This is a genomic window from Massilia hydrophila, assembly GCF_020208145.1.
GTDB classification, from domain to species: domain Bacteria; phylum Pseudomonadota; class Gammaproteobacteria; order Burkholderiales; family Burkholderiaceae_D; genus Telluria; species Telluria hydrophila.
In genome coordinates, this window is the sequence record NZ_JAHYBX010000002.1 from 1 (window position 1) to 55,508 (window position 55,508).

Annotated in this window: 55 protein-coding genes and 1 tRNA gene (1 of these 56 running past the window's edge); 25 read left to right on the forward strand and 31 right to left on the reverse strand. The window is 68.2% G+C overall.

What is annotated here, in order from left to right; translation table 11 throughout:
* From LE190_RS07075 to LE190_RS07085, 3 genes are all read right to left on the reverse strand, one after another.
* The coding region (locus tag LE190_RS07075) for an electron transfer flavoprotein subunit beta/FixA family protein (RefSeq protein ID WP_225238077.1) at positions 1-604 on the reverse strand (604 nt) is incomplete at its 3' end.
* Complete coding sequence (locus LE190_RS07080; protein WP_225238078.1) at positions 601-1,839, reverse strand: CaiB/BaiF CoA transferase family protein; 1,239 nt, start codon at positions 1,837-1,839, stop codon at positions 601-603. The genes LE190_RS07075 and LE190_RS07080, both read right to left, overlap by 4 nt.
* The gene (locus tag LE190_RS07085; protein ID WP_225238079.1) at positions 1,839-3,026 is read right to left on the reverse strand and encodes an acyl-CoA dehydrogenase; all 1,188 of its coding nucleotides are present in this window, start codon (positions 3,024-3,026) and stop codon (positions 1,839-1,841) included. Before LE190_RS07085 ends, LE190_RS07080 begins: the two co-directional genes overlap by 1 nt.
* Positions 3,027-3,143: 117 nt before the next feature.
* Here LE190_RS07085 and LE190_RS07090 point away from each other — a divergent pair, with 117 nt between their 5' ends.
* From LE190_RS07090 to LE190_RS07140, 11 genes are all read left to right on the forward strand, one after another.
* The gene (locus LE190_RS07090) at positions 3,144-4,034 is read left to right on the forward strand and encodes a LysR substrate-binding domain-containing protein (protein ID WP_225238080.1); all 891 of its coding nucleotides are present in this window, start codon (positions 3,144-3,146) and stop codon (positions 4,032-4,034) included.
* A gap of 67 nt (positions 4,035-4,101) precedes the next feature.
* Positions 4,102-4,542: a YchJ family protein gene (locus LE190_RS07095; protein ID WP_225238081.1), complete on the forward strand. Its 441-nt coding sequence runs from the start codon at positions 4,102-4,104 to the stop codon at positions 4,540-4,542.
* Between the two features lie 30 nt (positions 4,543-4,572).
* Entirely contained in the window at positions 4,573-6,195 is a 1,623-nt protein-coding gene (locus tag LE190_RS07100; protein ID WP_224947061.1) for a carboxyl transferase domain-containing protein, read from the forward strand.
* 25 nt (positions 6,196-6,220) lie between these two features.
* Complete coding sequence (locus LE190_RS07105; RefSeq protein WP_225238082.1) at positions 6,221-7,006, forward strand: enoyl-CoA hydratase/isomerase family protein; 786 nt, start codon at positions 6,221-6,223, stop codon at positions 7,004-7,006.
* Positions 7,007-7,015: 9 nt separating this feature from the next.
* Positions 7,016-8,359: an adenosylmethionine--8-amino-7-oxononanoate transaminase gene (gene bioA, locus LE190_RS07110; RefSeq protein WP_225238083.1), complete on the forward strand. Its 1,344-nt coding sequence runs from the start codon at positions 7,016-7,018 to the stop codon at positions 8,357-8,359.
* Position 8,360: 1 nt separating this feature from the next.
* Entirely contained in the window at positions 8,361-9,548 is a 1,188-nt protein-coding gene (gene bioF, locus LE190_RS07115) for an 8-amino-7-oxononanoate synthase (protein ID WP_225238084.1), read from the forward strand.
* Positions 9,545-10,381: a dethiobiotin synthase gene (gene bioD, locus LE190_RS07120; RefSeq protein WP_439847473.1), complete on the forward strand. Its 837-nt coding sequence runs from the start codon at positions 9,545-9,547 to the stop codon at positions 10,379-10,381. The genes bioF and bioD overlap by 4 nt, the downstream gene beginning before the upstream one ends.
* A 12-nt stretch (positions 10,382-10,393) precedes the next feature.
* Positions 10,394-11,440: a biotin synthase BioB gene (bioB, locus tag LE190_RS07125; RefSeq protein ID WP_225238085.1), complete on the forward strand. Its 1,047-nt coding sequence runs from the start codon at positions 10,394-10,396 to the stop codon at positions 11,438-11,440.
* Positions 11,441-11,482: 42 nt separating this feature from the next.
* A complete protein-coding gene (locus LE190_RS07130) occupies positions 11,483-13,516 on the forward strand; it encodes an acetyl/propionyl/methylcrotonyl-CoA carboxylase subunit alpha (RefSeq protein ID WP_225238086.1) in 2,034 nt (677 codons plus the stop codon).
* A gap of 25 nt (positions 13,517-13,541) precedes the next feature.
* Complete coding sequence (locus LE190_RS07135) at positions 13,542-14,471, forward strand: 2-hydroxyacid dehydrogenase (protein WP_225238087.1); 930 nt, start codon at positions 13,542-13,544, stop codon at positions 14,469-14,471.
* A gap of 5 nt (positions 14,472-14,476) precedes the next feature.
* Positions 14,477-15,397, forward strand: a complete 921-nt coding sequence (locus LE190_RS07140; RefSeq protein WP_225238088.1) for a hydroxymethylglutaryl-CoA lyase — start codon at positions 14,477-14,479, stop codon at positions 15,395-15,397.
* An 84-nt stretch (positions 15,398-15,481) separates the two neighbouring features.
* Here LE190_RS07140 and LE190_RS07145 read toward each other — a convergent pair.
* Positions 15,482-15,558 (reverse strand) — tRNA-Pro (locus LE190_RS07145).
* Between the two features lie 133 nt (positions 15,559-15,691).
* Here LE190_RS07145 and LE190_RS07150 point away from each other — a divergent pair.
* Positions 15,692-15,889 (forward strand): hypothetical protein, encoded by a 198-nt coding sequence (locus LE190_RS07150; protein ID WP_225238089.1) that lies wholly within the window; start codon positions 15,692-15,694, stop codon positions 15,887-15,889.
* Between the two features lie 18 nt (positions 15,890-15,907).
* On the opposite strand, the gene LE190_RS21900 is transcribed toward LE190_RS07150, so the two are convergent.
* The 4 genes from LE190_RS21900 to rsmI form a co-directional block, all read right to left on the reverse strand.
* Positions 15,908-17,527, reverse strand: coding sequence for a methyl-accepting chemotaxis protein (locus tag LE190_RS21900; RefSeq protein WP_307734689.1), 1,620 nt, complete (start codon positions 17,525-17,527; stop codon positions 15,908-15,910).
* A gap of 12 nt (positions 17,528-17,539) precedes the next feature.
* Positions 17,540-19,687 carry a bifunctional diguanylate cyclase/phosphodiesterase gene (locus LE190_RS07165; RefSeq protein WP_225238090.1) on the reverse strand — a complete coding sequence of 716 codons (2,148 nt, stop codon included), beginning with the start codon at positions 19,685-19,687 and terminating at the stop codon, positions 17,540-17,542.
* Positions 19,684-22,308 (reverse strand): EAL domain-containing protein, encoded by a 2,625-nt coding sequence (locus LE190_RS07170; RefSeq protein ID WP_225238091.1) that lies wholly within the window; start codon positions 22,306-22,308, stop codon positions 19,684-19,686. Before LE190_RS07170 ends, LE190_RS07165 begins: the two co-directional genes overlap by 4 nt.
* 399 nt (positions 22,309-22,707) lie before the next feature.
* Positions 22,708-23,613: a 16S rRNA (cytidine(1402)-2'-O)-methyltransferase gene (rsmI, locus tag LE190_RS07175; RefSeq protein WP_225238092.1), complete on the reverse strand. Its 906-nt coding sequence runs from the start codon at positions 23,611-23,613 to the stop codon at positions 22,708-22,710.
* Positions 23,614-23,711: 98 nt separating this feature from the next.
* On the opposite strand from rsmI, the gene LE190_RS07180 reads away from it, so the two are divergent.
* Genes LE190_RS07180 through LE190_RS07200 form a run of 5 tightly spaced genes read left to right on the forward strand, consistent with a single transcriptional unit; the run spans position 23,712 to position 27,118 of the window.
* The gene (locus tag LE190_RS07180) at positions 23,712-24,902 is read left to right on the forward strand and encodes a penicillin-binding protein activator (RefSeq protein ID WP_225238093.1); all 1,191 of its coding nucleotides are present in this window, start codon (positions 23,712-23,714) and stop codon (positions 24,900-24,902) included.
* 1 nt (position 24,903) lies between these two features.
* On the forward strand, positions 24,904-25,263 hold the full coding sequence (locus LE190_RS07185; protein ID WP_225238094.1) for a YraN family protein: 360 nt from the start codon (positions 24,904-24,906) through the stop codon (positions 25,261-25,263).
* 56 nt (positions 25,264-25,319) lie between these two features.
* On the forward strand, positions 25,320-25,913 hold the full coding sequence (locus tag LE190_RS07190) for a phosphoheptose isomerase (RefSeq protein ID WP_224947046.1): 594 nt from the start codon (positions 25,320-25,322) through the stop codon (positions 25,911-25,913).
* Positions 25,910-26,542, forward strand: a complete 633-nt coding sequence (locus tag LE190_RS07195) for a BON domain-containing protein (RefSeq protein WP_225238095.1) — start codon at positions 25,910-25,912, stop codon at positions 26,540-26,542. The genes LE190_RS07190 and LE190_RS07195 overlap by 4 nt, the downstream gene beginning before the upstream one ends.
* A 48-nt stretch (positions 26,543-26,590) precedes the next feature.
* Positions 26,591-27,118 carry a TlpA family protein disulfide reductase gene (locus LE190_RS07200; protein ID WP_225238096.1) on the forward strand — a complete coding sequence of 176 codons (528 nt, stop codon included), beginning with the start codon at positions 26,591-26,593 and terminating at the stop codon, positions 27,116-27,118.
* A 10-nt stretch (positions 27,119-27,128) separates the two neighbouring features.
* Here LE190_RS07200 and LE190_RS07205 read toward each other — a convergent pair whose 3' ends face one another.
* The 9 genes from LE190_RS07205 to LE190_RS07245 all read right to left on the reverse strand — a co-directional run bounded on the left by LE190_RS07205 (position 27,129) and on the right by LE190_RS07245 (position 35,699).
* The gene (locus LE190_RS07205; RefSeq protein ID WP_439847474.1) at positions 27,129-27,581 is read right to left on the reverse strand and encodes a PaaI family thioesterase; all 453 of its coding nucleotides are present in this window, start codon (positions 27,579-27,581) and stop codon (positions 27,129-27,131) included.
* Positions 27,582-27,620: 39 nt separating this feature from the next.
* A complete protein-coding gene (locus tag LE190_RS07210) occupies positions 27,621-29,615 on the reverse strand; it encodes a helicase-related protein (protein ID WP_225238098.1) in 1,995 nt (664 codons plus the stop codon).
* 132 nt (positions 29,616-29,747) lie between these two features.
* Positions 29,748-30,734 carry a lipoyl synthase gene (lipA, locus tag LE190_RS07215; protein WP_225238099.1) on the reverse strand — a complete coding sequence of 329 codons (987 nt, stop codon included), beginning with the start codon at positions 30,732-30,734 and terminating at the stop codon, positions 29,748-29,750.
* Positions 30,735-30,760: 26 nt separating this feature from the next.
* Positions 30,761-31,450 (reverse strand): lipoyl(octanoyl) transferase LipB, encoded by a 690-nt coding sequence (lipB, locus tag LE190_RS07220; protein ID WP_225238100.1) that lies wholly within the window; start codon positions 31,448-31,450, stop codon positions 30,761-30,763.
* A 78-nt stretch (positions 31,451-31,528) separates the two neighbouring features.
* Positions 31,529-31,795 carry an HP0495 family protein gene (locus tag LE190_RS07225; protein WP_224947039.1) on the reverse strand — a complete coding sequence of 89 codons (267 nt, stop codon included), beginning with the start codon at positions 31,793-31,795 and terminating at the stop codon, positions 31,529-31,531.
* Between the two features lie 329 nt (positions 31,796-32,124).
* On the reverse strand, positions 32,125-34,158 hold the full coding sequence (locus LE190_RS07230; protein WP_225238101.1) for a FecR family protein: 2,034 nt from the start codon (positions 34,156-34,158) through the stop codon (positions 32,125-32,127).
* A 154-nt stretch (positions 34,159-34,312) separates the two neighbouring features.
* On the reverse strand, positions 34,313-34,960 hold the full coding sequence (locus LE190_RS07235) for a LysE family transporter (protein WP_225238102.1): 648 nt from the start codon (positions 34,958-34,960) through the stop codon (positions 34,313-34,315).
* 122 nt (positions 34,961-35,082) lie between these two features.
* Positions 35,083-35,367, reverse strand: a complete 285-nt coding sequence (locus tag LE190_RS07240; protein WP_224947036.1) for an HU family DNA-binding protein — start codon at positions 35,365-35,367, stop codon at positions 35,083-35,085.
* 110 nt (positions 35,368-35,477) lie between these two features.
* On the reverse strand, positions 35,478-35,699 hold the full coding sequence (locus LE190_RS07245; protein WP_225238103.1) for a BrnA antitoxin family protein: 222 nt from the start codon (positions 35,697-35,699) through the stop codon (positions 35,478-35,480).
* A gap of 199 nt (positions 35,700-35,898) precedes the next feature.
* Here LE190_RS07245 and LE190_RS07250 point away from each other — a divergent pair, with 199 nt between their 5' ends.
* The gene (locus LE190_RS07250) at positions 35,899-36,834 is read left to right on the forward strand and encodes a DUF808 domain-containing protein (protein ID WP_225238104.1); all 936 of its coding nucleotides are present in this window, start codon (positions 35,899-35,901) and stop codon (positions 36,832-36,834) included.
* Positions 36,835-37,261: 427 nt separating this feature from the next.
* Here LE190_RS07250 and LE190_RS07255 read toward each other — a convergent pair whose 3' ends face one another.
* Positions 37,262-37,729, reverse strand: a complete 468-nt coding sequence (locus tag LE190_RS07255; RefSeq protein ID WP_225238105.1) for a hypothetical protein — start codon at positions 37,727-37,729, stop codon at positions 37,262-37,264.
* A 50-nt stretch (positions 37,730-37,779) separates the two neighbouring features.
* On the opposite strand from LE190_RS07255, the gene LE190_RS07260 reads away from it, so the two are divergent.
* The 3 genes from LE190_RS07260 to LE190_RS07270 are packed head-to-tail and all read left to right on the forward strand — an operon-like array spanning position 37,780 to position 40,584.
* A complete protein-coding gene (locus tag LE190_RS07260; RefSeq protein ID WP_225238106.1) occupies positions 37,780-39,069 on the forward strand; it encodes an SDR family oxidoreductase in 1,290 nt (429 codons plus the stop codon).
* Positions 39,069-39,533 carry a DUF2269 family protein gene (locus LE190_RS07265; protein WP_225238107.1) on the forward strand — a complete coding sequence of 155 codons (465 nt, stop codon included), beginning with the start codon at positions 39,069-39,071 and terminating at the stop codon, positions 39,531-39,533. The genes LE190_RS07260 and LE190_RS07265 overlap by 1 nt, the downstream gene beginning before the upstream one ends.
* Before the next feature lie 22 nt (positions 39,534-39,555).
* Positions 39,556-40,584, forward strand: a complete 1,029-nt coding sequence (locus LE190_RS07270; protein WP_225238108.1) for a zinc-dependent alcohol dehydrogenase family protein — start codon at positions 39,556-39,558, stop codon at positions 40,582-40,584.
* Positions 40,585-40,593: 9 nt separating this feature from the next.
* Here the strand turns inward: LE190_RS07270 and LE190_RS07275 are convergent, their stop codons facing one another.
* The 5 genes from LE190_RS07275 to LE190_RS07295 are packed head-to-tail and all read right to left on the reverse strand — an operon-like array spanning position 40,594 to position 43,593.
* Complete coding sequence (locus LE190_RS07275) at positions 40,594-41,379, reverse strand: glutaminyl-peptide cyclotransferase (RefSeq protein ID WP_225238109.1); 786 nt, start codon at positions 41,377-41,379, stop codon at positions 40,594-40,596.
* Between the two features lie 45 nt (positions 41,380-41,424).
* Entirely contained in the window at positions 41,425-42,117 is a 693-nt protein-coding gene (locus LE190_RS07280) for an SOS response-associated peptidase (protein ID WP_225238110.1), read from the reverse strand.
* Positions 42,118-42,141: 24 nt separating this feature from the next.
* On the reverse strand, positions 42,142-42,621 hold the full coding sequence (locus LE190_RS07285) for a hypothetical protein (protein ID WP_225238111.1): 480 nt from the start codon (positions 42,619-42,621) through the stop codon (positions 42,142-42,144).
* Entirely contained in the window at positions 42,621-42,971 is a 351-nt protein-coding gene (locus LE190_RS07290) for a DUF6152 family protein (RefSeq protein WP_225238112.1), read from the reverse strand. Before LE190_RS07290 ends, LE190_RS07285 begins: the two co-directional genes overlap by 1 nt.
* Before the next feature lie 55 nt (positions 42,972-43,026).
* Positions 43,027-43,593 (reverse strand): histidine phosphatase family protein, encoded by a 567-nt coding sequence (locus LE190_RS07295; protein WP_225238113.1) that lies wholly within the window; start codon positions 43,591-43,593, stop codon positions 43,027-43,029.
* A gap of 104 nt (positions 43,594-43,697) precedes the next feature.
* On the opposite strand from LE190_RS07295, the gene LE190_RS07300 reads away from it, so the two are divergent.
* Entirely contained in the window at positions 43,698-44,174 is a 477-nt protein-coding gene (locus LE190_RS07300) for a GNAT family N-acetyltransferase (protein ID WP_225238114.1), read from the forward strand.
* A gap of 55 nt (positions 44,175-44,229) precedes the next feature.
* Positions 44,230-44,925: a DUF6624 domain-containing protein gene (locus tag LE190_RS07305; RefSeq protein ID WP_225238115.1), complete on the forward strand. Its 696-nt coding sequence runs from the start codon at positions 44,230-44,232 to the stop codon at positions 44,923-44,925.
* Positions 44,926-44,993: 68 nt separating this feature from the next.
* On the opposite strand, the gene LE190_RS07310 is transcribed toward LE190_RS07305, so the two are convergent.
* The 3 genes from LE190_RS07310 to LE190_RS07320 form a co-directional block, all read right to left on the reverse strand.
* Complete coding sequence (locus tag LE190_RS07310) at positions 44,994-46,001, reverse strand: zinc-binding alcohol dehydrogenase family protein (protein WP_225238116.1); 1,008 nt, start codon at positions 45,999-46,001, stop codon at positions 44,994-44,996.
* Between the two features lie 100 nt (positions 46,002-46,101).
* Positions 46,102-47,184 carry an NAD(P)H-dependent flavin oxidoreductase gene (locus LE190_RS07315; protein WP_307734690.1) on the reverse strand — a complete coding sequence of 361 codons (1,083 nt, stop codon included), beginning with the start codon at positions 47,182-47,184 and terminating at the stop codon, positions 46,102-46,104.
* A 32-nt stretch (positions 47,185-47,216) separates the two neighbouring features.
* On the reverse strand, positions 47,217-47,834 hold the full coding sequence (locus LE190_RS07320; protein WP_225238117.1) for a LysE/ArgO family amino acid transporter: 618 nt from the start codon (positions 47,832-47,834) through the stop codon (positions 47,217-47,219).
* A gap of 95 nt (positions 47,835-47,929) precedes the next feature.
* Between LE190_RS07320 and LE190_RS07325 the strand changes: the two genes are divergently transcribed.
* Positions 47,930-48,823 carry a LysR family transcriptional regulator ArgP gene (locus LE190_RS07325; RefSeq protein WP_225238118.1) on the forward strand — a complete coding sequence of 298 codons (894 nt, stop codon included), beginning with the start codon at positions 47,930-47,932 and terminating at the stop codon, positions 48,821-48,823.
* Between the two features lie 46 nt (positions 48,824-48,869).
* On the opposite strand, the gene LE190_RS07330 is transcribed toward LE190_RS07325, so the two are convergent.
* Positions 48,870-51,119 (reverse strand): PhoX family protein, encoded by a 2,250-nt coding sequence (locus LE190_RS07330; protein WP_225238119.1) that lies wholly within the window; start codon positions 51,117-51,119, stop codon positions 48,870-48,872.
* A 156-nt stretch (positions 51,120-51,275) separates the two neighbouring features.
* Entirely contained in the window at positions 51,276-51,593 is a 318-nt protein-coding gene (locus LE190_RS07335; protein ID WP_225238465.1) for a YnfA family protein, read from the reverse strand.
* Between the two features lie 169 nt (positions 51,594-51,762).
* Here LE190_RS07335 and LE190_RS07340 point away from each other — a divergent pair, with 169 nt between their 5' ends.
* On the forward strand, positions 51,763-52,170 hold the full coding sequence (locus LE190_RS07340; protein WP_224947020.1) for a DUF2750 domain-containing protein: 408 nt from the start codon (positions 51,763-51,765) through the stop codon (positions 52,168-52,170).
* Between the two features lie 9 nt (positions 52,171-52,179).
* On the opposite strand, the gene tssG is transcribed toward LE190_RS07340, so the two are convergent.
* The 3 genes in view from tssG to tssE are tightly spaced (at most 2 nt apart) and all read right to left on the reverse strand, a layout consistent with a single transcriptional unit that may run on beyond the window.
* Positions 52,180-53,277 (reverse strand): type VI secretion system baseplate subunit TssG, encoded by a 1,098-nt coding sequence (gene tssG / locus LE190_RS07345; RefSeq protein ID WP_225238466.1) that lies wholly within the window; start codon positions 53,275-53,277, stop codon positions 52,180-52,182.
* On the reverse strand, positions 53,241-55,082 hold the full coding sequence (gene tssF / locus LE190_RS07350; RefSeq protein WP_225238120.1) for a type VI secretion system baseplate subunit TssF: 1,842 nt from the start codon (positions 55,080-55,082) through the stop codon (positions 53,241-53,243). Before tssF ends, tssG begins: the two co-directional genes overlap by 37 nt.
* A gap of 2 nt (positions 55,083-55,084) precedes the next feature.
* Positions 55,085-55,508, reverse strand: the 3' portion of a protein-coding gene (gene tssE, locus LE190_RS07355; protein WP_225238121.1) for a type VI secretion system baseplate subunit TssE. Its footprint extends 101 nt past the window's final position; 424 of the gene's 525 nt are visible here — the last part of the coding sequence; its start codon lies beyond the right edge, outside the window; its stop codon occupies positions 55,085-55,087.

Below are 55,508 nucleotides of genomic sequence, written 5' to 3' on the forward strand. Positions count from 1 at the left end.
CGGTTTCCAGCGGCTTCTTCTTGGCCTTCATGATGTTCGGCAGCGTCACGTAGCGCGGCTCGTTCAGGCGCAGGTCGGTGGTGACGATGGCCGGCAGGTTCAGGCTGACCGTTTCCAGGCCGCCGTCCACTTCACGGGTCACGGTCACCTTGCCGTCTTCGAGCACCACTTTCGAGGCGAAGGTCGCCTGCGGCCAGCCCAGCAGCGCAGCCAGCATCTGGCCGGTCTGGTTCGAATCGTCGTCGATCGCCTGCTTGCCCAGGATGATCAGCTGCGGCTGTTCCTTCTCGGCCAGCGCCTTCATGATCTTGGCCACGGCCAGCGGCTCGGTCTCGACCGTGGTCTCGACCAGGATGCCGCGGTCGGCGCCAATGGCCATGCCGGTACGCAGGGTTTCCTGGCACTGGGCCACGCCGACCGAGACTGCTACCACTTCGGTGACCTTGCCGGCTTCCTTCAGGCGCGTGGCTTCTTCCAGCGCGATCTCGTCGAACGGGTTCATCGACATTTTGACATTGGCGATATCCACGCCGCTGCCGTCGGATTTGACGCGGACCTTGACGTTGTAGTCGACCACGCGTTTGACGGGTACCAGTATTTTCATGTGTTCTCCTTCGATGATGGGGACGGGACGGTGGGCTGGGCCGCGCCGAGCCAGTCGGCCAGCACCTGCGCGGTGTGCTCGCCGAGCAGCGGGGGCGGGCGCTGGTAGCGCACCGGCGACTCGCTCAGGCGGATTGGATTGGCGACCAGCGGTACCTTGCCGGCGCTCGGGTGCGGCATCTCGATCGCCATCCCGCGTGCGCGCACCTGAGGGTCCGCAAACACCTGGTCCAGCGTGTTGACCGGGCCGCAGGGCACGCCGGCGGCTTCCATCAGCGCGATCCATTCGGCGCTGCCGCGAGTGCGCGTCAAGGCGCCGATCGACTCGACCAGCAGGGCGCGGTTGGCGACCCGCCGCGGGTTGCTGGCGAAGCGCTTGTCCACGCCCCATTCCGGGCGGCCGAGGATGCGCGCCAGGCTGCAGAACTGGCTGTCGTTGCCGACCGCGACGATCATGAAGCCGTCGGCGGTGGGAAAGTCCTGGTAGGGCACGATATTCGGATGCGCATTGCCCAGGCGCTGGGGTGGCGCGCCGCCCACCAGGTAGTTCGAGGCCTGGTTCGCCAGGCAGGCTACCTGCACGTCGAGCAGCGCCAGGTCGATATGCTGGCCCTTGCCGGTACGGGCGCGGTAGGCCAGCGCGGCCTGCACCGCGACGGTCGCATACAGGCCCGTCATGACATCGGTAAGCGCCACGCCGGCCTTCAGCGGCCCGGCCCCTGGCGCGCCGTCGGGATGCCCCGTCAGGCTCATCAGCCCGCCCATGCCCTGCACCAGGAAGTCGTAGCCGGCGCGCGCGGCATAGGGACCGGTCTGGCCGAAGCCGGTGATCGAACAGTAGACCAGCCCGGGATTGAGCGCGCGCAGGCTGTCGTAGTCCAGTCCGTAGCGCGCCAGGCCGCCGGCCTTGAAATTCTCGAGCACGACGTCGGCGCGCGCCGCCAGCTGGCGTACCGTGGCCTGCCCCTCTGGGGTGGCGATGTCGATCGCCACCGAGCGCTTGTTGCGGTTGGCGGCCAGGTAATAGGCCGATTCGGCGGTGGCGCCGCCGTCTTCGTCGCCCAGCCACGGTGGTCCCCAGGCACGGGTGTCGTCGCCCTGCTCCGGACGCTCGACCTTGACCACGTCGGCGCCAAGGTCGGCCAGCAGCTGGCCGGCCCACGGCCCGGCCAGCACCCGCGACAGGTCGAGCACGCGCAATCCCGCCAGCGCGCCTTCGGGCAGCTGGCCGTCCATCAGAACGCCGCGATGCCGGTCTGGGCACGGCCCAGGATCAGCGCGTGGATGTCGTGCGTGCCTTCGTAGGTGTTGACCACCTCGAGGTTGACCATGTGGCGCACGATGCCGAACTCGTCCGAGATGCCATTACCGCCCAGCATGTCACGCGCCGTGCGCGCGATGTCCAGCGACTTGCCGCAGGAATTGCGCTTCATGATCGAGGTGATCTCGACCGCGGCCGTGCCTTCGTCCTTCATCCGGCCCAGGCGCAGGCAGCCCTGCAGGCCGAGGGTGATCTCGGTCTGCATGTCGGCCAGCTTCTTCTGCACCAGCTGGTTGGCCGCGAGCGGCTTGCCGAACTGCTTGCGGTCCAGCACGTACTGGCGCGCGGTGTGCCAGCAATCCTCGGCCGCGCCCAGCGCGCCCCAGGCGATGCCGTAGCGCGCCGAGTTCAGGCAGGTGAACGGACCCTTCAGGCCGCGCACGTCCGGGAAGGCATTCTCTTCCGGGCAGAACACCTCGTCCATGACGATCTCGCCGGTGACCGAGGCGCGCAGGCCGAACTTGCCGTGGATCGCCGGGGCGGACAGGCCCTTCCAGCCCTTTTCCAGCACGAAGCCGCGGATCGCGCCTTCGTCGTCCTTGGCCCAGACCACGAACACGTCGGCGACCGGCGAATTGGTGATCCACATCTTGCTGCCGGTGAGCGAATAGCCGCCCTCGACCTTGCGCGCGCGGGTGACCATCGAGCCCGGGTCGGAACCGTGGTTCGGCTCGGTCAGGCCGAAGCAGCCGATCCATTCGCCGGTGGCCAGTTTCGGCAGGTATTTCTGCCTGGTCTCTTCATTGCCGAATTCATGGATCGGCACCATCACCAGCGAGGACTGCACGCTCATCATCGAGCGGTAGCCGGAATCGACGCGCTCGACTTCGCGCGCGATCAGGCCATAGGCGACGTAGTTCAGGCCCGGGCCGCCGTACTGTTCCGGAATGGTCGGGCCGAGCAGGCCGAGTTCGCCCATCTCGCGGAAGATCGACGTGTCCATGCGCTCGTGGCGGAAGGCTTCGAGGATGCGCGGCTTGAGCTTGTCCTGGCAGTAGCTGGCGGCGGCGTCGCGCACCATGCGTTCTTCGTCGGTGAGCTGCTGGTCCAGCAGCAGCGGGTCGGCCCAGTCGAAGGCTGCGCGCTGGTGAGTTGAAGTCATTCCGTATTCCTTTCAGGTAGTGATGCGGCCAATGTACAATTGTCCGGACATCGAGACAAACGGCTTGTTCGCACTGCTTCGTGCGTAAAACGCATTCCGAACCCTGGACTCCCTCTCATGCGCCGCCACCTGCCTTCCACCGCCGCCCTGACCGCCTTCGAATCGGCGGCCCGCCACCAGAGCTTCACCAAGGCGGCCGACGAGCTGTCCGTGACCCAGAGCGCGGTGTGCCGCCAGATCGGCGCGCTCGAGGACTTCCTGAAAGTAAAGCTGTTCCGGCGCGGCCGGCGCGGCGTGACCCTGACCGAAGCCGGGATCGCCTACAGCCGCAAGGTGGCGGCCCGGCTGGACGAGGTGGAGCGCGACACGCTGGACGTGATGGCGCGCGGCGGCCAGGGCGGCACGCTGGAGCTGGGGGTGGTGCCGACCTTCGCCACCAAATGGCTGCTGCCGCGCCTGCGCGGCTTCCTGGAGCGCCATCCGGACATCACGGTCAACCTGACCTCGCGCGCGCGCCCCTTCCTGTTCGACGACACCCCCTTCGATGCCGCGATCCACGCCGGCGAAGCCGTCTGGCCCGGCACCGAGGGCCTGTTCCTGATGCGCGAGCGCATCGTCGCCGTGTGCAGCCCGGCCCTGCTCGCCAATGCCGACCGGGTCGACTGGCGCGCCTTGCCCCTGCTCCAGATGAGCACCCGGCCCTACGCCTGGCGCCATTGGCTGGCCTCCTGCGGCGCCGAGGTCGATCAGGACATGGCCGGCCCCCGCTTCGAACTGTTTTCGATGCTGGCCGAAGCCGCGTTGCAGGGACTGGGCGCGGCCCTGGTTCCGCGCTTCCTGGTGGAAGACGAATTGCGCCGCGGCGCGCTGGTCCAGATCGGCGACCACGAAACCGACAGCGGCCGGTCCTACTACCTGATCTATCCGGAACACAAGGCCGAGGACGGCGTGCTGGCCTGCTTCCGCGCCTGGCTCGACGGCGCCGCCCGGGACTATCGCGGCGGCTGAGGCAGCCGTTTCGGCCGGCGCCTGCAGCTAGCCGCGTCGCGCGGTGAATTCGCGGATAATGGCGGGCATGTCCAAGACCCTCGCTCCGGCGGCCTGCCCCTGCGGCGGCCCGTCGCTGGCCGCCTGCTGCGGCCCCTTTATCACAGGCAGCGCCCTGCCGCCCACGGCCGAGGCGCTGATGCGCTCGCGCTACACGGCCTACACGCAGAAAAACGGCGCCTACCTGCTGGCTACCTGGCACCCGAGCACCCGCCCGGCGGAGCCCATCCTCGATGAAAAAGAGCCGATCCGCTGGCTCGGACTTGAGGTAAAATCTGCTTTACGTTTACGTCAACGTAAAGTAGATTTGCCGGATGATCCAGATAGCGATACCGTCGAATTCGTCGCCCGATTCAAGCTGGGCGGACGTGCGCACCGGCTGCATGAAGTGAGCCGCTTCCGGCGCGAGCCCGACCCGGCCACCGGGGCGCCGCGCTGGTACTACGTGGACGGAAGTTTCCCAGAATAAACAAAAGTCGAGAAACCATAGAGGACGGCAATGCCCCAGATCGAGAGCAAACTCAACCCGCGCGGCGAGGATTTCAAGGCAAACGCGGCGGCCATGCAGCTGATCGTGGACGACCTGCGCGCCAAGGTCGCGCAGATGGCGCAAGGCGGCGGCGAAGCCGCGTCAAGCAAGCACGTCGCGCGCGGCAAGCTGCTGCCGCGCGACCGCGTGCAAATGCTGCTCGATCCGGGCACGCCCTTCCTCGAGTTCTCCCAGCTGGCCGCCTACGAGATGTACGAGGGCGCGGCGCCGAGCGCCGGCATCATCACCGGCATCGGCAGGGTGAGCGGCCAGGAGTGCGTGATCGTCTGTAACGACGCCACCGTCAAGGGCGGCACCTACTACCCGATGACGGTGAAGAAGCACCTGCGCGCCCAGGAGATCGCCGAGCAGAACCACCTGCCCTGCATCTATCTGGTCGATTCGGGCGGCGCCAACCTGCCGAACCAGGACGACGTGTTCCCCGACCGCGACCACTTCGGCCGCATCTTCTATAACCAGGCGAATCTTTCGGCAAAAGGCATCCCGCAGATCGCGGTGGTGATGGGTTCCTGCACCGCCGGCGGCGCCTACGTGCCCGCCATGAGCGACGAATCGATCATCGTCAAGGAACAGGGCACCATCTTCCTGGGCGGCCCGCCCCTGGTGAAGGCAGCCACCGGCGAAGTCGTCACCGCCGAGGACCTGGGCGGCGGCGACGTCCACACCCGCCTGTCGGGCGTGGCCGACCACCTGGCCAAGGACGACCTGCATGCGCTGTCGCTGGCGCGCACCATCGTCTCGAACCTGAACCGCGTGAAACCGGTGCAGGGCGCGCTGCGCGAAAGCGCCTCTCGTGGCCCGGTCGAGCCGAAGTACGCACCGGAAGAACTGTACGGCGTGATCCCGGTCGACACCCGCAAACCCTTCGACGTGCGCGAAGTGATCGCGCGCGTGGTCGATGGCAGCGAGTTCGACGAGTTCAAGGCGAGATACGGCACGACCCTGGTGTGCGGCTTCGCCCACATCTACGGCATGAAGGTCGGCATCATCGCCAACAACGGCATCCTGTTCTCGGAGTCGGCGCTGAAGGGCGCCCACTTCATCGAACTGTGCTGCCAGCGCAAGATCCCGCTGGTGTTCCTGCAGAACATCACCGGCTTCATGGTCGGGCGCAAGTACGAGAACGAAGGCATCGCCCGCAACGGCGCCAAGATGGTGACGGCAGTCGCCACCGCCTCGGTGCCGAAGTTCACCGTGATCATCGGCGGCTCTTTCGGCGCCGGCAACTATGGCATGTGCGGCCGCGCCTTCTCGCCGCGCTTCCTGTGGATGTGGCCGAACGCGCGCATTTCCGTGATGGGCGGCGACCAGGCCGCCTCGGTGCTGGCGACCGTCAAGCGCGACGGCATCGAAGCGCGCGGCGGCCAGTGGTCGCCCGAGGAAGAAGCCGCCTTCAAGCAGCCGATCAAGGAACAGTACGAGCACCAGGGCCATCCGTATTACGCGAGCGCGCGCCTGTGGGACGACGGCGTGATCGACCCGGCCGATACCCGCACCGTGCTGGGCCTGGGTTTATCAAGCGCGCTGAACGCGCCGATCGAAGAAACGAAGTTCGGCGTATTCCGCATGTAAGCGCGGATGTAAAGGATACTTGACAATGGAATACCAGACCCTCACCGTCTCCATCGACGACAAGGTGGCCGCCGTCACCCTGAACCGTCCGGACCTGCGCAATGCCTTCAACGAGCATGCCATCGCCGAACTGGCCCTGGCGTTCGAAGAACTCGGCCGCATGGAGACCGTGCGCGCCATCGTGCTGGCCGCGAACGGCCCGGCCTTCTGCGCCGGGGCCGACCTGAACTGGATGAAGAAGATGGCCGGCTATTCGCACAGCGAGAACCAGCAGGACGCCGCGCGCCTGGCCGACATGCTGCGCACCATCTACCTGTGCCCGAAGCCGGTCGTGGCCAAGGTGCAGGGCGACTGCTACGCCGGCGGCATGGGCCTGGTGGCGGCCTGCGACATCGTGGTCGCCAGCGAGCTGGCGCACTTCTGCCTGTCCGAAGTGAAGCTGGGCCTGATCCCGGCCACGATCTCTCCCTACGTCATCAAGGCGATGGGCGAGCAGGCGTCGCGCCGCTACTTCCTCACGGCCGAGCGCTTCGACGCGATCGAGGCGCTCCGCATCGGCTTCGCCCACGAAGTCGTGGCGCCGGAAGCGCTGGACGCCACCGTGGCCGGCATCGTCAAGGCCCTGGTGGGCAACAGCCCGAACGCCGTGCGCGAGGCGAAAAAGCTGGTGCGCGAGGTCGTGGGCCAGCCGGTGGACGACGCGCTGCTGCTTGACACCGCCGGCCGCATCGCGGAAATCCGCGCCTCGCTGGAGGGCCGCGAAGGCGTCGCTTCCTTCCTCGAGAAGCGCAAGCCGGGCTGGCTGAACTAGGACCGTACCATGCACAAGCCGCAGAGCTCTTCCGACTGGATCGCACGCAGCCTGCGCAGCGTGTGGCACCCCTGCACCCAGATGCAGCACCACGAAGAGGTGCCGCTGATCGCGGTCAGCCATGGCAAGGGCCCGTGGCTATACGACCATGAAGGCCGGCGCTACCTGGACGGCATCAGCTCCTGGTGGGTGAACCTGTTCGGCCACGCCAACCCGCGCATCAACGCGGCCCTGAAGGACCAGCTGGACAGGCTGGAGCACGCGATGCTGGCCGGCTTCACCCACGAGCCGGTGATCGCATTGTCGGAAAAGCTGGCCGCCCTCACCGGCCACAATCTCGGCCACGCCTTCTACGCCTCGGACGGCGCCTCGGCGGTCGAGATCGCGATGAAGATGAGCTTTCACTTCTGGCGCAACGGCGGCTATTCGGCCAAGCAGGAATTCGTCTGCCTGCAGGGCAGCTACCACGGCGAGACGATCGGCGCGCTGTCGGTCACCGACGTGCCCCTGTTCAAGGACGCCTATGGTCCGCTGCTGCGCGCCGCGCACGTGGTGCCGGCGCCGGACGCGCGCAACGCCCAGGAAGGCGAATCGGCCCAGGACGTGGCGCGCCGCGCGATCGGGGACGTGCGCAGCCTGTTCGAGCAGCGCGGCGACAGGATCGCGGCGATCATCGTCGAGCCGCTGGTGCAGTGCGCCACCGGCATGGCCATGTACGATCCGCTCTACCTGGAACTGCTGCGCGAACTGTGCGACCAGCATCACGTGCACCTGATCGCCGACGAGATCGCGGTCGGCTGCGGACGCACCGGCACCTTCTTCGCCTGCGAGCAGGCGGCCATCTGGCCCGACTTCCTGTGCCTGTCGAAAGGCATCAGCGGCGGCTACCTGCCGCTGTCGCTGGTCTTGAGCAGCGACGCCGTCTACCAGGCGTTCTACAGCGAAGACATCACGCGCGGCTTCCTGCATTCGCACTCGTACACGGGCAATCCGCTGGCCTGCCGCGCGGCCCTGGCCACGCTCGACATCTTCGAGCAGGACGACGTCTTGAACCGCAACCGCGAGCTGGCCACGAAGCTGACCATCGCGCTGGCGCCGCTGGCCGAGCATGAGCGCGTCCGCCACTTCCGCCAGCGCGGCATGATCTTCGCGTTCGATGCGGTCGAACCCGATGCCGCGCGCGCCGCCAGCTTCGCACGGCGCTTCTTCACGGCCGCGGTGGAGAACGAACTGCTGCTGCGCCCGATCGGACGCACCGTCTACCTGATGCCGCCCTATGTGCTGGACGAGGAAGAAGTGGCCGGCCTGGCGGCGCGCACGCAAAAGGTGTTCGACACCGTGATCGCGCACTGAGATGGACCTGATCGACGCCGTCAACCGCAAGCTCGACACCCTGGCCGCGCACAGCCTCACGCGGCGCCGGCGCGTGGCCGACAGTCCCTGCGCGCCGCGCCAGGTGGTAGACGGCCGCCCGCTGCTGGCGTTCTGCAGCAACGACTACCTAGGCCTGGCTGCCCATCCGGCGGTGGTGGAGGCACTGCGCGAGGGTGCCGCGCGCTATGGCGCCGGCAGCGGCGCCTCGCACCTGGTGAGCGGCCATAGCCGCGCGCACGCGCTGCTGGAAGCGCGCTTCGGCGACTGGATGGCGCCCTACATCGACCAGGCGCGCGCGCTCTACCTGTGCACCGGCTACATGGCCAACCTGGCCGTGTTGACCGCGCTCGGCGCGGACGCCGACGCGATGATCTTCTCGGAAGCGCTGAACCACGCCTCGCTGATCGACGGCGCGCGCCTGGCACGGGCCGGCGTCAGCATCTACCCGCACGGCGACCTGGACGCGCTCGATGCGCAGCTGGCCGCCAGCAGCGCCGCCACCAGAATCGTCGTCACCGACAGCGTGTTCAGCATGGACGGCAACCTGGCGCCGCTGCCGGCCCTGCTGGCCCTGTGCGAGCGCCACGGCGCCTGGCTGGTGGTGGACGACGCGCATGGCTTCGGCGTGCTGGGCGCAACCGGGCGCGGCGCCCTCGAGCACTTCGGCCTGCATTCACCGCAGCTGGTCTACATCGGCACCCTCGGCAAGGCGGCCGGCGTGGGCGGCGCTTTTGTTGCCGCGCATGCCAGCGTGATCGAACTGCTGGTGCAGCGCGCCCGCCCCTACATCTACACCACCGCCGCGCCGCCGGCGCTGGCGCATGCGCTGCAGGCCAGCCTCGACATCATCGGCGGTGCGGAAGGCGCGCAGCGCCGCGCCCACCTGGCGGCGCTGGTGGCGCACCTGCAGGACGCCCTGCGCCCGCGGCGCTGGCGGCTGCTGGCATCGGGCACCGCGATCCAGCCGCTCATCATCGGCAGCAACGACGATGCCTTGCGCGTGGCGGCCGGCCTGTACGAGCAGGGCCTGTGGGTGCCCGCGATCCGTCCGCCTACCGTGGCGGCGGGCACGGCGCGCCTGCGCGTGACCCTGTGCGCGGCGCATACCCACGACGAGGTCGCGCAGCTGGCGCGCGCGCTGAACGAACTGGAAAGGGCCACCGCATGAACAACCTGAACGAACCAGACCAGCCGGTCGCGCTGACGCCGATCGTGACGGCTCCGGCCACGACCGGCCCCGCGGACGCAGCGGCCACGGCGCCGCAGCCGGAGGCGCTGGCCGCCGAAGGCATGCCCACGCGCTTCTGCTGTTTTGTCACCGGCACCGATACCGAGATCGGCAAGACCCTGGTTTCGGCCGCGATCCTGCACAAGCTGGCCGCCAGCGGCCGCCGCGCCTGCGGCATGAAGCCGGTCGCGGCCGGCGCCGCGCTGGTCGATGGCGAATTGCACAACGAGGACGCCGACCTGCTGCGCGCGGCCGGCAACGTGCACCTGCCCTCCAGCATCACCACGCCCTTCATGCTGAAGGAAGCGGCCGCGCCCCACATCGCCGCCGCACTCGAGGGCGTGACCATCGAGCCGGTGCCGATCCTGGCCGCCTACACCGAGATCCAGGCGGCCTCGGATGCCGTCGTGGTCGAGGGCGTGGGGGGCTTTCGCGTGCCTTTCAACGACGACTTCGACAGCGCCGACCTGGCCACCCAGCTGAATCTGCCGGTGATCCTGGTGGTGGGCCTGCGCCTGGGCTGCATCAGCCACGCGCTGCTGACCGTCGAGGCCATCGTCGCGCGCGGCCTGGTGCTGGCCGGCTGGGTCGCGAATACCGCCGATCCGGACATGCGCTTCGCGCGCGAAAACATCGACGCGCTGGAACAACGCATTCCGGCGCCGCTGCTGGGCCATGTGCCCCGCCTGGAAAACCCGACGGCGCAAGCCGCCGCAGAATACATCGACCTTGCGGGATTGCCGGGCTGGCATTCTCCGCGCGTCCAGACCTGAGGAAGAACCGAGATGTCCCACCCCAATACCGCCGCTCAGAATACGATCGCACTGCATCGCCCGGTCAGCATCAAACAGCCAGAGAACGCCACCTGGCCGCTGCTCGATGTGCTGGCCCTGTTCGAGCTGCCTTTCAATGAACTGATGCACCGCGCCCAGGAAGCGCACCGCGCCAGCTTCCCGGACGGCGACGTCGAACTGGCCACCCTGCTGTCGATCAAGACCGGCGGCTGCGAAGAGGACTGCGGCTACTGCCCGCAGGCCGCGCGCTACGACACCGGGGTCGAAGCGAAGAAGATCCTCGACCTGGACACCGTGCTGGACGCGGCGCGCCAGGCGAAAGCCAGCGGCGCCACCCGCTTCTGCATGGGCGCGGCCTGGCGCAGCCCGAAGGAGCGCGACATGGAGAAGGTCGAAGCCATGGTGCGCGAAGTGAAGGCGCTGGGCATGGAAACCTGCGCCACCCTCGGCATGCTGGAAGAAGGACAGGCCGAGCAGCTCAAGAACGCGGGCCTGGACTACTACAACCACAACATCGACACCGCGCCCGACTTCTACGACAACGTGATCTCGACGCGCGAATACCAGGACCGCCTGGACACCCTGGGCCGCGTGCGCAGCGCCGGCCTGAAGGTCTGCTGCGGCGGCATCGTCGGCATGGGCGAGACGCGCGCGCAGCGCGCCGGCCTGATCGCCCAGCTGGCCAACCTGAACCCGTATCCGGAATCGGTTCCGGTGAACCACCTGGTGCAGGTGGAAGGCACGCCGCTGCACGGCATCGAGAAGCTCGACCCGATCGAATTCGTGCGCACCATCGCGGTGGCCCGCATCACCATGCCGCAGGCGCGGGTGCGCCTGTCGGCCGGCCGCCGCGAACTGGGCGAGGCGGTGCAGGCGATGTGCTTCATGGCCGGCGCCAATTCCATCTTCTACGGCGACAAGCTGCTCACCACCGGCAACCCGGAAGCGGACGACGACCGGGTGCTGCTCGAGAAGCTGGGCCTGAAGACGCGCGCCGCCACGCTCGATTCGGCGCCAAAGGCCGCCTGCGGCTGCTGATCACGCAAACCATTCGAACAACCAGAAGCGAAAGACCAACGCATGTTCACCAAGATCCTCATCGCCAACCGTGGCGAAATCGCCTGCCGTGTCGCCGCCACCGCGCGCCGCATGGGTATCCGCACCGTCGCCGTGTACTCGGAAGCCGACGCGGACTCGAAACACGTGGCGGTCTGCGATGAGGCGGTCCTGATCGGCCCGGCCGCCGCCAAGGACAGCTATTTGCGCGGCCAGAAGATCATCGAGGTGGCGCGAGCCACGGGCGCCCAGGCGATCCACCCGGGTTACGGCTTCCTGTCGGAGAACGCGGAGTTCGCCGAAGCCGTGCAGGCGGCCGGCCTGGTGTTCATCGGCCCGCCGGGTTCCTCGATGCGCGCGATGGGTTCGAAGTCGGCCGCCAAGGGGCTGATGGAGGGCGCCCGCGTTCCCCTGGTGCCGGGCTACCACGGCGATAGGCAGGAACCCGCTTTCCTGCGCGAGCAGGCCGACCGCATCGGCTATCCGGTACTCCTGAAAGCCAGCGCCGGCGGCGGCGGCAAGGGCATGCGCGTGGTGGAGCGTTCGGAAGACTTCGAGGCCGCGCTGGCGTCGTGCAAGCGCGAAGCGATCAGCTCCTTCGGCGACGACAAGGTGCTGGTCGAGAAATACCTGATCCGCCCGCGCCACATCGAGATCCAGGTATTCGCCGACAGCATTGGGAACTGCGTCTACCTGCACGAGCGCGACTGCTCGGTGCAGCGCCGCCACCAGAAGGTGCTGGAAGAAGCGCCGGCGCCCGGCATGACGCCGGAGCGCCGCGCCGCCATGGGCGAAGCGGCCGTGAATGCCGCGCGCGCGGTCGGCTACGTGGGCGCCGGCACCGTGGAATTCATCGCCAACCAGGACGGCTCCTTCTACTTCATGGAGATGAACACCCGCCTGCAGGTGGAACACCCGGTCACCGAAATGATCACCGGCACCGACCTGGTCGAGTGGCAGCTGCGCGTGGCCTTCGGTGAGCCGCTGCCGAAGCAGCAGCACGAACTGGCGATCCACGGCCATGCGATCGAGGCGCGGGTGTACGCCGAAAATCCGGAAAAAGGCTTCCTGCCCTCGATCGGCACGCTGCGCCACATGGACGCGCCGCACGCGGTCGAGTTCGAGCTCGGCGCCGACGGTAGCCATCCGGCCGCCGTGCGGGTCGATTCCGGCGTGCGCGAAGGCGATGCGATTTCCCCCTTCTACGACCCGATGATCGCCAAGCTGATCGTGTGGGGCGCAGACCGCACCCAGGCCCTGGCGCGCCTGTCGCAGGCCCTGAGCGAGTTCCAGATCGTCGGCCTGGCCACCAACATCGCCTTCCTGAAGCGCCTGGTGGAAGGCGAGGCGTTTTCCAGCGCCGACCTGGACACCGGCCTGATCGAGCGCCATGGCGCCACCCTGTTCCCGGCGCCAAGTGCCGCCCCGCTGGGCGCGCTGGCGCTGGCCGCGCTGGCGCTGGCCAGCACGGAAACGGCGCCGGCTGTAGGCCGGCCCGCCGATCCATGGGCCCAGGCCAGCGGCTGGCGCATGAACAGCGCCTACCGCCGCAGCCTGTCCTTCGCCGATGAGTTCAGCGGTGCGCAGGGTTACCAGGTGGGCCTGGTGTACGGCGGCGCGGGCGCCCACGGCTGGCAGATCGAGGTCAACGGCGAGCGCCAGCCGGTCACGCTGGTGCGCCGCGCCGGCGCCGAACTGAGCATCCGGCTGGGCGAGACCGCGCTGCACGGCAGCGTGCGCCGCGACGGCGAGCTGTTCCACGTGTTCACGGGCGGCCGCCATTACACGCTGGCGTACAATGACCCGATGGCCCATGCCGGCGAGCTGGAAACGGCAGGCGGACGCCTGACCGCGCCGATGCCGGGCAAGGTGGTGGCGGTGCTGGCCTCGTCCGGCCAGGAAGTCAGGAAGGGCGAGCCGCTGGTGATCATGGAAGCGATGAAGATGGAGCACACGATTGCCGCGCCGAGCGACGGCCTGGTGGAAGACGTGCTGTACCAGGTCGGCGACCAGGTCGCGGACGGCGCGCCGCTGCTGGCGTTCAAGGCGGCGGCATAACAGCAACCGACAACAAGGGGGAGACATGCGCATACTCCTGTACCGCGGCGACGGCGTGATCGAGCCCTGGGCGCGCGAATTCGCCGCCGCCATGCCGCAGGTCGACACCGTCGCCTGGCGTGAAGGCGACAGCCTGCCGCGCTGCGACTACGCGGTGTTGTGGAGCCCCACCCCGGCCCTGCTCGACCAGCTGGCGCACGTGCGGGCGATCTTCCTGATGGGCGCCGGCGTCGATGCCCTGCTCAAGCTGGGCGATGCCCTGCCCCCGGTGCCGATCGTGCGCCTGGGCGACGCCGGCATGGGCGTGCAGATGGCGGAATACGTGGCGCACGCGGTACTGCGCTACTACCGCCACTTCGACGACTACGAGCAGCAGGCGCGCCACGGCGTGTGGGATCCGCTGCCGCTCACGCCCAAGCAGGATTTTTCGGTGGGAATCATGGGCCTGGGCCGGCTCGGCCTGCCGGTGGTCGAGGCGATGCGCCTGTTCGGCTTCCCGGTGCGCGGCTGGAGCCGCACGCCCAAGGACATCCCGGGCGTCGAATGCTTCCACGGCATGGAAGGCCTGGATCCCTTCCTGCGCGCGACCCGGGTGCTGGTCTGCATGCTGCCGCTCACGCCCGAGACGTCCAACCTGCTCGACCGCCACAATCTGGGCAAGCTGCAGCCGGGCGCCTACCTGATCAACGTCTCGCGCGGGGCCATCCTGGCCGAGCCCGACCTGATGACCCTGATCCGCTCCGGCCACATTGCCGGCGCCACCCTGGACGTGTTCCGCCACGAACCGCTGCCGGCGCCGCATCCGTTCTGGAACGAGCCGCGCATCAGCATCACCCCGCACATCTCGGCGCTCACCGTGCGCCACGACGCCGTGCTCCAGATCCTGGACAAGATCAGGAAGCTGGAGAGCGGCCAACCCATCGACGACGTCGTCGACCGCGACCTAGGATATTGAAAGCAATGACACAGCAAGCCAGCCTGCCGCAGCGGGTCAAGATCGTCGAAGTGGGGCCGCGCGACGGCCTGCAGAACGAGAAAGAGGCCTTGTCGGCCGACGTGAAAATCGAACTGGTGAACCGCCTGGCGCGCGCCGGCATGCCGAACGTCGAGGCGGCCTCGTTCGTGTCGCCCAAGTGGGTGCCGCAGATGGCCACCAGCCGCGAGGTCATGGCCGGCATCGAGCGCCTGCCGGGCACGATCTACTCGGCGCTGACGCCGAACATGCAGGGCTTCGAGGCGGCCCTGGCGGCGAAAGCCGACGAAGTCGTGATCTTCGGCTCGGCCTCGGAAGCCTTCTCGCAAAAGAACATCAACTGCTCGATCGCGGAATCGATCGCGCGCTTCGCGCCGGTGGCGCAGGCGGCCAAGGCCAGTGGCCTGCGCCTGCGCGGCTCGATCAGCACCGCCTTCGGCTGCCCCTACCAGGGCGAGGTGCCGCTCGATGCCGTGGCCGACGTGGTCAGCCGCATGCGCGAACTCGGTTGCGACGAGATCGACATCGCCGACACCATCGGCGTGGCGACGGCGCGCCAGACCCAGGCCGTGATGCTGCGCGCGGCGCAGGAATTCCCGCTGGCGCAGCTGTCGGGCCACTTCCACGACACCTATGGCCAGGCACTGGCGAACATCTACGCGGCGCTGGAAGTGGGCGTGGCGATCTTCCACTCCTCGGTATCGGGCCTGGGCGGTTGCCCGTATGCCAAGGGCGCGACCGGCAATGTCGCCACCGAGGACGTGCTGTACATGCTGAACGGCCTGGGCATCGAGACCGGCATCGATCTCGACCAGGTGGTGGATGCGGGACAGTTCATCGCGCAGGCGCTGGGCCGCAAGGGCGCGAGCCGCGCCGGCAACGCACTGCTGGCCAAGCGCGCCGGCTGAGCAGGATGGACGGCTGGCGCCGTCCATGTACCCGCCGCAAACGAAAAAAGCCGACAGCGTGGCTGTCGGCTTTTTCCTTGAAACTGGTCGGAGTACAAGGATTCGAACCTTGGACCCTCTGGTCCCAAACCAGATGCGCTACCGGGCTGCGCTACACTCCGAGAAGAAAGATCATACCCTGCCGGGGTGACGCGGTCAAGGCTTACCGGCAAAATAAGCCCGGACGCCGCATTCTTCGGTACACATCGGGCGGCGGCTATAATCGCCACTACCCCGCAACCACCAGGAACCTAGATGGCAAAGAAAGAAGAACTGGACGAAGAAACGCTGGCCTTCATCCAGTGGTGCACCGAAGTAGAAGGCTTCCTGGTCACCGGCGGCGCCACCGTGCGCCAGGCCCAGGACCACATCGAGGAACAGATCGAGTGGTTCATGGACCAGTTCTACGATGGCCTGACGCCCGAACAGGCTGCCAAGGAGGCGCTCGCCTGAGCCCTCCCCGGCGCTGGCTCAGGCCGGCGCCAGCAGCCTGACCGGGTTCTCTTTCGCTGCGTCCTCGCCGGCCGCCGCCATCGTTCCCGGCACCCGCAGGCGGAACGTGCCCACCGCCTGCGCCAGGCTGTCCGCCTCTTCGCGCAGGGCCTGGGCCGCGGCCGACGCCTGCTCGACCAGGGCGGCGTTCTGCTGGGTGGCGTGGTCCATCTGGATGATGGCCCGGTTCACCTGCTCGATGCCGGCGCTCTGTTCCTGGCTGGCCGCCAGGATCTCGCCCATGATGTCGGTGACGCGGCCGACGCTGCCCACGATCTCTTCCATGGTGGCGCCGGCCTGCTCGACCAAGGCCGAACCTTCGCCCACGGTGCGCACCGACGCGTCGACCAGCGCCTTGATTTCCTTGGCCGCGGCGGCGCTGCGCTGCGCCAGGCTGCGTACCTCGCTCGCCACCACCGCGAAACCGCGTCCCTGCTCGCCAGCGCGTGCCGCTTCCACCGCCGCGTTCAGCGCCAGGATATTGGTCTGGAACGCTATGCTGTCGATCACGCCCGTGATGTCGCCGATGCGCCCGGCCGAGGCATCGATCGCGGCCATGGTGTGCACCACCTGCGCTACCACCTGCCCGCCCTTGTCGGCCACCGCCGACGCCGACTGCGCCAGTTCGTTGGCCTGGCGCGCGTTGTCGGCGTTCTGGCGCACGGTCGTGGTCAGCTCTTCCATCGACGCCGCGGTCTCTTCCAGCGAGGCGGCCTGCTGCTCGGTACGCGCCGACAGGTCCAGGTTGCCCGCCGCGATCTGGCTGGAAGCGGTGGCGATGGTGTCGGTGCCGCCGCGCACCCGGCCGACAATGGCCGCCAGGCCCGCGTTCATGTCGCTCAGGGCCTGCATCAGGCGGCCGGTTTCATCGCTGCCGCGTATCCGGATCTCGCGCGTCAGGTCGCCGTCGGCCACGGCGCCGGCGATCCGCACCGCCTGTTCCAGCGGCGCCACGATGCCGCGCACCAGCACGGCGCCGACGACGCCGGCCAGCAGCAGGCCCAAGGCCATGCCGCCCAGGCAGACGGCACGCACCAGTTCATAGCGCTGGCGCGAGGCCTCGTAGGCATGCCTGGCTTCTTCCAGGTGCAGCTGGATCAGCCCGTCGATGCCGGCCGCCGCGGGCCTGAACAGTTCGACCAGCGGACCGTGCACGAGCTGTTTCGCACGCTCCAGGTCGCCGGCACGCAAGGCCGCCACGGTTGGCTCCAGGCCGCGCTCGACGAAAGCGTTGCGGGCCTGCAGGAAGCGCTCGGCGGCTTCGCGCTCGCGTCCGGCGAGGCCGCCGGCGGTATAGGCCGTCCATTGCGCATCGATCACGGCGCGGTTGCGCTCGACGTCCTCGAGCAGGGCCGGCACGGCGCCGGGATCGACGGTCAGGGCTTCGGTGACGTCGAACTGGTTGCGGTTCAGCCTGCGAACGACCTGGTCGAGCTGTCCCAGGCGCACCAGGCGGTCGCTGTACATGGCCTGCAGCGCGTCGTTGGCCTGCCCGAGGCTGAACAGGCCGACGGCGGCGCCGATGAGCAGCTCAACCCCGAGCAGGCCGATGACGAGCAGGAGACGGACTTTGATGCTGAGTTGATTGAATAGGCGCATGAGCATGTTGGACTAGGGTTGAATAACAGGATGGGGAGATACGGTTGACCACGCGCCCGCAGCCTCCGCCAGCAGGCGCGCGATCTCGTCGGGCCAGACCGGCCGGCTGAAGTAGTAGCCCTGGATCTCGTCGCAGCCGTTCTCCTTCAGGAAGGCGACTTGCTCGGCCGTCTCGACCCCTTCCGCCACCGCCGACAGGCCGAGCGAATGGGCCAGGGTGATGATGGCGCGGACGATTGCCGCGCCGGTGGCATCGCCGTCCAGGTCGCGCACGAAGGCGCGGTCGATCTTCAGCACGTCGAGCGGAAAGCGCTTCAGGTAGCTCAGCGAGGAATAGCCGGTGCCAAAGTCGTCGATCGACACGGTCACGCCCAGCGCGCGCAGCGAACGCAGCACGTCGGCAGCGTCCTCGGTGTCGTGCATGACGGTGCTCTCGGTGATCTCGAGTTCGAGCGCGGCCGGCGCCAGGCCGCTGTCGGCCAGCACGGCGCGCACCCGCTGCGCCAGGCCCGGCTGCTGGAACTGGCGGGCCGACAGGTTGACCGACATGCGTCCGCTGAACAGGCCCTGCGCGCACCAGGCGGCGGCGCGGACGCAGGCTTCGCGCAAGACCCACATGTCGAGCTCGTTGATCAAGCCGCTTTCTTCGGCCAGCGGGATGAAGCGCCCCGGCGCCAGCAGGCCGAGCTGCGGATGGCGCCAGCGCACCAGGGCCTCGACCCCGACCATGCGCCCGTCCGTCATGCCGATACGCGGCTGGTACTGGAGCACGAATTCGCGGCGCGCGATCGCCTGGCACAGCATGGTTTCCAGGCCGATGCGCTCGCGCATCGCCCCTCCCATGCGCGCCGTGTAGAAGCACAGGTGGGCCGGCCCTTCGTGGCGCGCGCTGGCGCTGGCCAGCTGCGCCATCTGCAGCAGCTGGCTGGCCTGGCAGGGTTCGGCGGGCAGCAGCGCGATGCCGGCGCTGGCCGACAGGAACACGCAGTGGCCACCCGGCGCGAAAGGCAGGCGCATCGACTCCTGCAGGTCGCGCGCGAGCGCCGCCACTTGCTCGCGCTCGGCCTGCCGGCACACGACGATGAATTCGTTGCCGCCCTGGTGCGCGAGCAGGTCGCCTGCCGCCAGCCGAGCCGACAGCCGCGCCACGCATTCGTGCAGCACCTGGTCGCCGCTGCTCCAGCCATGGTGGCTGTTGATCTTGCGGAAGCCGTCGATGTCGAGCACGATCACCGCCACCGAGCCACCGTCGCGGCGCGCGGCGGCGATGGCGCCGGCCAGCGTGTCCAGCGCACGATAGCGGTCCGGCAGCGCGGGACGCGGGGCCGGCGCCGAAGCCGGCTGCGCCCGCCGCTGTTGCTCCTGCTGTTGCTCCTGCTGTGCGCCGGCGAACAGCGCACGGTGCAGGCACAGGAAAGCCAGCAGCTTGTACAGGTGGGCCAGCAGGTCCGATGGCGCGTCCGGTGCCGGATGCAGCATGAAGCTGATGCCGCTCAGTGCCGTCACGGCCGCCGCCGCCGCCAGGTAGTACCAGAGGCGCGAACGATGGCGGCGTGCGCGCCGCGCCAGCAGCAGGGCGGCGCCCAGGTCCACGCCCACCAGCGTGCATTCGAAGGCGCGGGCGAAGCCGGTCATGCCGATGCCGGAGACGAAGGTCGCCGGCAGCAGCCCGGGGCGCACCAGCGCCAGCCAGTAGCCCGCCGCCGCCACCGCGAAGGCACCCAGCATGCACAAGGCGTGCGTGGCGGGACCGGCGCTGCGGCCTTCCGGCAGCAGCGCCGCGGCCAGCAGGACCAGCGCGCCCAGGCCATGCGCTACCAGCCAGAAGGCGGCACCGGCATCGGCCGCGGCCAGCGTATTGCTCCCGGCCGGTGCCGGCACCGACAGCAGGTGGCCGATGCCAAGCAGCGCCAGCGCCAGCGCGGCGGACGACAGCAGCGCCAGGGTGGCCGGCATGCGCCCGCCTGCCCGGTGCGCGCCGAGCGCGAATACCAGCAGCGCCAGCACGATCGCGCATGCCTCGAGCACGGCGTGCAGCGGCGGATACCAGTGCGGCGTCCAGGGCAGCAAGCGGGTCCCCCCCCAGGCCAGCGCCGCCAGCAGGACGACCGGAAGCGCCAGGCGCAGCACGCCAGGCATGCGGTACGGCAGCGTGTTCATGCCGCCGCGTCCACGCATCCCTGGCGCAGCATGCGTTCGATCTCTTCCGCCGGCACCGGCCGGCCAAAGCGGTAGCCCTGCATCCGATGGCAGCCATGCGCTTCCAGGAAGGCCTGCTGTGCCGCGGTTTCCACACCTACCGCGACCACGTCGAGCTTCATCGAACCGGCCAGCGCGATCACGGCATGCACGATGGCAGCCGCGTCGTCGTCATCCGGGATGTCGGCGATGAAGGACCGGTCGATCTTGAGGCCATGGATCGGGAAGCGCCTGAGGTTGGCCAGGCTCGAGTAGCCGGTGCAGAAATCGTCGATCGCCAGCTGGATGCCCAGGCGCGACAGGCGCGCCATCGCCTCGGCCGCGGCGCCGGGACTTTCCATCAGGAGGGTCTCGGTGATCTCGAGCGTCAGCGCGCCCGGGTCGCAGCCGGTGTCCGCCAGCAGGCGCTCGATCCCGGCGGCGATGTCCTGCTGGTGGAACTGGCGCGCCGAGACGTTCACGCTCATGCGCAGCGGCGCCGGCGCCAGGCGCGAGAACGCCGCCAGCTGGCGCATCGCGGTCGCCAGCGCCCATTCGCCGATCGGCACGATCAGGCCGGTTTCCTCGGCCAGCGGGATGAACTCGGCGGCCGCCAGCACTTCCCTGCCGCCGGCCTCCCAGCGCAGCAGGGCCTCGAGGCCGACGATGCGGCCGCTGGCGACGTCGAACTGGGGCTGGTAGTGCAGCCGCAGTTCGCCGCGCTGCAGCGCACGCTGCAGGCGCGCCTCGACGAGCAGGTGCTCCTCGGCACGCATGCCCAGGTCTTCGGTGTAGAAGTGGAAATGGTTGCCGCCGTTGGCCTTGGAACGGTACATCGCGGTATCGGCCGCCTTCAGCAGCGCGGTCGGGTCCTGGCCGTCGCGCGGATAGATGGCGATGCCGATGCTCCCGGTCGGGAACAGCTCGTTCCCGGCCAGCATCAGCGGCTGGAACAGCTCGCCCAGCACCTTGCGCGCCACCATGGCCGCATCGTCGGCGCCGGCGAGGTCCGGCAGCACCACGACGAATTCGTCGCCGCCCTGGCGCGCCACGGTGTCGCTCTCGCGCAGGCTGCGGCTCAGGCGGCGCGCGATCTCGATGATCATCTGGTCGCCGGCCTCGTGCCCGAGGCTGTCGTTGACGTGCTTGAAGCGGTCGAGGTCGATGAACATCACGCCCACCAGGCGCCCGTTGCGCTGGGCCTGGGCGATCGCATGCGACAGCCGGTCCTGCAGCAGGATGCGGTTCGGCAGCCCGGTCAGCGCGTCGTGGTTGGCCATGCGCAGCAGGGCTTCCTCGGCCTGCTTGCGGCGCGAGATGTCCTCCACCGCGATAATCAGGCGCAGCTCGCCGCTGAGGGCTTCGCGCATGGCAGAGGCGCTGACCGTGACCCAGATCGGACTGCCGCGCTTGGAGACGAAGCGCGTCTCGCGCCGGAAGTCGCGGATCTCGCCATCGATCAGCTGGCGCAGCAGGGCGCGGTCTTCCAGCAGGTCGTTCTGGTAGGTGATCTGGTGCACGAAGCGCTGCAGCAGTTCGATCTCGGTGTAGCCGACGATCTGGGTCAGCTTGCGGTTGACGCGCACGAAGCGCCCTTCGCGCGACAGCAGGGCGATCCCGACCGCGGCCTGGGTGAAGGTGAGGCGGAAGAATTCCTCGCTTTCCTGCAGGCGCAGGCGCGCCTGGCGCCTGAAGGTGATGTCGTGCCCGATCAGCAGCAGGATCTGCTCGTCGGCCTGGCGCGTGCGGCGGATGTTGAATTCGAAGTAGCGCACGCCGTCGGCATGGCCATCGACGGTGATCACGATCCCATCCTGTGGCGCGCCGGATGCCAGCGCCGCCTCCATGCGCTCGGCCAGCTCGTGAGACGGCAACAGCGCGTCCAGCGCGGGCTGTCCGGCCAGCGCGTCCTCCGGGATGCCGAGCATGTCGCGCATCGTCTGGTTGATCGAGCGCACCCGCCCGCCGCCGTCGGTGACGATCAGCCCGGCGGGCATGCCGCCGATGATCTGTTCCAGGTAGTTCTGGTGCTGCACCACGCTGCGCTGGTCGGCATGGGCATAGGTGTCCAGGGCCAGGCCCATGTCGAGGCAAACGACTTTCAGCACGCAGTCGCACATGGCGCGAAAACGCGCGGGGTCGTCATGGAAGTGCGACCACAGCAGCTCGAACATGCCGGACACGTACTTGCGGTAGGCCCCGATGTACCACTTCGGCTCGAGCCCGATGCGCTGGTGTACCAGGCCGACCCGCAGGCGGTCGCGGATGTAGCCGCCGTCGTAGTCGCCCGCGGTCAGGCTGCGGAAATACGCCGCCTGGGCGTGCTTCAGGCGCTGGATGGTGCTGTCGTCCCCGACCAGGCTGCGCAGCTGGGGAAAGGCCAGGATGTGCTCGTAGAAGCCGTCGGAAAAGGTGTCGCTGTCCTGCGCCGCCAGCGCATGCAATTCGCGCAGCAGGACCAGGTCTTCCGGGCGCAGTTCGAGGAAGGCCATGCGTTCGGCCACCTCCTGCTGGTCGAGTCCGATTTCACGTCCGATCGTGTCGACCGTTTCATCGAGTGTGGTGGCCGGGATCGGACTCTCAAGCTGCGCGTGCTGCACCATGGCGGTTACCCGTCGTCGTTGATTGAACTGCTGCCGGCTGGCTGGCATGGCGAACGAAAGCCAGGCCCACCAGGTCCCTGATTACTCAGCAATCGGTCCGGAACAGTGCTCGGACGAGCGGGGCTTGCCTGCGTAAGACATACGGTAACGATGTTGAGTTCTCAATACGACGCATGCACTAGTAATTCCCTTAGGATACTTAAGTGAATGCAAAGCAATATTGTAGGCATGGCATCTATGCCAATCAAACCAATTACTTGATCTGAATCAAAAACTCATTAACTAAATCTTCATCAAGTTAAAGATATGACAAGCCGCTGCGCCGCTGGCACAGCGTTGGCAGCAACGGGAAGTCATCGCGCCATGCGGATCGCGGGCGCGACGGGACGGGCGGGCGGCCTATTCGCCCCTGATCTGCAGTGCGCGCTCGTACAGCGCGTTCTTCTTGCGGCCCGTGATCTGCGCCGCCAGGCCGGCGGCCTGCTTGACCGAGCACTCCGCCAGCAGGATCTGCAGGATGCGTTCCGCTTCCGCATCCTCGGCATCGGTCGCGCGCGGCGCGCCTTCGACCAGCACCACGAATTCGCCGCGCTCGCGGTGCTGGTCGGCTTTTACCCAGGCCAGCGCCTCGCCCAGCGGGCAGCGGTGCACTTCCTCGAACATCTTGCTCAGCTCACGCGCGAACACCACCTGGCGCGTCGGCTCGAACACGCTCGTCAAGCCCTCCACGCACTCGACGATGCGGTGCGGCGCTTCGTACAGCACCAGGGTCGACGTCTCGCGCACCAGCGCTGCCAGCGCGCTCTCGCGCTGCTTCGGCTTGGCCGGCAGGAAGCCGACGAAGTGGAAGCGGTCGTTCACCAGGCCGCTGGCCGACAGCGCCGCGACCGCCGCGGACGGTCCCGGCAGCGGCACCACGTTCAGGCCCGCCGCGCGTACCGCGTCCACGATGCGCGCGCCGGGGTCGGACACGGCCGGCGTGCCCGCATCCGACACCAGCGCCACCCGCTGGCCCGCCTGCAGGCGCTCGACGATCTTGTCGGCTACCTCGCGTTCGTTGTGCATGTGGGCGGCGATGGTCTGCTTGCCCAGCCCAAAGCGCTGGAGCAGCGCGCCGGTCTTGCGCGTGTCTTCGCAGGCCACGACGTCGGCCAGCGCCAGCAGGTGCAGGGCGCGCAGCGTGATGTCGGTGACGTTGCCGATCGGTGTAGCCACGACATACAGCGTTGCGGTAGGATAGGATTGCTGGGCCGCTTCGCCCATGACGGGAAGCCGGGCGATGTCGATGGTCTGCTGTTCTGTCATAAGGGGTTCCGATGCTGAAGAAGAATATCCGGGCACTGCTGGCAAGCGCCACACTTGGCCTGTTCGTGGGCAGCTTGTCTGCCTGTAGCAGTACACCTTTGCCGCCAGACACTGGCTGCGGCGTACCGGGCGGATTTTGCGCGCCCGCCGCGCCGAGTGCAAGCCCGGCGCCTGCCGAACCGGGCTACGTGCCGCCGCCGCCGGCCGCCCCGGTGGTCACCAACCCGATCGACCTGCCGCCCTCCACCGATGGCCGCCCGCTTGCCGCCGACCCGCAGCGCAGCGGTCCCGCCACCCGCATCGCCCTGCTGCTGCCGCTGCAGTCCGATGCGCTGGGCCAGCCGGCCGAAGCGCTGCGCGCCGGCTTCATGGCGGCCTATGAGCGCGAGCGCGGCGGCGTGACCGTCAACGTGATTCCCACCGGCGACTCGGCCCAGGCCACGCTGGACGCCTATGCGCGCGCGGCCGAGCAGAACGACATCGTGGTCGGCCCGCTGGCCCGCCCTGCCGTGGCGGCACTCGCCACCAGCGGCGCCGTGACCCGGCCGACCATCGCCTTGAACCATCCGCAGACCGGCGGCCCGCTGCCGCGCCAGATGCTGGTGGTCGGCCTCTCGCTCGAGGACGAGGCGCACCAGGTGGCCGACTGGGCCGCGGCGGAACAGCCGGCGGGCCGCGCCCTGGTCCTGACCGGCAAGGCGGCCTGGCAGCAGCGACTGTCCGGCGCCTTCGCTGCGCGCTGGTCGCAGCTGGGCCTGAATCATTCGACCGTCGAGCTGCCCAGCAGCGGCGGCTATGTGGACGGCAATGCGCTGGCCGAGCTGCGCGCCCGCCTGCAGGTCGACCCACCGCAGCTGGTGTTCGCCGCCCTCGACGCGGCCCAGCTGCGCCAGGTGCGCAGCGCCCTCGGCACCTCGCTGCCGACCTATGGCACGGCCTCGGTCAACCCGGGCCGCGACCCGGCCGCCCTCGCCCCGGAGCTGAGCGGCGTGCGCATCCTCGACCTGCCCTGGACCGTGCAGCCCGACCATCCGCTGGTGGCCAGCTACCCGCGCTGGGACGGCGCCGGAGGCGGCTTCGACATGCAGCGCCTGTACGCGCTCGGCATCGACGCGTTCCGCATCGCGCGCGAGCTGGCGCTGCGCCCGGGTAGCGCTTTCGAGCTGGACGGCGTCACGGGCCGCCTGTCGGTCGACATGGGCGTGGGCAGCACGGCCGCGTTCCGCCGCGTCGAGACCGGTTCGGTCTACCGCGACGGCATGTTCGAAGCGGTGGCCTTCGGGCGCTGACATGTGGCCCGTGCGCCTGTCCGCCCGGCAGGCCCAGGGCCGCGATTGGGAGCAGGCCGCCCTGCTCCACCTGCAAGGCCGGGGACTGCAGCTGGTCGAGGAGAATTTCCGCTGCAAGGGCGGCGAGATCGACCTCGTCATGCGCGATGGCGAGACCCTGGTCTTCGTCGAGGTGCGCCAGCGCGCCGACAGCGACCACGGCGGCGCGGCCGCCAGCATCACGCCCGCCAAGATCCGGCGCCTGGTACGCGCCGCGCAATACTATCTGCTGCGCTTTCCCGCCCTGCCGCCCTGCCGCTTCGACGTGGTCGCCATCGATGGCGAGGCGCTCAGCTGGCTGCAGGATGTGATTGAAGTGTAAGCAATATTTTCCGTCCTTGCCCGACCCCGGTTGCCACTGCACTATAATCCTCGCCTATGAATACTCAACGCATCCTCGCTCACTTCCAGGAGAGCGCCGATCTCAAGATGAAGTCGGCCGCCAGCCTGGCGCAACCCATTTCGCAGGCCGTCGAACTGATGTTCCACGCCCTGTCCAACGGCAACAAGATCCTCGCTTGCGGCAATGGCGGTTCCGCCGCCGACTGCCAGCACTTCGCTGCCGAGCTGGTCGGCCGCTTCGAGCGCGAGCGCTTCCCGCTGCCGGCCATCGCGCTCACCACCGACACCTCGATCATGACGGCAGTCGGCAACGACTACAGCTTCAAGGAAATCTTCTCGAAGCAGGTGCAGGCCTTCGGCCAGGCCGGCGACGTGCTGCTGGCGATTTCGACCTCGGGCAACTCGGCCAATGTGCTGGCCGCGGTGGAAGCGGCGCTGGAGCGCGAGATGCGCATCGTGGCATTTACCGGCAAGGATGGCGGCGCCCTGGCCAAGCTCCTGACCGACGCCGACATCCATATCAACGTGCCGCACGCACGTACCGCGCGCATCCAGGAAGTCCACCTGTGCGCGATTCACTGTATCTGCGACGGCATCGACGTCGCACTGTTCGGAGGAGAAGAGGAATGATGAATACGCGCCCGCTGGCCGGCCTGCTGTCGAAAATCGTACTGGGCACCGCACTGGCGGCTTCGCTCTCGGGCTGCGTGGCCATGGCCGTGGGCGGCGCCGCCACGGCGGTGCTGTCGGCGAATGACCGCCGCACCCTCGGCATGCAGACCGAGGACAAGGCGATCAACGTCAAGGCCGAGATCAAGATGCAGCAGCTCACCGGCGAGAATGGCCACGTCAACGTCACCAGCTACAACCGCAAGGTGCTGCTGACCGGCGAAGTGCGCGACGAAGCCATGAAGCAGGCTGCCGAGCGCGAAGTGCGCGCAATCGACAACGTGGTCTCGGTGATCAATGAACTGGAAATCGCCGGCCCGTCGAGCTATACCTCGCGCTCCAACGACGCCCTGATCACCACCAAGGTCAAGGCCAGCCTGGTCGACAAGAAGACGGTGTCAGCCACCGCCTTCAAGGTTACCACCGAGCGCGGCGTGGTCTACCTGCAAGGTCTCGTCACCCCGCGTGAAGGCAATATCGCGGCCGACGTCGCCAAGGGCGTCGCCGGCGTGAACCGTGTCGTCAAGATCTTCGAATACATCGCCGAAGAAGACCCGCGTGCCAGCCAGCCCGCACCGAGCCAGAGTTAATACCAACGGCGGGACTGCGGTCCTGCCGTTTTTTTATGCCCTTGCGCCATGACCGCTTCCACCGACTCCCCACGCTCCCGCCCCTGGATCAAGCCGGCCGCCGCCTGCGCGCTGGTGCTGGCCCTGGCCGGCATCGGCTACACCGCCTTCGACAGCGGCACGCCGGCGCCGAACGTCACCTTCATCAGCATCGCCGGCGACAAGATCTCCACCGAGTCCCTGCGCGGCAAGGTGGTGATGGTGAACTTCTGGGCCACTTCGTGCACCACCTGCGTGAAGGAGATGCCGCAGATGGTCGAGACCTACAACAAGTACAAGGCGCAAGGCCTGGAATTCGTGGCGGTGGCAATGCAGTACGACCCGCCCAACTACGTGCTGAACTTCACCGAGACGCGCAAGCTGCCGTTCACGGTGGCGATCGATTCGGCCGGCGACATCGCCAGGCAGTTCGGCGACGTCACCCTGACCCCGACCACCTTTTTGATCGACAAGGACGGCAGGATCATCAAGAAATACGTGGGCGAGCCGGACTTCGCGGCCCTGCACAAGCTGCTCGAGAAAGAACTGGCTTCCTGAAGCCGGCCGCTCAGGCCTTCGGATACAGGATCATTTGCGTGCAGCGGAACAGGGCGATGGTCTTGCCGCTGTCCTTGTCGCTCACGACGGCATCCCATACCTGCGTGGTGCGGCCCAGGTGCACGGCGCTGGCCACCACCGCGATCGTGCCCTGGCGCGCGGTGCCCAGGTGGTTCGACTTCAGTTCGATGGTGGTGAAATTGCTGGCCCCTTCCGGCAGGTGGGCCACGCAGGCATAGCCGGCCGCGGTATCGGCCAGGGTGACCACGCTGCCCGCGTGCAGGTAGCCGTTCGGCGCCAGCAGGTGCGGCAGCACCGGCAGTTCGGCGCACACGCGGCCTTCGGCCACTTCGGTGATCTCGATGCCGAGGTGGCCGGGCAGGAAAGCCTTGCCGAATGCGTTGAAGGAGTCTGGGGTGTACTTGGGATTCACGGTGCCTCGCCTTACTGGAAAAGGCGGCATCGTACACCCTGCGCCCGGATCCTGCAGCGCGGCCTGGATTCAGCGGCGGCGCTTGCCGCTCCTTGCGCCACCCGACCCACCCGAGCCCCCGCGCTGGCGCGCCGCCGTGTTCTGCTGCTGAAGGATCGCATCCACCCGTTCCGACGCTTCGCGCGCCAGCTGCTGCGCTTCGGCGATGCTCGGGAAGTATTCCGGCTCGCGGTAGCCCAGCCAGGCATAGGCCGAGTACATGCGGCAGGTGTCTTCCACCTCCTGCAGGTTCATGTAGAACAGCTCCTGCGGGTGCGGCTGCAGCCGGCACACCTTCTTCTTGGCCAGCGACAGCGCCCAATGTTCCCAGGCGCTTTGCAGCACCGGCACCCGGCTCGAGATCGGCACCAGGGACAGCATGAACTTCTCCGCCACCGACAGCGGCAGCGTGTCGAGCCATTCGGCGCGTTCGTTCTGCTCTTCGGTGATGCGGGGATAGAAGAAGCCGTCCGGCACGTCGATGTTGTGCACGAAGCGTTTCAGGAGCTTCACCAGCGAGGTCTCGCCGGTCACCGACGAAATGCGGTGCAGCTGTTCCAGCGAAGGCGCGACCGCGAAGCCGGTGGCCGCCACCGGCGCGATCTTTTCCTTCATCAGCGCGCGCATCACCTGGTGCGTGTCCTCGTCGTAGCCGGCAACAAAACCTTCCTCGTGCACGCCGTAGCGCCCTGCCCTGCCCGCGATCTGCTTGGCCAGCGCAGCGGAGATCTCTTCTTCCTCGACCCCGTTGTACTTGACGGTGGTGGTCATCACGATGCGCGCGATCGGCATGTTCAGGCCCATCGCCAGCGCGTCGGTGCCGACCACGATGTCGGCCTGGCCCTCGCGAAAGCGCTCGGCCTGGGCGCGCCGCACTTCCGGCGACAGGTTGCCGTACACGGTGGCCACCGACAGTCCCTTCTCGGTGATCATGTCGCGCCACATCAGGACGTCGCGCCGCGAGAAGGCGATCACGGCATCGCCACGGCGCAGGTTGCCGAGCTTGCGCACCGGCGCGGGTTCCATCGCCAGCGGCGCCATGCGTTTCAATACGTGCACTTCGAGCGGCACCTCGAGCCGCTCGGCCAGCGCCTCGATCGCACGCCGTGCTTCCGGCGCGCCGACCAGGAACACGGTGGAGGCAGGGGCGCCACACACGGCGGCGGTCCAGGCGGCGCCGCGGTCGCGGTCGGCCAGCATCTGGATCTCGTCGATGACGGCCACCTCCACCGCCGTTTTCGTATCCAGCATCTCGACGGTGCTGGCGACGTGGGTCGCGTCCTCGGCGATGCGGCGCTCTTCGCCGGTGATCAGGCTGACCTTGATCTCTTTTCCGTGCGGGCGCGCGTTCTGCAGGCGTTCGTAGTTTTCCAGCGCCAGCAGGCGCAGCGGCGCCAGGTAGACGCCGCTCGCGGCCTTGGCCAGCGCTTCCATCGCGCGGTGGGTCTTGCCGGAGTTGGTGGGCCCGAGCAGGGCGATGAACCTGCGCTCCATGCGGCTGGCCACCTCGAAGGATTCCGGGTACTCGGCCAGGTTGATGCTTTCCTTGGTGCGGGCGGCGTGGCGCTCTTCCTGCTCGCGCTCGACGGCGTGGGTCAGGCGCTGCGCGATGCGGTGGAACACGTATTCGGCCGGCTCCGAGGTTTCCAGCTCGTCGAGCACCTGCAGGAACAACATCGGGTCCCAGCCGAAGTCGTCGGCCTGTTCCGCGATGTCGCGCACGAAATCCTCGGCCTCGGTCTGCAGTTCCTCGATGGCGTCCGGCGTGGCGCGCTCTGCCAGCAGGTCGCGCCGCGCCAGCATGTCCATCTTGCGCCACTTGCTCGGCTTGGCCAGCACGCCGCGCGACGGGACCAGGCGGTAGGGTACGCGCAGGCCTTCGTAGCGCACCTCGCCCGAGAAGCGCAGGAAGACGCGGCCTTCCATCTTGACCAGTTCGATGCCGCGCTCCGCGAAGTCAAGTTCGCGCTCGAGGAAGGCGTCGTCGTGTTCGGTGTCGTCCGAAGGGGTTGGATTGTGATTCATGCTTGCTTGCGCGATGTCTGGTTGATATCAACTATATCGCGGAAGCGGCGCACGCACTGTTCGCGTACGCGCGGGACATGCACGCTTGAACGCGCGGGACAGCGGCGGCGCCGCCCCGCGCGCTCAAGCGGATCAGGCGGCGACGCCTGCTTCGTGCGCCTGCTGGTCGGCGTGGTAGGACGAACGCACCATGGCGCCCACGGCGGCGTGCACGAAGCCCATCTCGTAGGCCTTCTCTTCGAACATCTTGAAGGTGTCCGGATGCACGTAGCGGCGCACCGGCAGGTGCGAGTTCGACGGCGCCAGGTACTGGCCGATGGTCAGCATGTCGATGTCGTGCGCGCGCATGTCGCGCATCACTTCCAGGATCTCTTCGTCGGTCTCGCCCAGGCCCACCATCAGGCCCGACTTGGTGACCGCGTTCGGGTACTTCTTCTTGAAGTCGCGCAGCAGCACCAGCGAGTGCTGGTAGTCGGCGCCCGGGCGCGCTTCCTTGTACAGGCGCGGCACGGTTTCGAGGTTGTGGTTCATCACGTCCGGCAGGCCGGCGGCGAAGATGTCCAGCGCCTTTTCCAGGCGGCCGCGGAAGTCCGGCACCAGGACCTCGATCTTGGTGTTGGGCGACAGGGCGCGGGTCTTCTGGATGCACTCGACGAAGTGGCCGGCGCCGCCGTCGCGCAGGTCGTCGCGGTCCACCGAGGTGATCACGACATACGACAGGCGCAAATCGGCGATGGTCTTGGCCAGGTTGCCCGGCTCGTTGACGTCGAGCGGGTCCGGACGGCCGTGGCCGACGTCGCAGAACGGGCAGCGGCGGGTGCACTTGTCGCCCATGATCATGAAGGTCGCGGTGCCCTTGCCGAAGCATTCGCCGATGTTCGGGCAGCTCGCCTCCTCGCACACGGTCACGAGATTGTTGGCGCGCAGGATGTCCTTGATCTCGTAGAAGCGCGACGAGGCCGTGGCGGCCTTCACGCGGATCCAGTCCGGCTTCTTGAGGCGCTCGGTATCGGCGATCGGGACGATCTTGATCGGGATGCGCGAGGTCTTGCTGGCGCCCTTCTGCTTTTCGGTGGCGTCGTAGGCGGCGGCAGTGCCGGTAGTCGTTTCGGTAGTCATTGGCTCGGGCCCTGGCGGGCTTCCATTCAGAGGTTGTTCGGTTCCGGCACGGCCGCTTCGGCCGTCGCCAGTTGGCGCACGAGTTCTTGCGCCAGCGCCTGCTGGACATCCTCCAGCGGGGCTTCCACTCCCACCGTGCGCATGTCGACCGTGGCCAGGCCAGCGTAACCGCACGGGTTGATCCAAGTGAACGGGGACAGGTCCATCGCCACGTTCAGCGACACGCCATGGTAGGTGCAGCCGTTGCCGCGCACCTTGAGGCCGAGGGCAGCGATCTTCGCACCCTTGTTCAAGCCGTCCGCCATGTAGATGCCGGGGGCTCCGGCCACGCGTTCGCCCGCGAGATTATACGCCGCCAGCACCTCGATCACCGCCTGTTCGATTTTCGCCACAAACTGGCGCGCGTACAGCTTGCCGCCCGGCTTGTTGCGGCGCAGGTCCATCAGCAGGTAGACCACCGCCTGGCCGGGACCGTGGAAGGTCACCTCGCCGCCGCGGTCGGTCTGGACCACGGGAATACCATGCGGGGCCAGCACATGGGCGCGGTCGGCGCCCAGGCCCAGGGTGTACACGGGAGGATGCTCGACGATCCACAGTTCGTCGCGGGTCTCGGGCGTGCGCGCATCGGTGAAGGCGCGCATCGCGGCGAAAGTGGGCTCATAGTCGACGCGGCCAAGCGCGCGGACCAGCGGCGGGACGGGACGGGATGCGGACATTGGGTATAGGGCGGGAATATGGACAGCCCTGTCATTATAAGCCAGCGCGATCTGTCGTGCCCGCCGGCTTCCCGGAAGCTACAGGACCATCTTGACCATGTGGTGCGAGGACAGGGCGCGGTAGACGTCGTCCAGCATCTCGCGGCTGGTGGCGCGCACCGTCACCGTCAGGCCGGTGTAGTTGCCCTTGGCCGAGGGACGGCTTTGTACCTTGCCAGCATGGAAAGTCGGGTCCAGCTGCATGACGACCTCGACGATCGTCGCCTCGAAGTCGGCGTGGGTAGCGCCCATCACCTTGATCGGGAAGTCGCTCGGGTATTCGATGAGGGAGTCTTTCGGGTCCATGGTTTCGTCCTGTGCAAAGCGGCATTGTAGCCGCTCCCAGATGGAGGCGCATGGGCGGAAAAAAAGAGGCCGGCGCTATCGGCCGGCCTGAACTATTTCTATCAGCTAGAGAAATAGCGGGACATTCGGGCCGCTCGGAGCAGCGCTGCTGCCTGCGAGCGAGTGATGCCACTGTAGCGGTTTGGCCGCCATGGCGCGAACGGAATGTGACGAACGGTCGATTGGGACGACAGACGACGCAAAGCGCGGAGTGGACGGCGCAAGGGCAGGGCGCGCCAGAAAAAAGGGCCGGATACGGCATCCGGCCCTTGCATCCACACTGTTTTCCCTCAACGCATCTTGTCGGGCCGCCGGTCGCCGTCCGGCGTTTCGGTCCGTTGCTCGAAGCGGCCCCGCCCCGGCGGCGGCCCGGACGGTGCCGCGGCCGGAGCCGGCATCGGCATGGCGCGCGGTGCCGTCGGCGCGATCGCCTGCGGCGCGGCGGGCGCCTGCATCGCGGGCTGCGGCATTGGCGCCATCGGCTGCGGACGCTCGCGCCGGCCCTCGAAACGCTCACTGCGGTCTGCCCGGTCTGGCCGGTCTGGGCGGTCTGCCCGGTCACCCCGGTCACCCCGGTCGCCACGCATGCCGCGCTCGCCCTGGAAGCCAAAGCCCGGCTGGCCCGGTTCTGGTCGCGGCTGAACCGGCGGCGTCACGACAGGCGTGGGCAGCGCAGCCGGTGACGTCACTACCGGAGGCTGGACCGGCGCTGCCACTACCGGCGGACGCTGGCCACGTTCGCCACGCTCCGCGCGTTCGTCACGCCCGCCACGTTCCCGCCACCGGTTATCGCGCGCACCGTCCTGTCGGTCCGCCACGTTCGGGATGCCGTCGCCATCGCGGTCGCGGTCGAAGCGGTTGCGGATGCCATCGCCATCGCGGTCGGCCCGGGTGCGCAACGGCGCATTGGCGCGCGTGTCGTCGCGGCTGTCGACCCGGTTTGGAATGCCGTCGCCATCGCGGTCACGGTCGACGCGGTCGGGAATGCCGTCGCGGTCGCGGTCACGGCCGGCGAGCGGCCGTGATGTGGCACGTTCGCGCCAGCCCTGCGGCGCGCCCGGGGCGGTGCCCGGCGTGGCCGGCAAGGCCTGCGACGGTGTCGCGCGCGGCGCGTTCGGCACCACGACCGAACCGCGCTGGCCGAAATGCGCCTGCGGCACCACGGTCAATCCCCGGTTGCGGTAATCCGGCCGCCCGTCGCCGTCGCGGTCACGGCGCCCGCGCCCATCGCGCGGCCCGTCGCGCCAGTTCCAGCTATTCAGGCGGCGCTGGCGCTCCTCCGACAGGCGGTAGTGCGGCACGTAATGGTCGCGCGGGCCGAGCGGATACCAGCCGGTGGCCGGCTGCGTGCCGTGCTGGTGGAAGTTGACGCTCCAGCCGCTGCCGCCGACCCAGCCGACCAGCGCCGGCGCCCACAGCGGGCGGCGCTCGACCCGGCCCGGCGCCCAGGCCCAGCGGTTCCTGACCTGCACCCAGCGCCCGTAGTGGAAGGGTGCATAGCCCCACGGCGCGTTGTCGACCCAGGTCCAGCCCCAGGGCGAGATCCAGCTCCAGCGGCCGTCGCGGTAGGGCACCCAGCCCGTGGCCACCGACGGGATCCACAGCGGGCCGTATTCGAGATCGTCCTGCCAGCTGCCGTAGCGGTCGAGTTCCTCGTAGCCGGTCATCTCGGTGCCGACGTAGCGCGCCGAACGGGCGCCGTCGAGCGCGCGGTCGCGTTCCAGCGCCCAGTCGTCGAAGCCGTCGCGCTGGGCTTGCAGGGTACGCACGTCGTCGTCGCGCAGTTCCGCGCTGCGGCCGGCGCGGATCGTCAGGCTGGCGCCGCCGCCCTCGACCCGGGCTTCGCCGTCGAACACGCTGACCACGCTGGTGTCGGCCACGCGCTCGGCATCCACCCGCAGGCGGCCGGGCCTGAGCATGCGCACCCGGCCCTGCGGCGTGCTCAGCTCGAATTCGGGCAGCACCTCGTCGCTCAGGATGCGGATGCTGGCGCTGCCGTAGTGCAGGCGCAGGCGCAGGCTGTCGTCGTCGAGTTCCGTCACTTCCAGCGAGCTGTCGCCGTCGACGCGGATCGCGGTCGAGCCGACCCGCACTTCGGTGCGTCCGCCGGGCGCGGTGGTGATCAGGTTGCGGCTGGTGACCGGCCAGTTCACCAGGGCGTCGGTGGCGCTGTCGCCGCCGCTGATGCTGACCTTGCCCTGGGCGAGCGCGACACGCCCCACCCGGCCGGGCGGCTCGCTGTCGAACGCATCCTGCGCCAGCGCGGCAGTGGAGAGGGCCGCGAGCGCGAGCATCACGGCGGTGTGGGCGAATCGCTTGTTCATGGAAGGCTCCGCAAGAGAGGGACGAAGGACGGCACGCTGATTACAACGCAGGCCAGGCTGCGGGACCACGCAAATTACAGAAAGTTTCAACTGCCGAGTGACAGTTACACGGCGCGCTACACCTGTGACCGCGCGCTGGGCGCGCAGGCCCGCGTCAGGCGCGGCGGCCCGGCTCGACCAGGAACAGCAGCGAACCCATCAGCACCAGCACGGCGCCGAACACGCGGTTCTGGAGCTTCACGGCGCGCACGTCGCGGAAGAAGCGCTGCATCGAGGAGGCCAGGGCGGCATAGCCGTGCATGACGAGCGAGTCGATGGTCACCATGGTCACGCCCAGAATCGCCAGCTGCGGCAGCAGCGGCGCTTCCTTGGCGATGAACTGCGGCAGTACCGCGACCATGAAGATGATGCCCTTCGGGTTGGTGGCATTGGTGAGGAAGCCGGTCATCACGCGCTTGCCGAAGCCCGGGTGCGCGGGCAGGCCGGCCGCCAGCGCGCCGGCAGCGGGCGCCGCTTCGGCCTTCGCACGCCACTGGGCGATGCCGAGGTAGATCAGGTACAGCGCGCCGATGGTCTTGACGATGGTGAAGGCCAGCGCGGAAGCCAGCAGCAGCGAGCCGACGCCGGCCCCCGCGATCACCAGCACCAGGATCAGGCCGAACTGCAGCCCCAGCACGGTGGCGCTGGCCTTCCTGAGGCCATAGGCCAGGCCGTGCGACATCGACAGCACGGCGCCGGAGCCGGGAGAAATGGCGATCAGCGAACCGGCGATGACGAAGGCAATCCAGGTGGCGAAGCTCATGCTGCGGCAAGAAAGGAAAGGAAGAGGAGGGTAGCGCGAGAGTGCGGCTGGAGAATGTAGCGTAAAACGGGCCAGCGCGCGCGTCCGGCAAACCGGAGCGCGGCGCAGGGCCTGGGTAGTGCTTACTTCTTCTTCGGATTGACGGCGGCCTTCAGGGTGGCGCCGGCAGCGAAGCGCGGGCTCTTCGAGGCAGCGATCTTGATCACATCGCCGGTTGCCGGGTTGCGGCCCTTGCGCGCTGCGCGCTTGGTAACCGAGAAGGTGCCGAAGCCGGTGATGCCGACCGTGTCGCCCTTTTTCAGGCGCTCGGTGATGATCTCGATGATCGTGTTGACGGCGGTGTTGGCAGCCGCGCCCGACATCTCGGTGCGCTTCGCGAATTCCGCGATCAGTTCGCCTTTTTTCATAAGTCCCTCCGGGGTTAAAAGAGGAGGAAGATTAGCATAATTATTGCTCTATGTAATCTCGCTACCCGGAGGTACGCGCAGGCGTGCCACAGGCGCGCCGTTCGCGGGCGTCAGGCCAGGCTGGTTTCGGCGCCGGGCCCCGCCAGGCGGTGGCGCAGGGCGGCGTTGATCAGGGTCTGGTAGCCGGTGCCGCAGCGCTCCGACAGGTTGCGGAATTCGCTCAGCACTTCGTCGTCGAGGTAGATCGTGATACGGGTCTTGCGTTTCGGCGGGCGGGCGCGGCGCGCAGGTGCCGCAACCGGAATGGCTTGCAGGGTCGATTCGGTATTCATGGCGTCTCCTTCGGTGGCGAGGCTGCAGTACCGCAGCCAACAGCCTCGCACTATACGTATGTGCGGGATGGGATGCCCGGCAAAAGCGACGAGATGCAGTTTTGCGCGACTGGAATGCAAAAAGCCGCGCTGAACCGTGTGACTGGCTTCCCGCCCTCGGGTAAGATGTGGACATCTTGACATGATTGGAGCATGAACAATGGCTGCAGGCAGTTTGCTGGCATTACTGGACGATATCGCCAGCGTCCTCGACGACGTTTCGGTCATGAGCAAGGTGGCCGCCAAGAAAACCGCCGGGGTGCTGGGCGACGACCTGGCGCTCAACGCCCAGCAGGTGACCGGGGTCAATGCCGACCGCGAACTGCCGGTGGTATGGGCGGTGGCCAAGGGCTCGTTCAAGAACAAGGCGATCCTGGTGCCGGCCGCGCTGGCCATCTCGGCCTTCGTACCCTGGCTGATCACGCCGCTGCTGGTGATCGGCGGTGCCTTCCTGTGCTACGAAGGCTTTGAAAAGCTCGCGCATAAATTCCTGCACAGCAAGGAAGAAGACGCCCAGCACAAGGCCGAGCACGTCGCCAACCTGGCGGCAACCGAGGCCGACATGTGCGCGCTCGAAAAGGACAAGATCAAGGGCGCGGTGCGCACCGACTTCATCCTGTCGGCCGAAATCATCGTGATCGCGCTCGGCACCGTGGAAAACGCCCCCTTCAGCCAGCAGGTAATGGTGCTGGTGGCGATCGCGCTCCTGATGACCATCGGTGTGTACGGCCTGGTCGCTGGCATCGTCAAGATGGACGACGCCGGCCTGTACCTGAGCGGCAAGGCCAGCGGCCTGGCGCGCGGCACCGGCAAGCTGCTGCTGGCCACCGCGCCGCGTCTGATGAAGTTCCTGTCGGTGGTGGGCACCGCGGCCATGTTCATGGTCGGCGGCGGCATCATCGCCCATGCCTGGGAACCGCTGCACCACTTTGCCGAGGGAGCGGCGCACATGACGGCCGGCGTGCCGGGCGTGGGCGGCGTACTGGCGGCGATCACCCCGACCGTGGTGGATGCGATTGCGGGTGTCATCGTCGGCGCGATCGTGCTGGTGGTGGTCACCATCGTCCAGCGCATGCGCGGCAAGAAGGGCCATTGATCCCCAGCTCCCCCAGCCGTGATCGACCGGCACCAGCCCGGACGGCAGCGCATGCCACCCCAGCAACGCCTGTCCGGTCAGTGTGACCAGGACCCCGAGGTTCACGAACAGGAACAGGTGCAGGAGGCGTTCGCTGGCCGGCAGCTGGCGCACCTCGCCTTCGATCACCACGTCGCGCGCCGATGCCAGCAGCTCCGGCAAACAGCGCCACGATCCACCCTGCAAAGGCCCCCTGCCATTCGAACCAGGCGAGCGAAGCGAACAGTAATTCGCGCGCGCTGTGCAAGCGCTCCTCGCGTACGCACTCGCGCCGCGTGGGTAGCCTGGCCAGCCACTCGTGGTTGATTGCCACGTCCAGGAAGCCGATGAGCCCATGCACCATTAACGCGTAGACATAGGGCGGCACGTTTTTCCTGCCTGTTCTAGACTACCTGCGACGAATCAGCGCAGCGCCCGCTGCCAGGCCCAGCGCGAAGCCGGCATAGACGATGGCCAGCGACGGCTTGGACAGGTGCTTCTCGTAGCCCGGCTGGAAGCGCTTGGGCGTGAGCTGGTAGTCGGCGAAGCAGGCGAAGGCCGCGGTGGCCGCCGATGCAGTGAGCATGCCTACCGGCGTCTTGCGGTCGAGATACTTGCCGGCGAAGCGCTCGAACAGGATCGACCAGAAGGTAGCGCTGGCATGGTGGATCAGGTAACCAGGCACCGTGTAGCGCATCGACGGGCCGCTATGGCGCGCCGCCTTGTCGCCGTAGATCCAGTGGCTGACCGCATTGGTGGGAGCGAAGGCGCTGCCGACTTCCTTCTTGCCGAGCGCCGCCAGCGCCACCGTCGACAGGATGCTGGAGGTGGCGCCGCCGACCAGGCCGCGCTGTAATGCCGTGTTCCAGTTTTCCATTGGGTCCTCTTGGTGATGAACGGATGAACGAAACGTGAAAGGAAGCATGGATGCGGATCTTGCTGACGGGAGCAAGCGGTTTCATCGGACAACACCTGCTGCAGGCATTCCTGGCCGACGGCCACCATGTCGTCTGCACGATGCGCCGGCCCACAGCAAGCACGGAGCCGCGCCTCGCCTACATCCATGCGGACTTCACCCAAGATACCGATAAATCCGTCTGGCTGGCGCGCCTTACTGGCATCGACGCGGTGATCAACACGGTCGGCATCTTCCGTGAATCGGGTCGCCAGAGCTTCGAGCGCCTGCATGTGGAGGCGCCGCGCGCCCTGTTCGCCGCCTGCGCCGAATCGCACGAGGTGCAGATGGTGATCCAGCTCTCGGCCCTGGGCGCCGACCGCGACGCCGACACAGCCTACCACCTGTCCAAGAAGGCCGCCGACGACTACCTGGCGTCGCTGCCGCTGCGCGCCTACATCGTGCAGCCCTCGCTGGTGTACGGCAGCGAGGGCACCAGCGCCAGGGCGTTTCGCACCCTGGCCAGCATGCCGCTCACGCTGCGTTTCGGCAGCGCGCCCCAGCTGGTGCAGCCGATCCACATCGACGACCTGGCGGCCGCCGTCGCCGGCCTGCTCAAGCACCGCCTGCCCTTGATTCCGGGCGCCGGCACGGCGCTGCGCGTGCCCCTGGTGGGGCCGCAGGCGATGCCATTCACGGATTACCTGCAGGCGCTGCGCACGGGCATGGGGATGAAACGGCAACACGTCGTCACCCTGCCCGGCGCACTGGCACGCCTGGTGGCGAAGTTCGGCGGCCTGCTGCCGGGCGGGTTGCTCGACGAGGAAGCGCTGCGCATGCTCGACCGCGGCAACGCGGGCGACGTGTCCATGACCACGCAGCTGATCGGCCATCCGCCGCGTCCTGTCCAGGATTTCATCCGCCATCCCGGCGCCGAGCGCAGCCAGGCCAAGCTGGGCTGGCTGCTACCCGTCCTGCGCTTCTCCATCGTGGCGGTGTGGATCGTCACGGCCATCGTCTCCTACGGCCTGTACCCGGTCCAGGCCAGCTACGAGCTGCTGGGGCGCACCGGCATCCCGGCAGGGTTGCAGCCGCTGATGCTGTACGGCGCCGCGACCTTCGACCTGGTGCTGGGCCTGGGCATCCTGTGCCTGAAACGGCGGCGCTGGCTGTGGCTGGCGCAGCTCGGACTGATCGGCTTCTATACCGTCGTCATCGCGATCAAGCTGCCGGAATTCCTGCTGCACCCCTACGGGCCGCTCACCAAGAACCTGCCCATGCTGGCAGCCATCTGGCTGCTCTACGAACTGGAGAAAGAATAATGGATTACGTCGTCATCAAGTGGCTGCATATCCTCTCGTCCACCTTCCTGTTCGGCACCGGCATCGGCTCGGCCTGGTACATGCTGTTCGCGAACGTCAGCCGCGACGTGCGTGCCATCGCCGTGGTGGCGAAATATGTGGTGGTGGCCGACTGGCTGTTCACGGCGACCACTGCCATCCTGCAGCCGCTCACCGGCTTCTACATGATCCACCTGGCCGGCTATCCGCTGCACAGCAAATGGATCATGTGGTCGATTGCCCTGTACGTGCTGGCCGGTGCCTGCTGGCTGCCGGTGGTGTGGCTGCAGATCCGCATGCGCGACATCGCCCGGGAAGCGGCGCGCACGGGCACCATACTTCCGCCGCAATACTGGCGCTATTTCCGTATCTGGGTCACGCTCGGCGTTCCGGCCTTTATCGCCTTCGTGGTGATCTTCTGGCTGATGGTCGCCAAGCCGATGTGACCTCTCACTCCAGGAGAACCCCATGAAGGCTTACCAGATTCTTCCCGGCGCGAACATCGACGGGCTGCAGTGCATCGACTACCCGGACCGCCAGCTCGGCCACGGCGAAGTGCGCATCCGTGTGCATGCCGTGTCGCTGAACTACCGCGACCTGATGGTCGCCAGCGGCAATTACCTCGTCACCGTGGACGATCCGATCATCCCCTGCTCGGACGGGGCCGGCGAGGTGCTGGACGTCGGGCCGGGCGTGGCGCGCGTGCAGGTCGGCGACCGGGTGGCTGCTTCCTTCTTCCCCTACTGGCAGGACGGCCGCACCTCGCCGGAAAAGATCCGCCATGCGCTGGGCGGCGACATCGACGGCATGCTGGCCGAGGAAGTAGTGCTGCACGAGGACGCGCTGGCGAAGGTTCCGGCCTCGCTGAGCTTCATCGAGGCCGCCACCATGCCGTGTGCCGGCGTCACCGCATGGAATGCAATGTTCTTCTCCAGCAATGGGATCAAGCCGGGCGACACCGTGCTGCTGCTCGGGACCGGCGGCGTCTCGGTGCTCGGCCTGCAGCTGGCCCGGGCCGCCGGCCTGCGCACCATCATCACCTCCTCGAGCGACGAGAAGCTGCAGCGCGCCCGCGCGCTCGGTGCCCACCACACCATCAACTACCAGACCATTCCCGAATGGCACGAGGAAGTGCTGGCCCTGACCCAGGGCCGCGGCGCGGACGTGGTGCTGGAAGTGGGGGGCAAGGGCACGGTCAACCGCTCGGTGGCGGCGGCGGCGATGGGCGGCACGGTGGCGATCATCGGCGGCGTCAGCGGTTTCGGCGGCGAGGTCAATCCGGCCTCGCTGCTGGCCAGCGCCAAGCGCATGGTCGGCATTTTCGTGGGCAGCCGCGCCATGCTGGAAGAAGTGATGCGCTTTGCCGACATGACCGGCCTGAAGCCGGTGATCGACCGCGTGTTCCCGTTCGCACAGGCCCAGCAGGCCTACCGCTACATGGAATCGGGCTCGCACTTCGGCAAGGTGGTCATCGACGTGACCAGCCAGGACAACTGAGCGGGCCGCTCAACGCTGCTGCGGCACCAGTTCGATCTCGTACAGCCTGGGCCAGAGCTTGCCGGTGACAAACAGGCGCTTGCCCTTGCTGTCCCAGGCGATGCCGTTCAGGACCGCGTCCGGATCGAGGGTGCCGCGCTGGGCGGCCGGCAGCAGGCCCTCGAGGTTGATCACGCCCTTGACCTTGCCCGATGCCGGGTCGATCCGGATGATCAGGTCCGAACCCCATACGTTCGAGAACAGTTCGCCCTCGACCATCTCGAGTTCGTTCAGCTGCGCGATCGGGCGGCCGGCATGGGTCACCTGGATGCGCCGTACTTCCTTCAGCGACTTCGGTTCCAGGATGCGGATGAAGGAACTGCCGTCGCTCATGTAGACCTGTTTCGCATCGCTGGCCAGGCCCCAGCCTTCGCCGACGTAGCTGAAGCTGCGCTTGAGCTTGAAGGTCTTGAGGTCGTACACGTAGCCGGTCTGCGAAGTCCAGGTGAGGGCGAGGATATCGCCGCCGACCGGGGTCGATCCTTCTCCGAACACCTCGGCCGGCATGTCCTTCTGCTGCAGCACCTTGCCGCTCGCCAGGTCTACCTTGCGCAGCCACGAGCTGCCGTTGCGGCCGGTCGTCTCGTACAGGTGGCCATCGCGGAAGAACAGGCCCTGGGTAAAGGCCTTCGGGTCGTGCGGATAGCTGTTCTTGACCACGAAGCCGTAGATCGGCACCGTCGCCTGGGCGGTGGCGATGGCAGGAACCGCAGCGGCAGCGGCAGCGAGGGCGAGGGTGGCAATCGGTTTCAGCATGAGGGAAACTGTAGCACGATCGCCGCCCAGGCATGGCATGGCTGGCTAGAACAGCGACAGGTTCGGTGACGCCTCGGCTGCCTTGGCCGCCTTGTGCACCGTCTGCGGCGCAGCCCAGGTCTTCATCCGCTGCGCCGGATAATGGCGCAGGAAGCTGCGCGCCGTCTCCACGTCGCGGCAGGCCAGCCAGTCGTCCAGCTCTTCCGGCCCGATCACGACCAGCGAGCGCTTCTCGTCCCCGGGCTTGTGCATGCGCGCCATCAGCGGGTGCTGGTCCGCGTTGATCGTGATCTGGGTGAACGAGGAGGCGACGCCGCCATCGGTTTCCGTCCACTCGCGCCACAACCCGGCCACCATGAACGGGCTGTCGTCATGCATGCCGATCGCGTGGCGCACGGCGCGTCCGCTTTCGTAGCAGGGCTCGTAGAACCAGGCCATCGGCACCACGCACAGCTGCAGGCGGCGCCAGGCCGGCGCGAAGGAGCGGCGCTCGCCCAGCGATTCGGCGCGGGCATTCATGGTGTCGAAGGGCTTCACGCCGGGCGGGATGTGGCGCCGCGGCACCATGCCGTAGCTGGCCAGGCAGGCCGACGGGCTGCCGTCACTGCCGCGGCGGATGATCGGCGCGCTGTAGTCCTTCCAGACCTCGTCGGGCCAGCGCCAATCGGCCGGCAGTTCGCTGAAGGCGCCGAGGGTGCCGAACTGTTCGCGGGTGGGAGAGTGGTAGTTGACGCACATGGTCCGCCAAGCATAGTGCAAGCGCTAGAAGTATGCCAGCAGCCGTCCACAGGCGATCACGGCGATCCACAGGCCCAGCGAGAGCAGGGCGTGCAGCACGGCGCGCGGCGGCGCCCGCGCCGGCCAGGCATCGGCCTGGCGATACGGGCCGGCATGAAAGGCCAGCGCATTCAGGCCAGCCGCGAGGATCAGTCCCAGCTTGAGCAGAAAGATGCGGTTGACAAGCAGCGCCAGCGGATCGGCCACGAACAGCAGCAGGCCGGTGGGCAGCACCAGCAGCATGCTGCCGGCCGACCAGGGCAGCAGGTGGCGCGCCAGCGCCCTGACCGGCAGCTGGCGTCCGAAGCCGAGCACGCGCAGGTCGAACATCGCGACCGCGCCCACCAGCACCGCGAAGCCGAGGATATGCAGCGTCTCGATGGCCGGGTACAGCCAGGCGTGCTCGCGCAAGGCGCGGGCCAGGGGCAGGGACGCGGCAACGCTGGCCGCGTCCTGCAGCGGCATCAGCGCAGCTCCGTGGTCTTGTCCTGGATGGTGATGCGTTCGGCGCGCAGCTCATCCGGCTTGCTGCGGTGCGGATAGCCGACCACCGTGGCATTGCCCCCGGCCGCCAGCCGGGCCTTCGGCAGGCCGCGGTTTTCCATGCGTCCGGGCGGAGCCAGCACCACCAGCCAGGTCTTGTCGGCCGTCTTCAGGCGCACGAAGCCGTGCGGCTGCAGGTAGCCCGATTCGGCGATGGTGCCGGACAGGGTCAGCGGTTTGTCGGCGTCGTATTCGCTCCAGCCATGGTGGGCAAGAGCGGAAGTGGCCAGCAGGGCAGCAGACAGTGCAGCAGAAACAAGCGCGCGTTTCATGGGAGCCTCCGTGCAAGGAAAGGGCAGCCCGATTCTACGCCTGCTCCCTGCGGCGTCAATCACCGGAGAGCGGCAGCTGGCCCACCACGTCGAGCCGGCCGGGGCCGGGGCGCGCCACCACGATCCCGCCGGGGGCCAGGTATTCTCCGGCCAGGGCGCGGATGTTGACGTCGTGCGTCACCAGCACCAGGTTGGAGCGCTCGCGGTGCCGGCCGACCCGGGCCTGCACCTGGCCCTCCTTGGCACGCGCGGCGGCCTGGCTGTCGCGGAACATGGAATCGAGCATCGGCGCCGGTTCCACCCGGCCGAAAGCGAGACGGGCGGTGTCGAGGCAGCGGCACCAGCGGCTCGACAACACCGGTCCGGTGGGAATGCCGCGGCTGCGCAAGGCCGCGCCGAGCGCGCGGGCCTGGCGCCTGCCCGCTTCCGACAAGTTGCGCTGGGTACTGCACACGCCAAGCCGGAAACCGGGCGGATCGCCAATGCCGGGATCGGTGGCCGCGTGGCGGATCAGCAGCACGTACCCGCCAGCGCGCAGGCCCTGCCACAGCGCCGCGTCGGCCAGCGCCAGGGGGCTGGCCGCCAGGGCGGCACTCGTGGCCAGAAAGCGTCGTCGCTGCATGCCTGTCTCCAAGGAATCGGCCTGCGCACGATTATCCCGCCGGCGCGGCATGGACGCGCGCACGGCAGGCGGATAAGCTAGGGCTTTTCTCCTGACCGATTCCCATGCCGATCCAGCGCCAGGCCTTCGCTGCCGATATCCCCGCCCTGTGGGCCCTGCGTACCCGTGCCATCCGCATCGGCTGCGCCTCGCACTATGCCCCGGACATCCTCGACGCCTGGTGCGCCGCCGGTCCGCCCGACCGGATGGCGGCCCTGCTGGCGGCAGGCGGCGGCCTGCTGGCGGAAGAGGATGGCAAGATGCTCGGCTATGCGATCCTGGACCTGGACACGGGCGAGCTGGACGCCGCCTTTGTCGACCCCGCGTACGGGGGACGCGGCATTGGGCGCCGGCTGCTGGCGGCGCTCGATGCCATGGCGGCGCAACACGGCCTGGGCCGCCTGTTCGTGTCGGCTTCGCTCAACGCCTTGCCTTTCTACGAGCGCGCCGGCTATGTGGCGCTGCGGCGCGAAACCTATCCGCACCGTAGTGGCGTCGCGCTAGCGTCGGTGTTCATGGAAAAGATGCTTCCATGCCCCTAGCATGGACGATGGGCGGCCCCTTCGCTACACTGGGCCAGACTGTTCCGGAGATGCCATGCGCCCCTATTGTCGCTATACCCTGCTGCTGGCAGCCTGCCTGGCGGCTCCGCTGTCCGCGCAGGCTGCCGAAGCTGCCGAGACCGTATCTTGCGACAGCTATGCCGCCGACCTGGCCGCCATGGCCAGCGCCGACCAGGCGATCCGCACGCGCATCGATTTCCTCGACCCGCTGGGCCCGAAGCAGGTAAAGCTGTCAGGCTATATGCGGCTGGTGGACCGGACCAATACGGCGCGCCTGAAACGCCTGGTGGCGCGCTGCGGCTGGCCGTCGAGGAAGGGCGTGGGGGACCAGGCCGCGGGCAACGCCTGGCTGCTGGCCCAGCACGCGGACCACGACCCCGCCTTCCAGAAGGAGGTGCTGGTCCTGATGGAGCGCGAGGCCGTCGCCAGCGGCGGAAGGGTCGACCAGCAGTTCGCCGTGCTCAGCGACCGCATCGCCGTCGCCGAAAAGCGTCCGCAGCGCTACGGAACGCAGCTGGCGTCGCGCTCGGACAGTGCCTGCGACCTCGATTTCGCGCCGATGGACGACCGGACCCTGGTGGAGGAGCGCCGTGCCCGGCTCGGCCTGCCGTCGCTGGAAAAGTACAAGGAACTGGTCCTGCAGCTGCAGCATTGCCCCGACAGCAGGACCGGCGAGCACCATTACGCGGCGCCGCCGGGCGGCCGGACGCTGCCGCCCATAGGGAAATAAACGTCGGCGCCTCGGCGCCTTTCGTCGACGTGGCGCCGATGGCGTGGCGCGCGGGCAGCCGCGAGCACTCAAGCATGTTCGAGCACGATCTTGCCGACCGCGCGGCCGCTCTCGATCAGCGCATGCGCGCGGCGCAGGTTCTCGGCCGAGATGCTGCCGAAGTGCTCGCCCAGGGTGGTGCGCAGGCTGCCTTCGTCGACCATCTGCGCGACCAGGTTCAGCAGCTTGTGCTGCTTGATCATGTCGGGCGTCTCGAACATCGAGCGCGTGAACATCAGTTCCCAGTGCAGCGAGATCGACTTGCGCTTGAGCGGCACGGCATCGAGCATGGCCGGGTCGTCGATCAGGGCGAACTGGCCCTGCGGGGCCAGCACGTCGACAATGGCGTCATAGTGCTGCTCGGTATGGGTCAGGCTGATGACGATGTCCACCTCCGGGAAACCAAGCGCTTCGAGCTGCGCGCGCAGCGGCTGCGTGTGGTCGATGACGTGGTGGGCGCCCAGTTCGCGCACCCAGTTGCGCGTTGCATCGCGCGAGGCGGTGCCGATCACGGTCAAGGCGGTGAGCTTGCGTGCCAGCTGGAGCAGGATCGAACCGACGCCGCCGGCCGCGCCGATCACCAGCAGCGACTTGCCGCTGCCGCCGCCTTCGGCGATCCGGAGGCGGTCGAACAGCAGTTCCCAGGCCGTGATCGCGGTCAGGGGCAGGGCGGCCGACTGGGCGAAGTCGAGCGTCGCGGGTTTATGGCCGACGATGCGCTCGTCGACTGCGTGGAATTCGCTGTTCGCACCGGGGCGCAGCAGCGAACCGGCATAGAACACTTCGTCGCCTTCCTTGAACAGGCTGACATTGCTGCCGACCGCGCGCACGATGCCGCTCGCATCCCAGCCGAGCACGCGCGGTTCGGTGACTGGCACACCGAGGCGGATCTTGGTGTCCACCGGATTGACCGAGACGGCGCGCACCTCGACCAGCAGGTCGTGCGGGCCGGCCAGCGGCATCGGCAATTCGGTCTCCTGCAGCGAACGGGGGTCGGCGATGGGCAGGCCGTGCTGGGTATACACCACTGCTTTCATGTTGAATCTCCGGTAAGTGTTGATCCAGGCGCCCGTTCCATGGCAACCCGGTACGGAACAATGCGGCTGAAGAGCGCTGCCGCCCATCGGGGCGCGCCCTCTAGGCTGCTGCGTTCATCTCGTCCGCCAGCATGGCCACCAGTTCGCCCGCCGGCATGGCGCGTGCCTGGCCCACATTGGTGCCGCCCCAGTTGACCGAGTAATCCTGGCTGCCCTTGGCGCAGGCTGCCGCATGCAGGGCCTTGGCGGCGTCGTAGGCGATCGGGTAGTCGGGCAGCGGCGGATGGCCGGCTGCGCCGACCTCGGTGAACATCCTGTTGACGATGCCGCGTGCCGGCCGGCCCGAGATGGCGCCGGTGAGCTCGGTGCGCAGCGCGGCGCCGCGGGCGAGCAGCGCGCGGTGGTGCGCCGTGGCCATCGACTCCGGGCAGGCGATGAAGGCGCTGCCCATCTGGACCGCGCTGGCGCCGTGGTGGAACGCGCTACGGATATGTGCACCATGCATGATGCCGCCGGCGGCGATCAGCGGCAGCGACACCTTGCCGCGCAACTGTTCCAGCAGCGCGAAGGTGGGCAGCGCGGGATCGGGCGCGGCGGGGTCGAACATGCCGCGGTGTCCGCCGGCCTCGATGCCCTGGGCGACGATGGCGTCGATGCCGGCCGCCTCGATCTGCAGCGCTTCGTCGAGCGAGGTCGCGGTGGTGAACAGCACGATGCCGGCCGCCTTCAGCGCATCGATCCTGTCCTGCGGCGGCAGGCCGAAGTGAAAACTGACCACGGCGGGACGCAGTTCCAGCAGCAGCTCGAACATCGGCTCGTCGTCCAGGAAGCTGCGGTAGATCTCGCCCAGCGCGGCGGGCGGCCGGGCGCCGAATCGCTCGAAGTGCGGCCGCAGCCAGTCCAGCCAGGCGGCCTCGCGCACCGGGTCGGCCTGCGCCGGCCGATGGGTGAACACGTTGACGTTGAACGGCCGGCTGGTCTTCTCGCGCACCGCCCCGATCGCCGCGCGCGCCTGCTGCACGGTCGAGGTGCCGACGGCGACCGAGCCCAGTGCGCCGGCTTCCGAGACGGCGATGGCCAGCGCCGGGGTCGAGACGCCCGCCATCGGGGCCTGGATGATGGGATAGCGGATGTCCAGTGTCGACAACAGGTCGTGGCGCATGATGGCGGCTTCCTTGGTCAAGTCCAGTCATGAGTATAGCCACAGCGGGGCGCTTACGCTGCGCGCACGAGCAGGCAGGCCAGTACCAGCATCAGCGAGCCGGTCAAGGCTTCGATCGCGCGCCACACCGACGGACGGCCGAGCACGGAGGCAAAACGCCGCGCGCCGAGACCGAGCAGGGAGAACCACAGCACCGATGCCGTCATCGCTCCCAGCGCGAACGAGGGACGGGCGTCGCCGCCAAGGCTGCTGCCCACCGCGCCGAGCAGCACCACGGTGTCGAGATAGACGTGCGGATTGAGCAGCGACAGTGCCAAGACCGTGGCCAGCGCCCGGCCCAGCGTCACGGTGTTCGCCTCGGCCGGCAGCGCCAGCGATGCGCTGCCTCGCAGGCTGCTTCTAAAACAGCGCCAGCCATACCAGACGAGGAAGGCGGCGCCGCCGTAGCGCGCCACCGCCATCAGGGTGGGCGAGGCTTCCACCAGCGCGCCCAGCCCCGCGATGCCGAGCGCGATCAGCGTCACGTCGACGACGATGCAGGTGGCGACCGTGGCCAGCACGTACTGGCCGCGCACGCCGGTGCGGATCACGTGCGCATTCTGCGCGCCGATGGCCATGATGAGGCTGGCGCCCAGGCCCAGTCCCTGCAGGAAAACCTGTTGCGAAAACATGATGCTTCTCCAAGAAAGACCCCATGCTCGCGGACGCACGACGATAATTCAAATATATTCATGTTTTCTAAACTTGCTTAAGCAAAACTGATCCGATGCAGATTGATCCCCGCCGTAGCGCCGCATTCATTGCCGCCCTCGACACCGGCAGCCTGGAAGCGGCGGCCGCCCAGCTGTCGATCAGTCCCTCGGCCGTCTCGCAGCGCATCTCGGCGCTGGAGCAGGACTTCGGCACGCCGCTGCTGGTGCGCAGCCGTCCCTGCCGTCCGACTGGCCCGGGCACGCGCCTGCTGCAGTTCCTGCGCCGCAGCACGCTGCTGGAATCCGAGTTCCTGGCCGAGATGGGCATGGACGAAGGCCCGGTACGCGTGGCGCTGGCGGTCAACAACGACACGCTGGCCACCTGGCTGCTGCCGGTGCTGGCACCGGCCCTGGCGAGCGAAGAACTGCTGGTCGAATTCGTGCTCGACAACCAGGGCCATACCTTCGCCTTGCTGGAACAGGGGCGCGTGGTGGCCTGCGTGTCGGGCGAGGCGGCGCCGATGCACGGCTGCACGGCGAGCCCGCTCGGCCAGATGCGCTACCGGATGGTGGCCTCGTGCGGCTTCGCCAGGCAGTGGTTCGCCGACGGGTTCCAGCGCGAGAGCGCGCGGCGGGCGCCGGTGATCGTGTTCGACCGCAAGGATTCGCTGCAGTCGGCCTTCCTGCTGAAACACTTCGGGCTGCCGGAGGGGTCGTATCCTTTTCACTATGTGCCGGCCAGCGACCCGTTCGCGCGAGCGATCCGCCAGGGCATGGGCTATGGCCTGCTGCCGCTGGAGCAGTGCGAAGCCATGCTGCGCGACGGCAGCATGGTGGACCTGGCGCCCGGCCTGCACGTGAACGTGCCGCTGTACTGGCACGCCTGGCGCATCCAGCCGCCGCGCCTCGAACGCATGGGTGCGGCCCTGATCCGGGCCGCGCGCGAAGTGCTGCTGCCCATGACCTAGGACATGGGCGCTGTCCTGGCGCGAGCGCCAGGCCCGACTTCAGCGATCAGGTACCGATCCTGCCGCCATCGTTCTTGGTGATGACGATGGTCGCCGAGCGCGGACGCTTGCCGGCGCCGTAGCCGGCGTTGCTTGGCCACTGGCTGGTGTACCTGGCCGGGTCGCCGACGTTGCTTGACGCGGTGGTCTCGCCCGGGTGCTGGATGTTCACGAACAGTGCCTTGCCGTCCGGGGTCTCGGCGATGCCGGTGATCTCGCTGCCCACCGGGCCGACCAGGAAGCGCTTGAGCGTATCGGGCGTGGCGGCCTTGCCGACATAGGTGTCCACGCTCAGGGTGGTGCCGTTGGCGCGGGGGTAGTTCAGGGTGAGCTTCCTGCCGTCGCCTACCTGGCCCGGTACGCCGGCCAGCATCATGCAGTTGGTGACGTCGGTATATGCGCCGTCGTCGGTCTGGATCCAGCAGATGCCGGTGGCGGTGCTGAAGGCCAGGCCGTCCGGGCTCGAGAAGTCCTGGTCGGCGCTGAGGCCGGACAGGTTCACGCTGGCGGCGGCGGCGCCGGCTTCGGCGCCGAACAGGTAGACGTCCCAGGTAAAGCCCGTCGCGGCCGCACCTGCCGCGCCTTCCCTGACGCGGATGATGTGGCCGTTCACGTTGCCCTGCTGCGTGCTGGTCCCTTTCATGTCGGTATACGCGCGCGGGTTGGCAGCGTCCGGTGCGGCCTGGCTCGATCCGCTCGGCTCGGCGCGGCGGTTGCTGTTGTTGGTCAGCGAGAAGTAGACCTCGCCGGTGATCGGATGCACCGAGCACCATTCCGGACGGTCCATCCTGGTCGCGCCGACGGCGTCGCCGGCCAACCTAGCATTCACCAGCACGTCGGCCTGGTCGGCGAACTTGTAGCCGGCGTAGGCAGCAATCAAGGGGTTGGCGATCGACAGCTCGATCCACTGGCCGGTGCCGTCGGCGGCGAATTTCGCGACGTACAGCTTGCCGCTGTCGAGGTACTTGTCGCCGGTGGCGATGCGGTCCGCCGGGGTGGCGTCGGCGGCCGTCCAGACGGCATTCGACACGTACTTGAAAATGTATTCGTTGCGCGAGTCGTCGCCCATGTACACGGCCAGCGGCTGGCCCGCGACCACCTTGCCGAAGGCGGCGCTTTCGTGGGCGTAGCGGCCCAGCGCGGTGCGCTTCTTGATCGGCCTGGTCTTGTCGTAGGCGTCCATCTCGACGATGTAGCCCATGCCGTTCATTTCGTTGCGGTAGTCGTCGCTGCCATCGCTTGACGCCCCGGTCTTGCTGATGTTCCAGCGCTGGTATTTGTCGTCCCGGCCGCCGGTTTCCCAGCCGTGGCGCGAGCTGGCGCCCTGGTCGCGGCCATAGCGCTTGAGCGAAACCACGCTCTTGTCGCCGCGCGCGGCGTCGTCGGTGGCGGCGCGGGTAAAGTAGCCCGCCCAGTTCTCTTCGCCCGACAGGTAGGTGTTCCACGGGGTCTTGCCGGTGCCGCAGTTGTTCAGGGTGCCGCGGATCTTGGTGCCGCCGGTCGAGTACCTGGTGACCACCAGCGCATTGCCGCGCACCGGGCCCGAGAGCTCGACATCGGTCTGCTGGTGGACACGGCGGTTGAAGCCGGAGTCCTTCAGGTATGCCCACTTGCCGCCGTTCAGGCGCACCTCGACCACGGACAGGCCGTGCAGCGCCATTTCCTTGTCGACCTCGGCGGCCGGACGGGGCAGGCTCATGGTGCCGCCGTTGGCGTGCACGAAGAACGAGGACAGCTTCTCGTCGGTGGTGGCTTCGTGGTTCATCGCCAGCAGGCCGCGGTCGTTGGCCGTGGTGGACGCGCTACCGGTGCTCGAGAGTGGGAAGAATTCCATGCCGTCGTGGTGGTCGCCGGCGCGGTTCTCCATGTCGGTATCGGTACCGTCGTTCCTGTAAGCGGGAGTGGTGGCGGTGAGCGGGTCGCCCAGCGCATACAGGACCGATGCGGTGTAGCCGGCCGGGACCAGCACCGTATCCGCCAGGCTCTTGGAGACGGCGCTGAAGCCAAGCAGCCTGTCGGCCGGCGGTATGTCCACGACAGGTCCGGCCGGCGCGCTGGCGCCGTCCGACCCGCCGCAGCCGCTCAGGCCGATGGCGCCGAGCAGGGCGGAAGCGGCGCTGGCGGCGCCACCGCGCAGCAGGCTGCGGCGGCTCAGGCGGGATTCCAGCACGGTACTGAAATGTTCGTTCGACGAGACGTTCGTATCGATGTCGTCGTGGTCGACAGGGATGCGGGCGAAGTCGGTCGGCTTGTTCACGGGGATCCTCTGGATGGTTAAGAAGGTCCGTGCATGGTACGAAGCCAACATGACTGGCCTGTGACGCGCATGAGCAGGCCGGTGCGGCCGGGCGTCATGCAGATACTGCTGGCCAGGCTGGCCAGGCTGGCTCCTTGCGCCGACCGCCCGGCCCGATCAGGCCTGGCGCTGCCCGAAGGCGATGCAGGCGGCACCGGCCAGCGCCAGCGCCACGCCGGCATAGTCGGTCCAGGCCGGCCTGATGCCGTCGACCACCCACAGCCAGGCCAGCGCCGTGGCGATGTACACCGCGCCGTAGGCGGCATACACGCGGCCGCTGGCGGCCGGGTGCAGGGTCAGGAGCCAGACGAAGACGGCCAGGCTGAGCGCGGCCGGCAGTAGTAGCCAGGCGCTGCCCTTCCCGGTCAGCCACAGCAGCGGCAGGTAGCAGCCGAGCAGCTCGGCGATGGCGGTCACGAAGAACAGGCCGGCCATGCGGCCGAAGGAAAACAGGTCGGGAAACATCGGATCGCGCGGGTTGTGGAAAAGCGCCATCTTATCCCCAGCCCGGCGCTACAGGGTGGGAAGGGAAGCATGCGCGCTGCGCCACCGATCCGCGTTCCGGCGTATCCTTGGCGGCACAATCATTCTGGCGGCGGATACCTTGAGCGAGCGGACACTTTCGGCAATCAAGCTGGGCGCGCAGCAGCTGGCGGACGTGGTCACCCTGTCCGCCCAGCAGCGCTACACGCGCTTCGTGCAGCAGGTGGCGCGCAGCGGCGAAGTCTGGGGCCTGTACCGCGACGGCTGGGCGCTGGCCAGGACCGACGACGGCACCCTGGTATTCGCCATGTGGCCGGCCAGCGAGTTCGCCGACCTGTGCGCCGAATACGAGTGGGATGGCTACGAGCCGCAAGCTTTCGCACTCGATGAGCTGATGGGTGACCTGCTGCCGCAGCTCGAAGAAGACGGCGTCCTGCCCGGCATCTTCTACACCCCCGGCGACCGCGGGCTGACGCCGACCGCCTACATGCTGCGGGTCGACCTGGAACGCGCGCTGGGCGAGCACTAGCCCGCGGCCCTATAGCCGGAGCTCGTAGCGCACGTCGTGCCGGTCGTGTTCCTGCTCGCCCTCGGCCAGGTAGGCATCCCAGCCCAGCCGCGCCGCGCCGCCCTCCAGGCAGGCATTGCGCACGTCGGCCGCGCGCAGCACCAGGCTCACTTCGTATTCGAGGGTCTGGCCGGTGAACATCACCAGCATGCTGCGCAGCGCGCGCGCCGCCAGGCCGCCGGGCAGGAAGCGGTCGAAGCTGGCGCGGTCCAGCGGTCCCACCACCAGGCGCAGGCGCAGGTCGCGCTGCCAGATGCGCACGCCCGCCAGCGCGCCGGCGCCCAGCACTGGATGGACGCTGCCCAGCACGCTCTGCTGGCCGGGCGGCACGTCGTACCAGCGGCCGATGAACTGTTCGGCGCGCACCGGCTGGCCGAAGTATTCCGACAGCACGCGCGCCAGTTGCACGCTCGACACCGGCCGGTGCCGCACCGAGGCGGCGAAGTAGGCGATCGACTCGTCCAGCACCGCGCCCTGCGCGCTGCCCACCAGGCGCCGGCGCAGCGCGCCATCGCCCAGGCCGGCCAGGCTCAGGAGCAGCGGCAGGAAGGGATCGTGGCCGTCGCGCTGGTACTGCAGCGCCAGCCGGTACTTGCGCCAGGCCTCGTAGAACAGCACCAGCGAGCGGCTCGAGAAGCAGTCGAGGAAGGCGCGCGCGCCCTCGGCTTCGTCTTCTCCCTTGTCGAGGGCCAGCTGTTCGGCGATGCGCTCGGTGTAGTGCAGCGGCAGCACGCCATGGCAGCCCAGCAGGCCCATGAAGGTCGGCGTCAGGCGCAGCTGCTTCAGGCTGCCGTCCGCCAGCGCCGCGGCCAGGGCCGTGGCCAGGGCCGGCTGCGCTGCCAGCTCGCGCGGTTCGGCCCCGATGGTTTCCAGCTCGCTGGCCGGGAAGGACAGCGACAGCGAGTTCTGGAAGCGCAGGTAGCGCGGCAGCAGGCCGCGCGCCGGCTGGCCACGCCGGCGCAGCCACAGTTCCAACATGCGCACCGCCTGGAAATACTCGAAGCGGTAGGGCTCGCGGAACAGGCGTTCGATTACAGCAGGCTCAATTCGCCGCTGCGGGGCTGGCAGGTCAATAGCGCTTCTCCGGTATGGGCCGACACGATCACCAGCTGGGTGAAGCTGTTGGCATGCACGTACAGGGCCAGGAAGCGTTCGATCACCTGGGCAAAGGCGTGGATGCCGCTGCCGACGAAGGCTTCCTCGTCGATGCCGAGGCGCACTTCGACGCCGCGCACCATGCAGGTAAACGGGTTCCCGGCCAGCCAGGCGGTGGTGGAACGCTGCGCGATCGTCCTGATGCCGCCGATCTGGCGCTGCGTGGACGGCGAGCGCGGCAGGTCGTACAGGGTCAGCATCTCGCGGAAGGCATCGACCCCGCCTTCGGCCAGCGACAGGTGGTTCAGCGCCAGGTGCGAGACCAGGCGCCAGTGGGCGCCGCGCCCGCGCGCGAAGCGGCAGGAAGCGCTCGGCTTGCGCAGGAAAGACACGGGGCGCGAATTCGAACCGCCTTCCAGGAACAGGTCGCCCCCCGCCTGGCCGTAGGAGAGCAGGGCGGGCAGGTCGCGGTTGGTGCAGGTGAGTTCGATGTTGAGGGTATCGGTTTCGACCTGGCCCGGATCGAAGTCGATGTCGACGATCGCGACCTGGGTCTCGTAGCCGGGGCTGGTCTCGCGCAGGGTTTCGTCGCGCCGGATCGTGTAGTAGTGGCCGGCGTCCTCCGGGGTCTGGGCGTGCTTCAGAGCGTAGAAGGGACGAAAGCGCACCAGCGTCTCGCCCTGCGGCGTCTGGCGCACCAGGTGCAGCGACTCGATCGCATACACCTCGTACGCGTAGGCGCGGCGCGCATCGGCCAGCACCGGATAGCTGGCGCTGGTATGCGTGACGCGCACCGGTTCGCCGCGCTGGCGGAACAGGTTGATCACCGGCGTGCAGCCCGCCAGCAGGTTGTTCGCGGACAGGGCGCCGAGCATGCGCGCCAGGTTCGAGTCGGCGCGCGGGCCGGACAAGGCCAGGTGCAGGGTCAGTTTGTGCGCACCGGCCGGCGCGTGCGCGGCCAGCGCATCGAGGTCGATGTCGATGAAGTTGAACTTCTCGGGATAGCAGAAGTATTCGGTCAGCATGCGGTAGGCGGCGTGCGAGCGCGCCGGGAAGTCGATCAGGGCTTCGTCTTCGCCAAAGCCGGCCGGATGCACGGGGATGGCCGGCAGCGCGCGCCAGATCCCGCCCTGGTCGGCCTCGACGTAGGCGGCGACGCTGCGCATGAACAGGGTATCGCGCAAGGCCGCGCAGAACGAAGGCTCGCCGTCGAGGAACAGGCGCAGCATGCCCGGGCCGCCGCGCGCCGCGCGCTCCTGGCCCGCGCGCCAGCTGAATTCCAGGCTGATGCTGGCGCTGGCATTGCCCGGCAGGCGCACCGCTTCGGGCGCCTCGATCACGGCGCAAAAGCTGGCGCCGGCCAGCGCCAGCGGCGCCGCCGGCACCGCATACACGGTGCGGAAAGTGCAGGCGGCGCCGCGCACCGGACGCGTGTTCAGCAGGGTGCCGCGGGCCACCGTGCCGGCGCCATCCTGGCCGGCCGCGCCATCGGCACCGATGCGCGCGATCGAGCAGGAAGGGAAGGGTCGCAGGTAATGCGGATACAGCACTTCGAACAGGGCCTCGGTGAATTCCGGATAGTCGTCGTCGAGGCGCTTGGCGATGCGTGCATTGAGCAGCGCGAAGGCCTCGATCATGCGCTCGGTGTGCGGGTCTTCGCAGGTCTCGCCGGCCAGCAGCAGGCGGCCGGCAATGCGCGGATAGCGCTCGGCGAATTCGCGCAGGCTGCGCCGCAGGTAGGCCAGCTCGCTTTCGTAGTACGGCAGCATCTGTTCCATGCTCACTCTCCCGCCGGCACCGGACGCGGCCCCTTGCCGGCCCGGCTGACGCTGTACTGCAGGTTCGAGGGCGTCAGCACGGCGTCGAAGCTGACCGGCTCCTCCGACATGCTGGCCACCAGCAGGGCCGTGATCGAGAAGTTCAGGCGGTTCACCGCGCCGCGCCCCTGGACGAAACTGGCGCTGGCCTTGCGCAGGCGCGGCTCGTGGCTGGCGATGGTCTTCTCGATGCTGGCGCAGATCGCGGCGCGCTCGAGCGGGCTGGAAAGGCAGCGGTCGGCGAAATCGCGCAAGCCATACGCCACCAGCGAGCGGGAACACAGAGGGAAATCCTTCAGCGTTTCTTCCGCCAGGCTGGCGCGCGTGTTGAGCAGGGCTTCCAGGTCGCGCGCCACCGCTTCCTTCAATTCCTCGATCGTCAGGCGC

Bases quoted from the DNA above. Each gene is read 5' to 3' on its own strand.
- LE190_RS07080 (WP_225238078.1), bottom strand. From the start codon at position 1,839: ATGGACGGCCAGCTGCCCGAAGGCGCGCTGGCGGGATTGCGCGTGCTC.
- LE190_RS07085 (WP_225238079.1), bottom strand. From the start codon at position 3,026: ATGACTTCAACTCACCAGCGCGCAGCCTTCGACTGGGCCGACCCGCTG.
- LE190_RS07090 (WP_225238080.1), top strand. From the start codon at position 3,144: ATGCGCCGCCACCTGCCTTCCACCGCCGCCCTGACCGCCTTCGAATCG.
- LE190_RS07095 (WP_225238081.1), top strand. From the start codon at position 4,102: ATGTCCAAGACCCTCGCTCCGGCGGCCTGCCCCTGCGGCGGCCCGTCG.
- LE190_RS07100 (WP_224947061.1), top strand. From the start codon at position 4,573: ATGCCCCAGATCGAGAGCAAACTCAACCCGCGCGGCGAGGATTTCAAG.
- LE190_RS07105 (WP_225238082.1), top strand. From the start codon at position 6,221: ATGGAATACCAGACCCTCACCGTCTCCATCGACGACAAGGTGGCCGCC.
- bioA (WP_225238083.1), top strand. From the start codon at position 7,016: ATGCACAAGCCGCAGAGCTCTTCCGACTGGATCGCACGCAGCCTGCGC.
- bioF (WP_225238084.1), top strand. From the start codon at position 8,361: ATGGACCTGATCGACGCCGTCAACCGCAAGCTCGACACCCTGGCCGCG.
- bioD (WP_439847473.1), top strand. From the start codon at position 9,545: ATGAACAACCTGAACGAACCAGACCAGCCGGTCGCGCTGACGCCGATC.
- bioB (WP_225238085.1), top strand. From the start codon at position 10,394: ATGTCCCACCCCAATACCGCCGCTCAGAATACGATCGCACTGCATCGC.
- LE190_RS07130 (WP_225238086.1), top strand. From the start codon at position 11,483: ATGTTCACCAAGATCCTCATCGCCAACCGTGGCGAAATCGCCTGCCGT.
- LE190_RS07135 (WP_225238087.1), top strand. From the start codon at position 13,542: ATGCGCATACTCCTGTACCGCGGCGACGGCGTGATCGAGCCCTGGGCG.
- LE190_RS07140 (WP_225238088.1), top strand. From the start codon at position 14,477: ATGACACAGCAAGCCAGCCTGCCGCAGCGGGTCAAGATCGTCGAAGTG.
- LE190_RS07150 (WP_225238089.1), top strand. From the start codon at position 15,692: ATGGCAAAGAAAGAAGAACTGGACGAAGAAACGCTGGCCTTCATCCAG.
- LE190_RS21900 (WP_307734689.1), bottom strand. From the start codon at position 17,527: ATGCGCCTATTCAATCAACTCAGCATCAAAGTCCGTCTCCTGCTCGTC.
- LE190_RS07165 (WP_225238090.1), bottom strand. From the start codon at position 19,687: ATGAACACGCTGCCGTACCGCATGCCTGGCGTGCTGCGCCTGGCGCTT.
- LE190_RS07170 (WP_225238091.1), bottom strand. From the start codon at position 22,308: ATGGTGCAGCACGCGCAGCTTGAGAGTCCGATCCCGGCCACCACACTC.
- rsmI (WP_225238092.1), bottom strand. From the start codon at position 23,613: ATGACAGAACAGCAGACCATCGACATCGCCCGGCTTCCCGTCATGGGC.
- LE190_RS07185 (WP_225238094.1), top strand. From the start codon at position 24,904: ATGTGGCCCGTGCGCCTGTCCGCCCGGCAGGCCCAGGGCCGCGATTGG.
- LE190_RS07190 (WP_224947046.1), top strand. From the start codon at position 25,320: ATGAATACTCAACGCATCCTCGCTCACTTCCAGGAGAGCGCCGATCTC.
- LE190_RS07195 (WP_225238095.1), top strand. From the start codon at position 25,910: ATGATGAATACGCGCCCGCTGGCCGGCCTGCTGTCGAAAATCGTACTG.
- LE190_RS07200 (WP_225238096.1), top strand. From the start codon at position 26,591: ATGACCGCTTCCACCGACTCCCCACGCTCCCGCCCCTGGATCAAGCCG.
- LE190_RS07205 (WP_439847474.1), bottom strand. From the start codon at position 27,581: ATGCCGCCTTTTCCAGTAAGGCGAGGCACCGTGAATCCCAAGTACACC.
- LE190_RS07210 (WP_225238098.1), bottom strand. From the start codon at position 29,615: ATGAATCACAATCCAACCCCTTCGGACGACACCGAACACGACGACGCC.
- lipA (WP_225238099.1), bottom strand. From the start codon at position 30,734: ATGACTACCGAAACGACTACCGGCACTGCCGCCGCCTACGACGCCACC.
- lipB (WP_225238100.1), bottom strand. From the start codon at position 31,450: ATGTCCGCATCCCGTCCCGTCCCGCCGCTGGTCCGCGCGCTTGGCCGC.
- LE190_RS07225 (WP_224947039.1), bottom strand. From the start codon at position 31,795: ATGGACCCGAAAGACTCCCTCATCGAATACCCGAGCGACTTCCCGATC.
- LE190_RS07230 (WP_225238101.1), bottom strand. From the start codon at position 34,158: ATGAACAAGCGATTCGCCCACACCGCCGTGATGCTCGCGCTCGCGGCC.
- LE190_RS07235 (WP_225238102.1), bottom strand. From the start codon at position 34,960: ATGAGCTTCGCCACCTGGATTGCCTTCGTCATCGCCGGTTCGCTGATC.
- LE190_RS07240 (WP_224947036.1), bottom strand. From the start codon at position 35,367: ATGAAAAAAGGCGAACTGATCGCGGAATTCGCGAAGCGCACCGAGATG.
- LE190_RS07245 (WP_225238103.1), bottom strand. From the start codon at position 35,699: ATGAATACCGAATCGACCCTGCAAGCCATTCCGGTTGCGGCACCTGCG.
- LE190_RS07250 (WP_225238104.1), top strand. From the start codon at position 35,899: ATGGCTGCAGGCAGTTTGCTGGCATTACTGGACGATATCGCCAGCGTC.
- LE190_RS07255 (WP_225238105.1), bottom strand. From the start codon at position 37,729: ATGGAAAACTGGAACACGGCATTACAGCGCGGCCTGGTCGGCGGCGCC.
- LE190_RS07260 (WP_225238106.1), top strand. From the start codon at position 37,780: ATGCGGATCTTGCTGACGGGAGCAAGCGGTTTCATCGGACAACACCTG.
- LE190_RS07265 (WP_225238107.1), top strand. From the start codon at position 39,069: ATGGATTACGTCGTCATCAAGTGGCTGCATATCCTCTCGTCCACCTTC.
- LE190_RS07270 (WP_225238108.1), top strand. From the start codon at position 39,556: ATGAAGGCTTACCAGATTCTTCCCGGCGCGAACATCGACGGGCTGCAG.
- LE190_RS07275 (WP_225238109.1), bottom strand. From the start codon at position 41,379: ATGCTGAAACCGATTGCCACCCTCGCCCTCGCTGCCGCTGCCGCTGCG.
- LE190_RS07280 (WP_225238110.1), bottom strand. From the start codon at position 42,117: ATGTGCGTCAACTACCACTCTCCCACCCGCGAACAGTTCGGCACCCTC.
- LE190_RS07285 (WP_225238111.1), bottom strand. From the start codon at position 42,621: ATGCCGCTGCAGGACGCGGCCAGCGTTGCCGCGTCCCTGCCCCTGGCC.
- LE190_RS07290 (WP_225238112.1), bottom strand. From the start codon at position 42,971: ATGAAACGCGCGCTTGTTTCTGCTGCACTGTCTGCTGCCCTGCTGGCC.
- LE190_RS07295 (WP_225238113.1), bottom strand. From the start codon at position 43,593: ATGCAGCGACGACGCTTTCTGGCCACGAGTGCCGCCCTGGCGGCCAGC.
- LE190_RS07300 (WP_225238114.1), top strand. From the start codon at position 43,698: ATGCCGATCCAGCGCCAGGCCTTCGCTGCCGATATCCCCGCCCTGTGG.
- LE190_RS07305 (WP_225238115.1), top strand. From the start codon at position 44,230: ATGCGCCCCTATTGTCGCTATACCCTGCTGCTGGCAGCCTGCCTGGCG.
- LE190_RS07310 (WP_225238116.1), bottom strand. From the start codon at position 46,001: ATGAAAGCAGTGGTGTATACCCAGCACGGCCTGCCCATCGCCGACCCC.
- LE190_RS07320 (WP_225238117.1), bottom strand. From the start codon at position 47,834: ATGTTTTCGCAACAGGTTTTCCTGCAGGGACTGGGCCTGGGCGCCAGC.
- LE190_RS07325 (WP_225238118.1), top strand. From the start codon at position 47,930: ATGCAGATTGATCCCCGCCGTAGCGCCGCATTCATTGCCGCCCTCGAC.
- LE190_RS07335 (WP_225238465.1), bottom strand. From the start codon at position 51,593: ATGGCCGGCCTGTTCTTCGTGACCGCCATCGCCGAGCTGCTCGGCTGC.
- tssF (WP_225238120.1), bottom strand. From the start codon at position 55,082: ATGGAACAGATGCTGCCGTACTACGAAAGCGAGCTGGCCTACCTGCGG.